45 protein-coding genes and 2 tRNA genes (2 of these 47 cut by a window edge) are annotated in these 57671 nt (G+C 73.3%); 18 read left to right on the forward strand and 29 right to left on the reverse strand.

Annotated features, from left to right (window positions below):
• The 5 genes from ACF0H8_RS02160 to ACF0H8_RS02180 all read left to right on the forward strand — a co-directional run.
• A protein-coding gene (locus tag ACF0H8_RS02160) for an FtsW/RodA/SpoVE family cell cycle protein (protein WP_395287356.1) crosses the window boundary here: on the forward strand, positions 1–383 show its 3' end. It extends 1057 nt beyond the left edge of the window; 383 of the gene's 1440 nt are visible here — the last part of the coding sequence; its start codon lies off the left edge, out of view; the stop codon is at positions 381–383.
• The gene (locus ACF0H8_RS02165) at positions 380–1840 is read left to right on the forward strand and encodes a peptidoglycan D,D-transpeptidase FtsI family protein (RefSeq protein ID WP_395287357.1); all 1461 of its coding nucleotides are present in this window, start codon (positions 380–382) and stop codon (positions 1838–1840) included. Before ACF0H8_RS02160 ends, ACF0H8_RS02165 begins: the two co-directional genes overlap by 4 nt.
• Positions 1841–1853: 13 nt before the next feature.
• A complete protein-coding gene (locus tag ACF0H8_RS02170; protein WP_395287358.1) occupies positions 1854–3578 on the forward strand; it encodes a protein kinase in 1725 nt (574 codons plus the stop codon).
• A 2-nt stretch (positions 3579–3580) separates the two neighbouring features.
• The gene (pknB, locus tag ACF0H8_RS02175; protein ID WP_395287359.1) at positions 3581–5488 is read left to right on the forward strand and encodes a Stk1 family PASTA domain-containing Ser/Thr kinase; all 1908 of its coding nucleotides are present in this window, start codon (positions 3581–3583) and stop codon (positions 5486–5488) included.
• A 104-nt stretch (positions 5489–5592) separates the two neighbouring features.
• A complete protein-coding gene (locus tag ACF0H8_RS02180; RefSeq protein ID WP_395287360.1) occupies positions 5593–6192 on the forward strand; it encodes a hypothetical protein in 600 nt (199 codons plus the stop codon).
• 9 nt (positions 6193–6201) lie between these two features.
• Here ACF0H8_RS02180 and ACF0H8_RS02185 read toward each other — a convergent pair whose 3' ends face one another.
• Positions 6202–6825: an aminodeoxychorismate/anthranilate synthase component II gene (locus ACF0H8_RS02185; protein WP_395287361.1), complete on the reverse strand. Its 624-nt coding sequence runs from the start codon at positions 6823–6825 to the stop codon at positions 6202–6204.
• 73 nt (positions 6826–6898) lie between these two features.
• The gene (locus ACF0H8_RS02190; protein ID WP_395287362.1) at positions 6899–7783 is read right to left on the reverse strand and encodes a DUF881 domain-containing protein; all 885 of its coding nucleotides are present in this window, start codon (positions 7781–7783) and stop codon (positions 6899–6901) included.
• 150 nt (positions 7784–7933) lie between these two features.
• Here ACF0H8_RS02190 and ACF0H8_RS02195 point away from each other — a divergent pair, with 150 nt between their 5' ends.
• The gene (locus ACF0H8_RS02195) at positions 7934–8188 is read left to right on the forward strand and encodes a cell division protein CrgA (RefSeq protein ID WP_395287363.1); all 255 of its coding nucleotides are present in this window, start codon (positions 7934–7936) and stop codon (positions 8186–8188) included.
• An 890-nt stretch (positions 8189–9078) separates the two neighbouring features.
• Here the strand turns inward: ACF0H8_RS02195 and ACF0H8_RS02200 are convergent.
• Both ACF0H8_RS02200 and ACF0H8_RS02205 read right to left on the reverse strand, forming a co-directional pair.
• Positions 9079–9933, reverse strand: a complete 855-nt coding sequence (locus ACF0H8_RS02200; RefSeq protein WP_395287364.1) for a rhomboid family intramembrane serine protease — start codon at positions 9931–9933, stop codon at positions 9079–9081.
• A gap of 14 nt (positions 9934–9947) precedes the next feature.
• Complete coding sequence (locus ACF0H8_RS02205) at positions 9948–10469, reverse strand: peptidylprolyl isomerase (RefSeq protein ID WP_395287365.1); 522 nt, start codon at positions 10467–10469, stop codon at positions 9948–9950.
• A gap of 230 nt (positions 10470–10699) precedes the next feature.
• On the opposite strand from ACF0H8_RS02205, the gene ACF0H8_RS02210 reads away from it, so the two are divergent.
• The gene (locus tag ACF0H8_RS02210; protein WP_395287366.1) at positions 10700–11608 is read left to right on the forward strand and encodes a hypothetical protein; all 909 of its coding nucleotides are present in this window, start codon (positions 10700–10702) and stop codon (positions 11606–11608) included.
• A gap of 126 nt (positions 11609–11734) precedes the next feature.
• Here the strand turns inward: ACF0H8_RS02210 and ACF0H8_RS02215 are convergent.
• The 11 genes from ACF0H8_RS02215 to dnaA form a co-directional block, all read right to left on the reverse strand.
• Positions 11735–11807 (reverse strand) — tRNA-Ala (locus ACF0H8_RS02215).
• A gap of 34 nt (positions 11808–11841) precedes the next feature.
• A complete protein-coding gene (locus tag ACF0H8_RS02220; protein ID WP_395287367.1) occupies positions 11842–11979 on the reverse strand; it encodes a DLW-39 family protein in 138 nt (45 codons plus the stop codon).
• 37 nt (positions 11980–12016) lie between these two features.
• Positions 12017–12093, reverse strand: a tRNA-Ile gene (locus ACF0H8_RS02225).
• A gap of 123 nt (positions 12094–12216) precedes the next feature.
• On the reverse strand, positions 12217–12846 hold the full coding sequence (locus ACF0H8_RS02230; RefSeq protein ID WP_395287368.1) for a DUF3566 domain-containing protein: 630 nt from the start codon (positions 12844–12846) through the stop codon (positions 12217–12219).
• Entirely contained in the window at positions 12843–15488 is a 2646-nt protein-coding gene (gene gyrA / locus ACF0H8_RS02235) for a DNA gyrase subunit A (RefSeq protein ID WP_395290793.1), read from the reverse strand. Before gyrA ends, ACF0H8_RS02230 begins: the two co-directional genes overlap by 4 nt.
• A 126-nt stretch (positions 15489–15614) precedes the next feature.
• Positions 15615–17696, reverse strand: a complete 2082-nt coding sequence (gyrB, locus tag ACF0H8_RS02240) for a DNA topoisomerase (ATP-hydrolyzing) subunit B (protein ID WP_395287369.1) — start codon at positions 17694–17696, stop codon at positions 15615–15617.
• 295 nt (positions 17697–17991) lie between these two features.
• Positions 17992–18633 carry a DUF721 domain-containing protein gene (locus ACF0H8_RS02245; protein WP_395287370.1) on the reverse strand — a complete coding sequence of 214 codons (642 nt, stop codon included), beginning with the start codon at positions 18631–18633 and terminating at the stop codon, positions 17992–17994.
• A complete protein-coding gene (gene recF, locus ACF0H8_RS02250; RefSeq protein WP_395287371.1) occupies positions 18623–19843 on the reverse strand; it encodes a DNA replication/repair protein RecF in 1221 nt (406 codons plus the stop codon). The genes ACF0H8_RS02245 and recF overlap by 11 nt, the downstream gene beginning before the upstream one ends.
• Positions 19844–19983: 140 nt before the next feature.
• The gene (gene gnd, locus ACF0H8_RS02255; RefSeq protein WP_395287372.1) at positions 19984–20898 is read right to left on the reverse strand and encodes a phosphogluconate dehydrogenase (NAD(+)-dependent, decarboxylating); all 915 of its coding nucleotides are present in this window, start codon (positions 20896–20898) and stop codon (positions 19984–19986) included.
• A 127-nt stretch (positions 20899–21025) separates the two neighbouring features.
• Positions 21026–22156, reverse strand: coding sequence for a DNA polymerase III subunit beta (dnaN, locus tag ACF0H8_RS02260; protein ID WP_395287373.1), 1131 nt, complete (start codon positions 22154–22156; stop codon positions 21026–21028).
• Positions 22157–23003: 847 nt separating this feature from the next.
• On the reverse strand, positions 23004–24488 hold the full coding sequence (gene dnaA / locus ACF0H8_RS02265; RefSeq protein WP_395287374.1) for a chromosomal replication initiator protein DnaA: 1485 nt from the start codon (positions 24486–24488) through the stop codon (positions 23004–23006).
• A gap of 462 nt (positions 24489–24950) precedes the next feature.
• Between dnaA and rpmH the strand changes: the two genes are divergently transcribed.
• The 8 genes from rpmH (at position 24951) to ACF0H8_RS02305 (ending at position 33436) form a co-directional block, all read left to right on the forward strand.
• Positions 24951–25088 (forward strand): 50S ribosomal protein L34, encoded by a 138-nt coding sequence (gene rpmH, locus ACF0H8_RS02270; RefSeq protein ID WP_395287375.1) that lies wholly within the window; start codon positions 24951–24953, stop codon positions 25086–25088.
• Positions 25089–25097: 9 nt separating this feature from the next.
• Positions 25098–25475 (forward strand): ribonuclease P protein component, encoded by a 378-nt coding sequence (gene rnpA, locus ACF0H8_RS02275; protein ID WP_395287376.1) that lies wholly within the window; start codon positions 25098–25100, stop codon positions 25473–25475.
• The gene (yidD, locus tag ACF0H8_RS02280; protein ID WP_395287377.1) at positions 25472–25906 is read left to right on the forward strand and encodes a membrane protein insertion efficiency factor YidD; all 435 of its coding nucleotides are present in this window, start codon (positions 25472–25474) and stop codon (positions 25904–25906) included. Before rnpA ends, yidD begins: the two co-directional genes overlap by 4 nt.
• Before the next feature lie 13 nt (positions 25907–25919).
• On the forward strand, positions 25920–27104 hold the full coding sequence (gene yidC, locus ACF0H8_RS02285) for a membrane protein insertase YidC (protein WP_395287378.1): 1185 nt from the start codon (positions 25920–25922) through the stop codon (positions 27102–27104).
• A 65-nt stretch (positions 27105–27169) separates the two neighbouring features.
• Entirely contained in the window at positions 27170–27703 is a 534-nt protein-coding gene (locus ACF0H8_RS02290) for a protein jag (RefSeq protein WP_395287379.1), read from the forward strand.
• 12 nt (positions 27704–27715) lie between these two features.
• On the forward strand, positions 27716–28375 hold the full coding sequence (rsmG, locus tag ACF0H8_RS02295) for a 16S rRNA (guanine(527)-N(7))-methyltransferase RsmG (protein WP_395287380.1): 660 nt from the start codon (positions 27716–27718) through the stop codon (positions 28373–28375).
• 2557 nt (positions 28376–30932) lie between these two features.
• The gene (locus ACF0H8_RS02300) at positions 30933–31943 is read left to right on the forward strand and encodes a ParA family protein (RefSeq protein WP_395287381.1); all 1011 of its coding nucleotides are present in this window, start codon (positions 30933–30935) and stop codon (positions 31941–31943) included.
• A 548-nt stretch (positions 31944–32491) separates the two neighbouring features.
• Positions 32492–33436: a ParB/RepB/Spo0J family partition protein gene (locus tag ACF0H8_RS02305; protein ID WP_395287382.1), complete on the forward strand. Its 945-nt coding sequence runs from the start codon at positions 32492–32494 to the stop codon at positions 33434–33436.
• Positions 33437–33654: 218 nt separating this feature from the next.
• Here the strand turns inward: ACF0H8_RS02305 and ACF0H8_RS02310 are convergent, their stop codons facing one another.
• The 8 genes from ACF0H8_RS02310 to ACF0H8_RS02345 form a co-directional block, all read right to left on the reverse strand.
• The gene (locus ACF0H8_RS02310; protein ID WP_395287383.1) at positions 33655–34308 is read right to left on the reverse strand and encodes a YitT family protein; all 654 of its coding nucleotides are present in this window, start codon (positions 34306–34308) and stop codon (positions 33655–33657) included.
• A complete protein-coding gene (locus ACF0H8_RS02315) occupies positions 34305–35282 on the reverse strand; it encodes a D-alanine--D-alanine ligase (RefSeq protein WP_395287384.1) in 978 nt (325 codons plus the stop codon). The genes ACF0H8_RS02310 and ACF0H8_RS02315 overlap by 4 nt, the downstream gene beginning before the upstream one ends.
• A gap of 11 nt (positions 35283–35293) precedes the next feature.
• Positions 35294–36655 carry a PLP-dependent aminotransferase family protein gene (locus tag ACF0H8_RS02320; RefSeq protein ID WP_395287385.1) on the reverse strand — a complete coding sequence of 454 codons (1362 nt, stop codon included), beginning with the start codon at positions 36653–36655 and terminating at the stop codon, positions 35294–35296.
• A 209-nt stretch (positions 36656–36864) separates the two neighbouring features.
• Entirely contained in the window at positions 36865–37191 is a 327-nt protein-coding gene (trxA, locus tag ACF0H8_RS02325; RefSeq protein WP_395287386.1) for a thioredoxin, read from the reverse strand.
• Between the two features lie 38 nt (positions 37192–37229).
• The gene (trxB, locus tag ACF0H8_RS02330; RefSeq protein WP_395287387.1) at positions 37230–38210 is read right to left on the reverse strand and encodes a thioredoxin-disulfide reductase; all 981 of its coding nucleotides are present in this window, start codon (positions 38208–38210) and stop codon (positions 37230–37232) included.
• A 190-nt stretch (positions 38211–38400) separates the two neighbouring features.
• On the reverse strand, positions 38401–42684 hold the full coding sequence (gene murJ / locus ACF0H8_RS02335) for a murein biosynthesis integral membrane protein MurJ (protein ID WP_395287388.1): 4284 nt from the start codon (positions 42682–42684) through the stop codon (positions 38401–38403).
• Between the two features lies 1 nt (position 42685).
• Positions 42686–44899: a DUF6049 family protein gene (locus tag ACF0H8_RS02340; protein ID WP_395287389.1), complete on the reverse strand. Its 2214-nt coding sequence runs from the start codon at positions 44897–44899 to the stop codon at positions 42686–42688.
• On the reverse strand, positions 44896–45420 hold the full coding sequence (locus ACF0H8_RS02345) for an NUDIX hydrolase (RefSeq protein ID WP_395287390.1): 525 nt from the start codon (positions 45418–45420) through the stop codon (positions 44896–44898). The genes ACF0H8_RS02340 and ACF0H8_RS02345 overlap by 4 nt, the downstream gene beginning before the upstream one ends.
• 71 nt (positions 45421–45491) lie before the next feature.
• Between ACF0H8_RS02345 and ACF0H8_RS02350 the strand changes: the two genes are divergently transcribed.
• Positions 45492–46961 carry a CCA tRNA nucleotidyltransferase gene (locus ACF0H8_RS02350; protein WP_395287391.1) on the forward strand — a complete coding sequence of 490 codons (1470 nt, stop codon included), beginning with the start codon at positions 45492–45494 and terminating at the stop codon, positions 46959–46961.
• A 207-nt stretch (positions 46962–47168) separates the two neighbouring features.
• On the opposite strand, the gene ACF0H8_RS02355 is transcribed toward ACF0H8_RS02350, so the two are convergent.
• Complete coding sequence (locus tag ACF0H8_RS02355) at positions 47169–48479, reverse strand: MFS transporter (RefSeq protein WP_395287392.1); 1311 nt, start codon at positions 48477–48479, stop codon at positions 47169–47171.
• A gap of 332 nt (positions 48480–48811) precedes the next feature.
• Between ACF0H8_RS02355 and ACF0H8_RS02360 the strand changes: the two genes are divergently transcribed.
• The gene (locus ACF0H8_RS02360) at positions 48812–51610 is read left to right on the forward strand and encodes a cation-translocating P-type ATPase (RefSeq protein ID WP_395287393.1); all 2799 of its coding nucleotides are present in this window, start codon (positions 48812–48814) and stop codon (positions 51608–51610) included.
• A 193-nt stretch (positions 51611–51803) separates the two neighbouring features.
• Here the strand turns inward: ACF0H8_RS02360 and ACF0H8_RS02365 are convergent, their stop codons facing one another.
• The 5 genes from ACF0H8_RS02365 to ACF0H8_RS02385 form a co-directional block, all read right to left on the reverse strand.
• Positions 51804–51974, reverse strand: coding sequence for a hypothetical protein (locus tag ACF0H8_RS02365; RefSeq protein WP_395287394.1), 171 nt, complete (start codon positions 51972–51974; stop codon positions 51804–51806).
• 125 nt (positions 51975–52099) lie between these two features.
• Positions 52100–52957 carry a hypothetical protein gene (locus tag ACF0H8_RS02370; RefSeq protein ID WP_395287395.1) on the reverse strand — a complete coding sequence of 286 codons (858 nt, stop codon included), beginning with the start codon at positions 52955–52957 and terminating at the stop codon, positions 52100–52102.
• A gap of 92 nt (positions 52958–53049) precedes the next feature.
• The gene (locus tag ACF0H8_RS02375; protein WP_395287396.1) at positions 53050–54204 is read right to left on the reverse strand and encodes a hypothetical protein; all 1155 of its coding nucleotides are present in this window, start codon (positions 54202–54204) and stop codon (positions 53050–53052) included.
• Between the two features lie 143 nt (positions 54205–54347).
• Entirely contained in the window at positions 54348–55427 is a 1080-nt protein-coding gene (locus ACF0H8_RS02380) for an inositol-3-phosphate synthase (protein WP_395287397.1), read from the reverse strand.
• Positions 55424–56260 carry a PadR family transcriptional regulator gene (locus ACF0H8_RS02385; protein WP_395287398.1) on the reverse strand — a complete coding sequence of 279 codons (837 nt, stop codon included), beginning with the start codon at positions 56258–56260 and terminating at the stop codon, positions 55424–55426. The genes ACF0H8_RS02380 and ACF0H8_RS02385 overlap by 4 nt, the downstream gene beginning before the upstream one ends.
• Before the next feature lie 304 nt (positions 56261–56564).
• Between ACF0H8_RS02385 and ACF0H8_RS02390 the strand changes: the two genes are divergently transcribed.
• A protein-coding gene (locus ACF0H8_RS02390; protein WP_395287399.1) for a transglycosylase domain-containing protein crosses the window boundary here: on the forward strand, positions 56565–57671 show its start. Its footprint extends 1389 nt past the window's final position; 1107 of the gene's 2496 nt are visible here — the first part of the coding sequence; it begins with the start codon at positions 56565–56567; its stop codon lies off the right edge, out of view.

Here is a 57671-nt window from a genome sequence, read left to right on the forward strand (position 1 = left end):
TGCTGGCGATCCTGGCGCTGTACCTGGTGCTGGCGGAGCGCGGCATCCGCGCCGCGATCGGGGTGCGCGACGGCTTCGGCAAGCTGCTCGCCTCCGGCCTGGCGTTCGTCGTGGCTTTCCAGTGCTTCGTCGTCGTCGGTGGCGTCACCCGGCTCATCCCGCTCACCGGCCTGACCATGCCGTTCCTCGCCCTCGGCGGGTCCTCGCTCGTCTCCAACTGGATCATCGTGGCCCTGCTGCTGCGCATCTCCGACGCCGCCCGCCGGCCGGCCCCGGCGGCTCCCGAGACGCCCGGACCCGCGGCGGCCACGCCCGTGGCCCGCCGGGACGCGCAACCCGGTCCCGCCGACGGCGAGGCCACCGAGGTGGTGAGGCTCGAGTGAACGCCCAGATCCGGCACCTGGCCACGGTCGTGGTGGTCATGTTCGTGGCCCTCATGGTCGGCGCGACCTCGGTGCAGTTCTTCCAGGCCGACGAGCTCAACGCCGACGACCGCAACGTCCGCACGATCTACCGCGAGTACGGCCGCGACCGCGGTCCCATCGTGGTCGCCGGGGAGGCCGTCGCGTCCTCCTCGCCCGTCGACGACGTCTACCGCTACCAGCGCTCCTACGCCTACGGGCCGCTCTACGCCCACGTCACCGGCTACTTCTCCACCGCCTTCAACTCCATGACGGGCATGGAGGACGCCGCCAACGACGTGCTCAACGGGACGTCCAGCTCGCTGCTGCTCCAGCGCATCCAGACCCTCTTCACCGGTGACCAGCCCGAGGGCGGCGCCGTCGAGCTCACCCTCGACCCCGCCGCCCAGCAGGCGGCGGTGGAGGCGCTGGGCAACCAGCGCGGCGCCGTCGTCGCGCTCGACCCACGGACCGGCGCCATCCTCGCGCTCGCCTCCACCCCGTCCTTCGACCCCAACGACCTGGCGACGCACTCCCGCGCGGACGCCCAGGCCGCCTGGGACGCCTACCAGGCGGACGAGACAGAGCCGCTGACCAACCGGGCCATCGCCGGCGACCAGTACGCGCCCGGGTCGAGCTTCAAGATCATCACCGCCGCCGCGATGCTCGAGAGCGGCCAGTACACCCCCGACTCGATGGTGCCGGCCCCCACGGCGCTGCAGCTGCCGCAGAGCAACCAGGTCGTCAACAACCCCGGCAACCTGCCGTGCGGCGACGGCTCCGGGCAGGTCACCCTCACCCAGGCGCTGCGCCAGTCCTGCAACACCCCGTTCTCGCAGGTGGCCATGGACCTGGGCTACGGCGCACTGAACGAGCAGGCCCAGGCGTTCGGCTTCGGCCAGGACCTCGAGATCCCCCTGAAGGTCACGCCCTCCCGCTTCCCCGAGACGGCCAGCGACGCCGAGCTCGCCATGGCGGCCATCGGCCAGGCCAGCGTGCGGGTCACCCCCATCCAGATGGCGATGGTCGTCTCGGCCATCGCCAACGACGGCGTGCAGATGCGGCCCCATCTCGTGGCCCGCGAGCTCACGGCCGACCTCGAGGTGGCCTCCACGACCGACCCGGAGGAGATGGGCGAGCCCATCTCGGCGCAGACCGCCGACCAGCTCACGCAGATGATGGTCGAGGTCGTCGAGAGCGGCACCGGCACCCGTGCGCAGATCCCGGGCGTGCAGGTCGCCGGCAAGACTGGCACCGCCGAGATCGGCTCCGGCATCGCCCCGCACGCCTGGTTCGCCGGGTTCGCCGGCGCCGAGGAGCCCGAGGTGGCCGTCGCGGTCGTCGTCGAGAACGGCGGCCGGGCGGGCGAGGAGGCCTCCGGCGGCGCGACCGCCGCCCCCATCGCCCGTGCCGTCATGCAGGCGGTGCTGGGCTCGTGAACGGGCGGGGGCGGTGAAGCCGCGCACCGGCCTCGTCCTCGGCGCGCGCTACGAGCTCACCGAGCGCATCGCCATCGGCGGCATGGGCGAGGTGTGGCAGGCGCTCGACCGGCGCACATGCCGGACGGTGGCCGCGAAGGTGCTGCGCGCGGAGCTCGCGGGCGAGGAGCTCTACCTCGGGCGCCTGCGCACCGAGGCGCGCAACTCCGCGGGGCTGCGCCACCCCAACCTCGCGACGCTGCTCGACCACGGCGAGCAGGAGGGCTCCGGCTACCTGGTCATGGAGCTGGTCCCGGGCGAGACGCTGGCGGCGCGTCTGGAGCGGGAGAACCGCCTGCGGCCGCTGGAGCTGCTGCCGATCCTCGTGCAGGCCTGCCGCGGGCTGCACGCCGTGCACACCTCCGGCGTCGTCCACCGCGACGTCAAGCCCGCGAACCTGATCATCACGCCCGAGGACCAGGTCAAGCTCACCGACTTCGGCATCTCGCTGGGCTCCAACCAGCCCCCGATGACGGCGGCGGGCATGGTCATGGGCACCGCCCAGTACCTGCCCCCGGAGCAGGCGATGGGCCGGGCGGCCACCCCGGCCGGCGACGTCTACGCCCTGGGCGTCGTCGCCTACGAGTGCCTCGCCGGCCGGCGGCCCTACACCGGCGCGACGCAGGTGGACATCGCCTTCGCCCACGTCAACACCCCGCTGCCCCCGCTGCCTGGGTCCGTGCCCGCGCCGCTGCGCGGCGTCGTCGAGCGGATGCTGGCCAAGGACCCCGCCCGCCGCCCGGCGTCCGCGCGTGCCTGCGCCCGGGAGCTGGAGGAGGCCTGGGAGCAGCTGGCCGCCGCGCGGGCCGGCTCCGGCGCCCCGGGTCGGCGAAGCATCCACCGGGCCGCGCCCGCGCGCGCCCGGCACGCCGCCCCGACGGCGGCCACGACGGTCGGGCCCCGAGCGGACGCCCCGGTGACCTTGTCGGCACCAGACCTCGAGCCCGCCGACGGCGCCCTCGCCGGCGCGAGCCACCGGCCGGCCGTGGTCGCCGGCACCCCTACCGACGCGCACGGGCCGGCTGCCGTGGTCACTGAGCTGCCCGTGGCACGACGGCGGCGCGAGCTGCGCGCGGCTCCTGCCGCCGGGCACCGCGCCGCGCCCGCGAGTGTCTCTCCTGCCGCACCCGGCCCGTCGGCGGCCACGCCGGTGCCCGTCTCTCCCGCCGCCCCCGGCCCGTCGGCCGCGGCGGTGGTCGTCCCCACGGCCGACGCGGCTCGCGCGCCGACCGCCCTGGCGCCCGCCCCGCGAGCCCGGCGGTCGGCGTCCTCGCCGCTCCCCGCCACCGCCGTGCCCGCCCGGGCGGGGCGCCCCACGCCCGCGCCGGTCGCCAGCACCCCGGCCTCCCGGGATCGGCGGTCACCCGCCGCGCCGTCGCCGGTCGCCGGCTCTCCGGCGCCCGTCCTCGTGCGGGAGCGACCCGCCGTCCGCCGCCGTGCCGGGACCGCCGGCGGCCGGACGCGCGCCGTCCCTGACCAGGCGCTCGCGCGCGGCAGCGCCAAGCGTCCGCCGATCCGGCTCCCTCGCTGGGCCGAGCTGGCCGCCGACCGGGTGTGGCTCGCCACCATGACGGTGGTCCTCCTGGTCCTCGTTCTCTTGCTGGGGGTGGCGCTCGGTAGTCTGGGCGGCACCGACAGCTCCTCCGCAGGCCGTGGGCCGGCGGTTACCCATCCCTCGACAGAAGTGAAGGACGACTAGTGGTGGACGAGATCCCGCGCGTTCTTGCCGGCCGCTACGAGGTGGGCGAGCTGATCGGACGCGGCGGCATGGCCGAGGTCCACATCGGGTACGACAGCCGGCTCTCCCGCACCGTCGCGATCAAGGTGCTCCGCTCGGACCTGGCGCGGGACGCCACGTTCCAGGCCCGGTTCCGCCGCGAGGCGCAGTCCTCGGCGGCGCTCAACCACCCCGCCATCGTGGCCGTGTACGACACCGGCGAGGAGCACGTCGTCTCCGCCAGCGGCCAGGAGATCACCGTCCCGTTCATCGTCATGGAGTACGTCGAGGGCCACACGGTCCGGGCGCTGCTCGCCGGCGGCGACCCGGTGCCGATCGACGAGGCCGTGGACATCGTCGTCGGCGTCCTCAACGCGCTGGAGTATTCCCACCACGAGGGCATCGTGCACCGGGACATCAAGCCCGGGAACATCATGCTGACGCCCACCGGCGCGGTGAAGGTCATGGACTTCGGCATCGCCCGCGCGATGACCGACTCCGCCGCCACGATGACGCAGACGCACGCCGTCGTCGGCACCGCGCAGTACCTCTCCCCGGAGCAGGCGCGCGGCGAGGTCGTCGACGCCCGCTCGGACCTGTACTCCACCGGCTGCCTGCTGTACGAGCTGCTGACCGGCCAGCCGCCGTTCTCCGGCGACTCGGCCGTCGCCGTCGCGTACCAGCACGTGCGGGAGATGCCCAAGCCGCCGTCGACGGTCACCCCGGACATCCCCGAGGCGCTGGACCGCGTGGTGCTGAAGGCGCTGGCCAAGGACCGCGAGGACCGCTACTCCGACGCCGCCCAGATGCGCGCCGACCTGCTCGCCGCCGCCCGCGGGGGGAACGTCCAGGCGCCCGCCGTGGGCGCCTGGGCCGCCGCCGGGGCCGGTGCCGCGGCGGCGACGGCGGTCACCACGCCGCTGCGCGCGGACGCCGCCACCCGGACCCTGCGGGCGGCCTCGCCGGCCACCACGTCCACCGGCACGGGCAACGGGACGGCGCTCGCACAGGACGAGGAGCCGCCGCGCAGGTCCCGCTGGTGGATCTGGCTGCTGGCCCTGCTGGGCATCGCGGCAGCGGCAGGCATCGGCTGGATGCTGCTCAACCCCGGCGAGCAGGAGCCGCCGCCCGCCGAGACGGTGCTCGTTCCCGACATGGCCGGCATGGACCAGGCCGCGGCGCGCGACGCCCTGGCGGAGGCCGAGCTCGTGCCCAACATCCTCGACCCCGTCCCCTCCGACGACGTCGAGGAGGGCCTGTTCGTGCGGTCCGACCCGCCGGTGGGCACCGAGGTCGGGGTGGGAAGCACCGTCGACATCGCCTTCTCCTCGGGCCCCAGCTCCGTCGCGGTGCCCGAGCTCGCCGGCCTGTCCCAGGCCGACGCGGCCGCCACGCTCGACGCCGTGGGCCTGGACGTGGGCGAGGTGACCCCGGTCAACACCGACGCCGGCACCGACATCGGCGACGTCGTGAGCAGCGACCCCGCGGCGGGCGCCGGCGTGGCGCCCGGGACCCGGGTCAACCTCGCCGTCGCCAGCCCGAACGCCGACCTGCCGAACCTCGTGGGCAGCACCGAGGCCGAGGCCTCGGAGGTGCTGCGCTCCCTCGACCTCGGTGTGCGGATCGAGACGGAGCCGTCGGGCGACTTCCCGGTCGGCACGGTGCTCGAGCAGTCCCATCCGGAGGGCGTCGTCGAGCGGGGGACCACCATCACGCTGGTCGTGGCCACCGAGGCGCCCGACGTGCAGACGCCGGAGCCGACGGAGACGCCGACCGAGAGCCCGTCGCCGACCGAGACGCCGGGCGAGCAGGGCGACGGCCGCGGCCGCGGCGGCGGCCAGGGGCCGAACCAGGACGAGAACCAGGACGAGAACCAGGACGAGGGAGACTGACCTCCCGGCAGAAGGGGCCCCGCTCGTGCGGGGCCCCTTCCGTCTGCCGGGCCACGCCGGTCCATAGGTGCGCCGGTGCCGCGTCGGCGCGGCATAGTGGCGCCATGGGGGAGCCGGAGCGGTGGCGAGTGAGCTTCGCAGAGCCCGTTGACCTGTTCTTCGCGCTGTACGTGCGGGACGCCGCCCGCCTGCCCGGTGCCCCGGACGTCCCGCCCCTGGACGGCCACGTGCCCGCGTGGCGGGCGGCGTGGACGCCCGGGCAGCGCGCCACGGCGGCGCGCCAGTGGCAGCGGTGGTGGGAGCACCTGCTCGACCACCGTCCCGACGGCGAGGGCGCCGCGCCGGTCGACGGCCCCGGCTTCCACGCGAGCGTCCGCACGCCGGAGCTGCGGACGGCGCAGGTGGCCCTGTACCCGGCCGCCCTGCACTGGCGCGACGCCCGCGCCGCCGAGGCCGAGGCCCGGGGCACCGGCACGGCCCTGACCGCGCTGCACGGCCTGGGCATGCGCCCGCTGGTGAAGGAGATCGAGGCGCGGCTGGGGCGCCCGGCCGAGCCCTTCCGCTACCGGGTGGAGGTGATCCCGACCCGCGGCAAGCGGTACTGGGACCTTGCCGTCGACCGGTTGCTGGTCTCGGAGGAGCTGGGCGCCGACCTGGACTCGCTCGCCGACGTGCTCCGTCCCCGCCTGGCGGCGCTGGCCTGACGGCGGCCGTCAGCGGTGGACGAGCGGGGCCATCCCCGTCGAGCGGGCCACGGCCGCGTCGTCGCCGGTGACGGCGAGCCAGTTGGCGAGCAGCCGGTGCCCACCCTGGGTCAGGACGGACTCGGGGTGAAACTGGACGCCATGCAGCGGCAGCGTGCGGTGCTGCAGGCCCATGACGATGCCCCCCGCCGTCTCGGCGGTGATCTCCAGCTCCTCGGGGACCGTGTCGCGCACCACGGCCAGGGAGTGGTACCGGGTGGCGGTGAACGGGCTCGGCAGCCCGCCGAAGACGCCGCCGCCGCGGTGGGACACCTCGGAGGTCTTGCCGTGCATGAGCTCGGGCGCGTGGGTGACGACGCCGCCGAACGCCTCGCCGAGGGCCTGGTGGCCGAGGCACACCCCCAGCATGGGCAGCTCCCGCACCGCGCAGGCCTCGATGACCTCGAGCGAGGCGCCGGCCTCCTTCGGGGTGCCGGGGCCAGGGGAGACGAGCACGCCGTCGTAGCCGTCCAGGGCGGGCACGGCGTCGTTGCGCACGACGTGCGTCTCCGCGCCGAGCTGCTGGAGGTAGCCGACGATCGTGTAGACGAAGCTGTCGTAGTTGTCGATGACGAGGATCCTGCGGGCCGTCACGGCTGTACCTCCCGGCGGATGGGTGCGGGTCCCCGGCCGCACGCGGCCGGGCGGGTCTGGGTGTCTGCGCGCATCAGGCCCGGCCGTCCTCGATGACCTCTGCGTGGTCGAGGGTCAGGGATCCCGCGTAGGCGGGCATCTCGACGCGCTGCAGCGTGCTGAGGGACCAGCCCAGCCCGACGGCGTCGACGTAGTCCAGGTATGTCTGGACGCCGGGGCTGGCCTCCAGCGCGTCGCGCAGCGCGCCGGGGTCACCGATGGCCTGGATGTCGTAGGGCGGGGAGTAGGTGCGCCCGGCGATGTGCAGCACGTTGCCCACGCACCGCACGCCCGTCGTGGAGACGACGCGGTGTCCCTGGACCGTCATGGCCTCGGCGCCACCGGCCCACAGGGCGTTCATCACGGCCTCGATGTCCTGCTGGTGGACCACGAGGGCGTCGGGGGGCAGCGTGGCAGCCAGCCCGTCGGCCTGCTGGGGGGCGTCCCACAGCCGGACCTGCACCGCCGGGCCGGTCATCGGCGAGTGGCCGGCGGCCTGCTCGGCCAGGTCCGCCTGGGGGGCGAGCTCGGCCCCGGTGCCCTCGGTGTCCACGTAGCGGCGAACCTCCTCGCGCAGCTCGGCGTTCTCCGCCTCGAGGTCCTCCAGCCGTCCGGCCTCGGCCCGCGCGAGCCCCTGGAGGTTCTCCGGGTGCCGGTCCTCGGTGCCCGCGAAGACCTGGGCGTTGGTGGCGAAGAGCAGCCCGGCGAGCAGCGCCACGACGGCGGTGGCCATGGACTTGGTCGGCACGGCGCGGCGGGGGGTGGCTGGCGTGGGCGTCGTGGGAGCCGAGTCGGAGCCCTCTGCCACAGGGGGCGTCCCGGCTGGGCGGCGGGCCGCGTCGTCCGGCGGGGTGGTGCGCGCGTCATCGGGACGCGTGCCGTAGCCCTTCGCGGCAGCGTCGTGCGGAGCGGTGGCCATGGCCCTCCTCCCTGCCGGCGGGGGTGCGCGCTGGGTGCACCCGCTTCGACGATACGCTAGGGCCGGGCGCGCCGAGGCGTGCGTCCGGGCGCCGGGCGACTGGCGCGGAACGTGGTGCCCCTCCCGGGGCCGTACCCGTGAGGAGAACAGATGCCGGAGTCCAGGAAGCGCAAGAAGGACACCGACGGCTCGGCCACCGCCGCGGCGACGCCCGCCGCCCCGAAGCCGAGCCCCGGCTGGTGGGCCCCGACGATGGTCACCCTCATGATCATCGGTCTGGTGTCGGTCGTCGTCACCTACCTCACCCAGGGCAGTCTTCCGGTGGCGAACCTGGGGAACTGGAACCTCGCCATCGGCTTCGGCGTGATGCTGGTCGGGTTCTTCATGACCCTGCGGTGGCGCTGAGCGCCCCCACTCGCATCTTGGGCCCCGGCCGTCGCGAAGCGACGCCGGGGCCTTGGTGTACCCATGACCGCCCCCGGCGCCCCGTCCCCACCTGGGGAAACTACGTGGACGTAACTCTCCACAGCTGTGGAGAACCCTGGGGATAGTTACACACGTGTAAGTTTCCCCAGCTGTGTACAACTCTGGGGATACCACGTGACGGCGGGGCCCGCGGTCGTGCGGGTCGGTCCCCAGCTGTGGGCTGCGCTGTGGATATCCGGTGGATCTACACAGCGCCGTTGTCCCCAGGTGTGGATCGGCCTGTGGAGGAACTACACGAGTGTGATTACGCCCGCGGGAGCGCTACCTGGCCGGGGAGTGGCTTGAGGGCTCGGGTGCAGGCGCCCCGCTGCTCGCTCGGCCGACGGGCGCGGGAGTCTTGCGGCGAGATGTACCTGTCGGAGGAGACACCGACGGGGGTAGCTGACCTGGCGCCCTCCCCGATATTGAGAAATGCGGGCGTAGGAGCCGGTTTGCCACGGCCAGGTTGGGGGCGGGGTCATGACTACCCAAGCGGCACCAGGGGGTCAGTATTCACGCGGCACTGACAGGAGACCTCCGGTTCGGCGCCGGAAACCCCTCGCTCGGCCCCGAAACCAGGGTTCGGTCCTGGGCGCCCCGGTCGTGACGAAAGCCCAGCATGCGGCGCCGGACATTCCAGGTTCGGCGCCCAGAGACCCCTGGTTCAGCGCCGAAGACCCGGGTTCGGTGCCGGAAGCTTCCGGCGCCACGGCGGACCTCTGACGGCTCGACGGCCACCCTTCCCCGCGCCGGGCAGGCCGGTTCCCGGACGGTTAGATCCAGGGGCCCGCGCCCACGGCGGAACGAACCCCGGCCGCGGGCCGGGGGCGTCACAGTACGGCGGCGTACTTGGCCAGGGTGAGGACGACCAGCAGTGCGGCGACGGCCACGGCCACCAGCACGCCGAGCAGGGTGCGCAGCCGCCGCGGGGCGTACGCGTAGCCGGCGGCGATGATCGCGCCGGTGATGGCGCCGCCCAGGTGGGCCTGCCAGGCGATGCCCGCGACGACGAAGCCCAGCGCGAAGTTGAGTCCGATGAGCACCAGGATCTGGGTGGCATCGCGGCCGAGCCGGCGCATGACGAGGAATGTCGCGGCGAACAGGCCGAACACCGCGCCGGATGCACCGGCCACGGGCGTGAACCACGAGAAGGCGTTGGGCTGGGCGAGGAGGAGGACGGCAACCGAGCCTCCGACGGCCGAGAGCAGATAGAGCGCGAGGTACCGCCAGCGCCCTAGTGCCGGCTCGAGGACGCTACCGACCACCCACAGGGCGTACATGTTCAGCGCCAGGTGGAGCACACCGCCGTGCAGGAAAGCCGAGGTGATGAAGCGGTACGGCTCGACGGCCCCACGCGAGGGCGCGAAGGCCAGCCAGCCGGTGAAGGAACCACCGAGGAGCATCTGGAGCAGGTACACCCCGACACACATGGCGATGATCGTCAGCGTGGCCACCGGACGACCGCGCCGCACGCGGCCGCCGAAGACGGTGCGTGCGGCCGGCACGCGAGCCTGTGCCTCCCGCACGCAGTCCACGCACTGGATGCCCACGGCGGCGGGCCGCTGGCACTGGGCGCACGTGGGGCGGCCGCAGCGCTGGCAGCGCACGTAGGACACGACTTCGGGGTGCCGCGGGCAGACCGGCACCGCGCTGGTGCCGGCCTGCCCCGGGGTGTGCTCGCTCATGCCGTGGTGACGGACTACTCGGTGACGGTGACCGAGTTGATGACGACGTCCTCCAGCGGCCGGTCGTTGCGGCCGGTCTGGGCGGAGCCGATGGCGTCGACGACGGCGCGGGAGGCGGAGTCCACCACCTTGCCGAAGATCGTGTGCTTGCCCTGCAGCCACGTGGTGGGCGCGGTGGTGATGAAGAACTGGGAGCCGTTGGTGCCCTTGCCCATCCGCGTGCCCGCGTTGGCCATGGCCAGGACGTAGGGCTCGGCGAAGTTCAGCTCGGGGTGGATCTCGTCGTCGAAGGTGTAGCCCGGTCCGCCGGTGCCGGTCCCGAGAGGGTCGCCGCCCTGGATCATGAAGTTCGGGATCACGCGGTGAAAGATCACGCCGTCGTACAGCGGCCGGTCGGTCTTCTCGCCCGTGGCCGGGTCCGTCCAGCTGCGCTTGCCCGTGGCCAGCTCGGTGAAGTTCTTGACTGTCTTGGGCGCGTGGTTCGGGTAGAGCTCGACCACGATGTCCCCGGCGGTGGTGTGCAGAGTTGCTTCCATGTCCCGATCCTCGCACGGGCCACCGACGCGCGGCACGAGCAGCCCCGCCCGGGCCGGCGTGGGACGGCGCCGCGTCGCCCGTCCGGGACAGGCGCTCCAGGCGGCCCGCGCGCCGCCGAGCACGGGCGCGTCGCGGCGAAAGCGTGCAAGATGGGTAGTCAAGCGGCGGCGCCGCCAGCCGGGCTGCGCCGGTCCCCAGACATGTCCGCCGAGACGAGCAGGGAGAGCAGATGTCGCAGCGCAAGCGCAAGATCAGCGGGTTCGACACCGAGCGGGTACGCAGGCAGGCCGCAGAGATCAGCGCCGTCGTCGGCGAGCAGGCGAGCCTGGCGAGCAAGCAGGCCTCGCTCGCGGCCAAGCAGGCGCTGCTGATGGCGGAGCACGGCAAGGAGTGGGCGACGCCCCGGGCCGCCGCGGCGGCGGCGTGGGCAGCACCGCGCGCCGAGCAGGCGTGGCACAGCACCGTCAAGGCCGCGGCGCCCAGGGTCGAGCTGGCGGCCGAGAAGGTCCGCCCCGCCGTCGACACCGCGTACGAGAAGATCGTCGACGACTACCTCCCGCGCGTGCAGAAGGCCATGCACGACGCGGCGGAGGCGGCGGCCGGCGGGCAGACGCTGACCACCAAGGCGGGCAAGGCCGGCACGGCCGCGCGCAAGGCGCTGACCGAGCCGCCGAAGAAGACGCACGGCGTCGCCCGGACGTTCGGCTGGGTGCTCGTGGGCACGGCCGCCGCCGGCACCGCCTACCTGCTGTGGCGGCGCAGCCAGCCCGTGGACGACCCGTGGGCCGAGGAGTACTGGGACGACACCACCGTGACGTCCCAGGCCGCGGAGAAGCCGGCCGCGGCCAAGCCCGCCGCGGGGGAGAAGGCGGGCGGGGTGACCGCCGCTGCCAAGGAGAAGGCGGCCGCCGCCGCGTCGGCCGTGGGTTCGAAGGCCTCTGGGGTCGCGCACAAGGCCGCCGAGACCATCAAGAAGGGCGGCGACAAGGCGCAGGGCACCGCCAAGACGGCCGCGGAGCAGACCGAGCAGACCGCAGGCGACATCGCCGGCAAGACGGAGACGCCCTCGGGCACCAACGAGCCGGGCGCGACCGGCACGCCGGGCCCCGGCCCGGCCGGGACGGCTCCCGGCGCCTGAGCCGTCTCACCCAGCAGCAGGCCGAGGGCCCCCGGTGCGCCGGGGGCCCTCGCGTCCTCCAGCTCGCCCCGGCTCACGCCCGACATGGCAAGAGCCCCCCTCCGCGTACGGAGGGGGGCTCTGCAGTGGAGCCAGCGGGACTCGAACCCGCAACCCCCTGCTTGCAAAGCAGGTGCGCTACCAATTGCGCCATGGCCCCTCAGGCCGCGTCGACGGCGCGGCAGCGCGGCGGCTCAACCGCGGGCGGGCTCCTCACCGAAGCTGTCGGTGACCTCGGCCCAGAGGTCGCGCTCCTCGCGCTCCTGGCGGATCTTGATCCAGGCGACGTACCCGGCGATGCCCGCGGCGGCGAGCAGGAGTGCCTTCTTCACTGGTCCTCCAGGATCCCGAACGGGGCGATGGACTGCTTGGTGGGCCTAGCTGGACTCGAACCAGCGACCTCTTCCTTATCAGGGAAGCGCTCTAACCGACTGAGCTATAGGCCCGTGGACCGCTCGGGGGCCTTGCGGCCCCGCGGGTCCTGCGCTGTGCGCGCCGAGCAAGACTATCTCAGAGCCTCCGGCCGACCAAAACCACGAAGGCTCGTCGTGAGCAGTCTCACGCCCAGCTCAGTCGTCGGTCAGGGTCACGTGCAGACCGCCGACGAGCGCCGCCACGATGTTGTACAGGAAGGCCCCGATCGTGCCCAGCGCGGTCAGCAGCAGGATGTCCACGACGCCCACGATGGTGGCGAAGGAAATCACCCGGTCGAACTGCAGGTAGTCCATGAGCCGGAGGAAGTTCTCCGAGCCGATGGACACGAGCAGGTCCTCGATGTCCGCGAAGACGTGCATGGAGTCGAGCACGAACCACACCACCGCCGCGGCCACCACGAGCATGATGCCCAGCGCCACCGACAGCAGGAACGACAGCTTCATCGCCGACCACGGGTCGATGCGGGAGAGAGCCAGTCGCACCCGCCGCGGGCCCGCCGACGCCGGCCGCGCGGCCGCCGGCCGCGCGGCCGCGGGCCGGGCCGGCCGCTCGGGGGCGGGGGCCGGCCCCGCCGAGGCGTCCGCCTGGGTGGGAGGACCGGCGTCGGCGCCGTTCGTCTGCGTCGCGCCCGCCCGGAAGCGGTCGGAGAGGCTCCTGCGAACCGTGCTGGTCGCCGAGCCGTCCTCGCCGCCGCCGAGGTCGGCGGTACCGGGCGGAGGCGGGGCGGCTACGTCCGGCCGGTCACCGGGTGGGGTCGAGGTCATGCAGCTCCTCCGTCAGGGCCGGGCTCCGCGCCGGACGCGTCGTCAGGGGACGACGGTACCGCGTCGGCGGCGCCCTGGTCCGCCCCCGCGCCCTCCGGGCTCTCCGTGGCGTCGGCGCCGGCGTCCTCCGCAGGGCTCTCGGCGGTCTCGCCCGAGACGAGGTGCTCCTCCGCCTCCACCTTCTTCTCGACGTTGCGGGCAACGTGGATGATCCGATCGCCCTTGTCAGGCCGGGCGAAGGTCACGCCCTGCGTGTTGCGTCCGGTCAGGTTGACCTCGGCGACGGCGGATCGGACGACCTTGCCGCCCTCCATGATCACCAGCACCTCGTCGTCGGGGGCCGTCAGCAGGGCTCCGACGAGGTCGCCGCGGGACTCGACGAGGTTGGCGACCTTGATGCCCAGGCCACCTCGGCCCTGGACCCGGTACTCGCTGACGGCGGTGCGCTTGGCGTACCCGCCCTCGGTCACGACGAAGAGGGCGGCGTCCTTGTACCAGTCGCGCACGACGTCCATGGCGAGCAGCTCGTCGTCGTCGCGGAACTTCATGCCGGTCACTCCGGAGGTGGCCCGTCCCATCGGGCGCAGCGCCTCGTCGGTGGCGGTGAACCGGAGCGACTGGCCCTTGCGGGAGACCAGCAGCAGGTCGTCGTCCGAGTTGACCAGGCGGGCGGCCACCACGCGGTCGGGGTTGCCGTCCTCGTCCTCCCGCAGGTTGATGCCGATGACCCCGCCGGAGCGGTTCGTGTTGTAGTCGCTCAGGCGGGTCTTCTTCACCAGCCCACGCTGGGTCGCCAGCACCAGGTACTCGGCCTGGTCGTAGGAGCGCAGCGAGATGACCTGAGCGATCGTCTCGCCCGGCTGGAACGCCAGGAGGTTGGCCACGTGCTGGCCCTTGGCGTCGCGGCCGCCCTCGGGCAGCTCGTAGCCCTTGATGCGGTAGACCCGGCCGAGGTTGGTGAAGAAGAGCAGCCAGTTGTGGGTGGACGTCACGCCGAAGTGCTCGACGATGTCGTCCTCGCGCAGCTGCGCGCCGCGCACGCCCTTGCCGCCACGGCGCTGGGACTTGTAGTTGTCGGTGCGGGTGCGCTTGGCGTACCCGCCGCGGGTGATGGTGACGACCACCTGCTCCTCGGGGATGAGGTCCTCGATGGACATCTCCCCGTCGAAGGGCAGGATCGTCGTGCGCCGGTCGTCGCCGTACTTCGCCACGGTGGCCGCCAGCTCCTCGCCGACGATCTCGCGCTGACGGGCCGGGCTGGCGAGGATCTCCTTGTAGCCGGCGATCTTCGCCTCGAGCTCGGCGTGGTCGTCGAGAATCTTCTGGCGCTCCAGGGCGGCCAGGCGGCGCAGCTGCATGGTGAGGATGGCCTCGGCCTGGACCTCGTCGATCTCCAGCAGCGCCATCAGTCCGGTGCGGGCCGCGTCCACCGTCGGGGAGCGGCGGATCAGGGCGATGACCTCGTCGAGCTGGTCCAGCGCCTTGAGCAGGCCGTTGAGGATGTGGATGCGCTCCTCGGCCTTGCGCAGGTGGAAGCGGGTGCGCCGGACGATGACGTCGACCTGGTGGTTCACCCAGTGGCGCACGAACCCGTCGAGGCTGAGCGTGCGCGGCACGCCGTCGACGAGGGCGAGCATGTTGGCCGGGAAGTTGTCCTGGAGCTGGGTGTGCTTGTAGAGGTTGTTGAGCACCACCTTGGCGACGGCGTCGCGCTTGAGCACGATGACGAGCTTCTGGCCGTTACGGCCCGAGGACTCGTCGCGGATGTCCGCGATGCCGGTGATGCGCCCGTCGCGCACGCCCTCGACGATGCGCTCCGAGAGCCGGTCGGGGTTGACCTGGTAGGGCAGCTCGGAGACCACCAGACACTGGCGCCCTTGGATCTCCTGGACCTCCACGACGGCGCGCTGGGTGATGGACCCGCGGCCGGTGCGGTACATGTCCTCGATGCCGCGCCGCCCGAGAATGGTGGCGCCGGTGGGGAAGTCCGGGCCCTTGATGCGAAGCATCAGCTCGCCGAGGAGCTCCTCCTTGGTGGCGTCGGGGTTCTCGAGGAACCACTGGACGCCGTCGGCCACCTCGCGCAGGTTGTGCGGCGGGATCCGCGTGGCCATGCCGACGGCGATGCCCTCGGAGCCGTTGACCAGCAGGTTGGGGATCCGGGACGGCAGGACCGTGGGCTCCTGGTTGCGGCCGTCGTAGTTGTCCTGGAAGTCGACCGTCTCGGCGTCGATGTCCCGGACCATCTCCAGGGCCAGCGGCGCCATCTTGCACTCGGTGTACCGGGGGGCCGCGGCGCCGAGGTTGCCCGGGGAGCCGAAGTTGCCCTGCCCGCTCACCAGCGGGTAGCGCATGGACCACGGCTGGACCAGGCGCACCAGGGCGTCGTAGATCGACGTGTCGCCGTGGGGGTGGTACTGGCCCATGACCTCGCCGACCACGCGCGAGCACTTGGAGAAGCTCGAGTCGGGCCGGTAGCCGCCGTCGTACATCCCGTACAGGACGCGCCGGTGGACGGGCTTGAGGCCGTCACGCACGTCGGGCAGGGCGCGCGAGACGATGACGCTCATCGCGTAGTCGAGGTAGGAGCGCTGCATCTCCAGCTGCAGGTCGACCTGCTCGACGTGGTCGCGGGTCGTCACGACCTCGCCGACCTCGCCGTCGGCGGTGCCCGTGGTGGGGTCCTCGGGAGGCTGGGTCACGTCAGTCCTTCTGTCTCATGTCGCGCGGGCGTGCCTCGCCCGCGCACCGGCTGGGTTCGGTGCGGGTCAGATGTCCAGGAAGCGCACATCGCGGGCGTTGCGCTGGATGAAGCTGCGGCGGGACTCGACGTCCTCGCCCATGAGGATCGAGAACGTCTCGTCCGCGGCGGCGGCGTCGTCGATGGTGACCTGGCGCAGCGTGCGGGTGTCCGGGTTCATCGTGGTCTCCCACAGCTCCTGGTCGTTCATCTCGCCCAGACCCTTGTACCGCTGGATGCCGCCCTCCTTGGGCAGCCGCTTCCCCGCGCGGGCGCCCTCCGCGAGGAACGCCTCCTTCTCCTTGTCGCTGTAGACGTACTGGTGGGTCGCGTTGGTCCACTTCAGCCGGTACAGCGGCGGCTGCGCGAGGTACACGTGGCCGTTCTCGACCAGCGGCTTCATGTACCGGAAGAGCAGCGTGAGCAGCAGGGTGGAGATGTGCTGGCCGTCGACGTCGGCGTCGGCCATGAGGATGATCTTGTAGTAGCGCAGCCTGGCGACGTCGAAGTCCTCGCCGATGCCGGTGCCGAAGGCGGTGATGAGGGCCTGGATCTCCTGGTTGCCCAGGGCCCGGTCCAGCCGCGCCTTCTCGACGTTGAGGATCTTGCCGCGCAGCGGCAGGATCGCCTGGTGCTCGGGATCCCGGCCCTGCACCGCCGACCCGCCGGCGGAGTCGCCCTCGACGATGAAGATCTCGGAGACCCGCGCGTCCCGGCTCGAGCAGTCCTTGAGCTTGCCCGGCATCGAGATCGACTCGAGCAGGCCCTTACGGCGGGTCGCCTCGCGGGCCTTGCGGGCCGCCATGCGGGCCACCGCGGCCTGCTGGGACTTCCGGACGATCTCCTTCGCCTCGTTGGGGTGGGCGTCGAGCCAGTCCCCGAGCTGGGAGTACAGCTGGGTCTGCACGAACGTGCGGGCCTCGGTGTTGCCCAGCTTGGTCTTGGTCTGGCCCTCGAACTGCGGCTCGCCGAGCTTGACGGAGATGACGGCGGTGAGGCCCTCGCGGATGTCCTCGCCGGTGAGGTTCTCGTCCTTCTCCTTCAGCACGCCCTTCTCGCGGGCGTACTTGTTGATCAGCGAGGTCAGCGCCGAGCGGAAGCCCTCCTCGTGGGTGCCGCCCTCGGTGGTGTTGATCGTGTTGGCGTAGGTGTGGACCGCCTCGGAGTAGCCCGAGGTCCACTGCATCGCGACCTCGACCGAGATCCGCTTCTCCTGGTCCTCGGACTCGAAGGCGATGATCTCCGGGTGCACCACGTCCACCTTCTTGGTGGAGTTGAGGTAGTGGACGTAGTCCCGCAGGCCGCCCTCGTACATGTACGAGACCTCGCGGTGGCCGGTGCGGGCGTCGTCGGCGCTGCCGGCCTCGTCGCCGGTGATCTCGTCACCGGCGTCGGTGACGCCGGAGCGCTCGTCGGTCAGCGTGATGCGCAGGCCCTTGTTGAGGAAGGCCATCTGCTGGAAGCGGGTGCGCAGCGTCTCGAAGTTGTACTCGGTGGTCTCGAAGATGTCGCCGTTGGCCCAGAAGGTGACGGTGGTGCCGGTCTCCTCGGTCGGATCGCCCTTGACGAGCTCACCGGTGGGCACGCCGTCGACGAAGCCCATGCGCCACACGTGTCCCTGCCGCTTGACCTCCACCTGGAGGCGGGATGACAGCGCGTTGACGACGGAGACGCCCACGCCGTGGAGACCGCCGGAGACGGCGTACCCGCCGCCGCCGAACTTGCCGCCGGCGTGGAGCACGGTGAGGACCACCTCGACGGCCGGCTTGCCCTCGGTGGGGTGCACGTCCACCGGGATGCCGCGGCCGTTGTCGACGACGCGCACGCCGCCGTCGGCGAGGATCGTGACCTGGATGTGGTCGCAGTAGCCCGCGAGGGCCTCGTCGACGGAGTTGTCGACGACCTCGTAGACCAGGTGGTGCAGGCCCCGCTCACCGGTGGAGCCGATGTACATGCCGGGTCGCTTGCGCACCGCCTCCAGGCCCTCGAGCACGGTGATGTTGCTCGCGCCGTACTCCTGCGAGGTGGGGACGGTTCCTGCGTTACGGTTGGGAGCCTGCTCGGCCGGGGCGCCATCTGCCGGTGGCACGGGGGTGGGAGTTTCGGTCACGGCAGCGTCAGCACTGTGGTCAGCCACGGTCGCAGGCTCTCCTCGTCTCGCGGGGCAACCTCCTGACGCCGGACGGCCGGGAGGCCGGGGCGCGGGGCCACCGCTTGATCCCTGTGGGCGCGGGCGCGCGTCGTTCGGGCGGGTCGTTCGATTCTACCGTGCCTGAGCCGAAAACCCCCAATATCCACAGCGATGTCCACAGCCGTGGGGTGCCTCACGTCCGGGCGGCGACGGCGACCGCTCCCTCACCGGACGACAAGCGGCCGTAGCAGCGGTGCTTCCGGGCCCGTCGGGCTCAGCCGTACGTGTCGCGCGGGCCGCGGCCGCGCACCGAGCGCAGGCCGTGCTTCCAGCTGGGTCCGCCGGGGCCGAGGACGACGATCGAGGTCACGGCCCCCTCGCCGACCTCCTCGGCGAGCCGGCGCTCGAGCTGGGGCAGCAGCAGCCGTACCTGCGTGGCCCACGCCGTCGAGCTGGCCCGGACCACGAGCTCCCCGCCGTCGAAGGTCTCCACGTCGCAGTGGTCGGCGAGCTGGTCGCCGACGACCTCCCGCCAGCGCCCCACCACCCCGCCCACGCTGACCGGCTGCACCCAGCCGCGTTCGGCGACGAGGCGCGCGGCGATGCCGGCGAGCGGCTGGGGGTCCCGCCGCGAGGGGCCGGGGCCGCTGATGCCGTAACCCAGCCCCGGGCCGGGTCGCCAGCCGGGCCGGTCGCCCTCGGGCTCCTCCGGCGCGGCCTCGGGGGTGGCGCCGGGCGCCGCGCGGCCGCCGCGGCGCCGCGCGCCGGTGCGGTACTGCCCGCGGGCGCGGGCCGCCTCCCGTGCCCGCTCGAGCGCGGCCAGGGCGACGGCGTCCGCCTCGGCGAGCTCGTCGGGCTCGGCGGCGGGGGTCGCCGGCCGGGCTGCTCGTGCGGGGTCGTCCGGGCTAGTCGCCACGGGTCACCTCCCCGGCGTGGACGTGGAACCGGGCGCCGGTCAGCGCCTGGGGCACATCCTCCGCCACCGCGGCCGTGATGAGCACCTGCTGGGCGCCGGCGACCATGTCGGCGAGCCGCTCCCGGCGTCGGGCGTCGAGCTCGGCGAAGACGTCGTCCAGGATGAGCACCGGCTCGCCGTCCACGCCCCACGGCGAGGTGTCGTCCTCGCGCAGCACCTCGTAGGAGGCCAGCCGCAGCGCGAGCGCGAAGGACCAGGACTCCCCGTGGCTGGCGTAGCCCTTGGCGGGCAGGGCGCCGAGGGAGAGCACGAGGTCGTCCCGGTGCGGGCCGACGAGGCTGACGCCCCGGTCGATCTCCTTCTCGCGCATCTCGCCCATGGCGGCGAGCAGCCGCCGGCTGACCGCGGGGACGTCCATGAGCGCCGCCTCCCGGCTCTCCGCCGCCTCCTGCGCCGCCGGCGTCGCGTCGAGCTCCGCGGCGGTGATCTCCTCGGCGCCCTCGGCGGCATCGACGCTGGCGCGGTAGCCGATCCGGGCCGCGCCCTGGCCCGCGCTGACCTGCTCGTAGGCAGTGGCCACGAACGGCCGGAGGCGCCGCACCAGGCGGGTGCGGGCGGCGACGATCTGCGCGCCCGCGGCCGCGAGCTGGCCGTCCCACACGTCCAGGGTGCTCAGGTCCGGCCGGCCGCCGCGCCGGCGCGCCGCCCCGGCGGACTTGAGCAGGGCGCCGCGCTGGCGCAGCACCTTGTCGTACTCGGCCCGCACGCCCGCCAGCCGCGGGCTCAGCAGCACCACGAGGTCGTCCAGGAACCGGCGCCGGTGGGCGGGGTCGCCCTTGACCAGCTCGAGGTCCTCGGGCGCGAAGAGCACCGTGCGCACGACGCCGAGCACCTCGCGGGTGCGGGTGGGGGCGCGGTTCAGCCGCGCCCGGTTGGCCTTGCCCGCGACGATCTCCAGCTCGACCAGGGTGGGCCGCTCGCCGTGGACGACCTTCGCGCGGACCACGGCGCCGCCGGTGCCCTGGCGCACGAGGGCCGCGTCCGCGGCCACCCGGTGGCTGGAAAAAGTCGACAGGTAGGCGATGGCCTCGACGAGGTTGGTCTTGCCCTGGCCGTTCTGGCCGACGAAGGCGGTGACCCCGGGCTCGAGCGCGAGCACGAGCTCGTGGTACGAGCGGAAGTCGTTGAGGGCGAGGTCCGAGACGTACATCCTCGCCTGTTCCCTCCTGCACCTCTCGCCGCGCGCCGCCCGCGCGGGGCGGCACCCGCCGCCGCCCTCCAACGGTACGCGTCCGCCGTCGGCGGCCCGACTCCCCGGCGCGGCGGGGCGCGCCGGCGAGTCGGGTCGGCCTACGCTCCCGCGGCGGCCTTCGCTCCCGCGGCGGCCTTCGTGGCGTGGCCGCCGAACTGCTTGCGCAGCGCGGCGACGGCCTTCATGGCCGGGGAGCTGGGCTGGCGCGAGGAGAACCGGGCGAAGAGCGCGGCGGAGATCACCGGCAGCGGCACGGCGTTGTTGATGGCCTCCTCGATGGTCCAGCGGCCCTCGCCGGAGTCGTCCACCCAGTCGCTGATGTCGTCGAGGCCGGGGTCCTCCTCGATGGCCCGGATCATGAGGTCGAGCAGCCAGGACCGCACGACGGTGCCGCGCTGCCACGCCTTGAAGACCGGGGCGACGTCGGGGACCAGGTCGTCGCGCGCCTCGAGGAGCTCGTAGCCCTCGGCGTAGGCCTGCATGAGCCCGTACTCGATGCCGTTGTGCACCATCTTGGCGTAGTGGCCGGCGCCGACCGGGCCGACGTGGACGAACCCCTCCTCGCGCGGGCCCTCGGGGCGCAGCGCGTCGAACACCGGCATCAGCGCCTCGATGTCCTCGGGCGCGCCGCCCGCCATGAGGCCGTAGCCGTTCTCCCGGCCCCAGACGCCGCCGGAGACGCCGACGTCGACGTACCGGATGCCGCGCTCGGCGAGCTTGGCGGCGTTGGCCTGGTCGGCCTCGAAGTGGGAGTTGCCGCCCTCGATGACGATGTCGCCGGCGTCGAGGACGGTGGCGAGCTCGTCCAGCACGGCTTCGGTCGGCCTGCCGGCGGGGACCATCACCCACACCGTGCGGTTCGGCTGCGGCAGCGCGGCGGCGAGCTCGGCGATCGTGGCGACCTCGGAGTTCTGCGGGTTGGCGTCGTACCCGGTGACCTCGATCCCCCCGGCCCGGAGCCTCTCGGCCATGTTGCCGCCCATGCGGCCCAGTCCGACCATCCCGATGTGCATTCCAGCTCGCTTCCCCGGCCCGGGCCCCTGCCCTGCCGATTCGCTCAGACGTCAGCGGCGGCTCTGGCCGCCAGCACCCACAACCGCGCCACCGCGCGATTTGTGCCCGAGTGTGGCCAGCGCCACGTCAGCTGGCGAACCGGATCGGCATGAGGAGGTAGCGGAAGCCGAGGTCGTCCTCGCCCTCGAGCGAGCCCTGCCCGGTCATGACGGCGGGCTTGCTGGGGTGGGTGAAGGACATGCGCACGAACGGCGTGGTCAGGGCGCCGAGCCCGTCGAGGAGGTAGTGCGGGTTGAACGCGGTCGTGATCGGCTCCCCGGTCAGGGCCGCCTCGAGAGCCTCCGACGCCTGGGCGTCGTCGCCCTGCCCGGCCTCGAGCACCACCTGGCCCTCGCTGAAGGACAGCCGGATCGGGGTGTTGCGCTCGGCGACGAGGCTGACGCGGCGCGCCGCCTCGACCAGGGCGGCGGTGGCGACGACGGCGTGGGTGGTCGTCGACTCCGGGAACAGCCGGCGCACCGGCGGGTAGTCGCCCTCGACCAGCAGCGAGGTGGTACGGCGACCGCCGGCCTCGAAACCGATGAGCCCCGCCGGCCCGTCGACCGAGAGCGCCATGTCCACCGACCCGGCGGTGGTCATGGACTTGGCGACGTCGGAGAGGGTGCGGGCGCGGACCAGCGCGAAGGCGGAGTACGACGGCGACGCGGGGTGCCAGGTGAGCTCCCGCATGGCGAGCCGGTAGCGGTCGGTGGCGAGCAGCGTGAGCTTCTCGCCCTCGATCTCCATGCGCACGCCGGTCAGCAGGGGCAGGGTCTCGTCCCGGCTGGCGGCGGTGGTGACCTGGGAGACCGCCTCGGTGAGGACGCCGGCGTCGATGCTGCCGCTGGTCTCGGGCATGCCCGGCAAGGCGGGGTAGTCGTCCACCGGCATCGTCAGGAGCGTGAAGCGCGAGGCGCCGCAGGTGAGCACCACCTTGGTGCCGTCCACGTCGACGTCGACGGGCTTGGCGGGCAGCGACTTGCAGATGTCCGCGAGCAGGCGGCCGGAGACGAGCACCACCCCGGCCGTGTCGACTTCGGCGGGAACCTCGGAGCGGGCGGACACCTCGTAGTCAAAGCTCGAGAGGGTCAGGGTGCCGTCGGCGGAGGCCTCGAGCCGCACCCCGGCGAGGACGGGGACCGGGGGCCGCGCGGGCAGGGACCGAGCCGTCCACGTGACGGCCTCGGCCAGGACGTCACGCTCAACCCTGAACTTCACGATGGGGGACCTTCTCTCGATGGCGGTGCGGGCGAGGCGCAGGCCCACCTTACGCGAGCAAAACAAGCGCCAGACAGCCAAAACTTACACGCGTGTGGTTCTGACGGCGCCGCGCTGTGCCGTCCGGGCATCGTTGGCTGTCCACACCATCCCCTCGTTAAAGGTTCGTCATCGTCATAGCACTTGTGGAGACTGTGGAGAACCGGCGTTGTTGCAGGTCAGCGGCCTGCGGCGGGTGTGCGCGACGCGGTGGTCGGTCCTGTGGGCATCCTCGGCCGGCAGTGGATGCGTCATTCGTGCCCAGACGGCGTCCACCGACGGCCCAGGATCTGTCCACCAGCACGTTTGGGGTTGTCCACCGATATCCACAGGTTGGTCCACACCTGTGTGTTGCCGACTCGGCGCTATTTCCTTCGCTGGGCGGGCTTAGGTCGGCGGGTCGGCGCGCCTTCGGAACCGAGCCGAGCCGCCGGCAAGGTCGCGTGGCTCCTGGGCGCGACGCCGCCGCCGGGGCCGTCGAGGGCCGTGGGACTCGCTGTTCGGGCTCTGCCCGGGCCGGGCTGCTGGGGGCTCCGGGGTGCTGGGCCGGGCGACCGGCGAGCGGGCGTGCCTCCGGGGACGCGCGGCGAGCCTCCGGGGATGCGTGGGCGGAAGTCCCGCTGCGCGGGGCGGGCAGGCGCTCGCCTGGAGGGGACGTCCGGGCCCGGCCGGCGAGGCGTGGTCGCGCGCGCGGCCGGTCGGGGCCACGAAGGAGGGCCGCCGGCGTGCGCCCGGGGCGCTCGAAGGCGCGGAAGCCGGCGACGACGGTGTGCCGGGACCGACCGGGGCGGTGCGCGGTGGGGAGAGGTCAGCCGCGGGCGTTCTGCTTGATGCGGTTCGTCAGCTCCGTGACCTGGTTGAAGGTCGAGCGCTTCTCCGCCATCTGCTCGCGAATCTTGCGGTTGGCGTGCATGACGGTGGTGTGGTCGCGGCCGCCGAAGAGCTGGCCGATCTTGGGCAGCGAGAGGTCGGTGAGCTCCCGGCACAGGTACATGGCGATCTGCCTTGCGTTGACAAGGACGCGGGAGCGGTCGGCAGAGCACAGGGCCTCGATGGAGACCGAGAAGTAGTTCGCCGTCTGGCTCATGATCAGCGCGGGCGTGATCTCCTCGCCGGCGGGGTCGGTGATCAGGTCCTTGAGAACCATCTCTGCCAGCGAGAGCTCCACCGGCTGGCGGTTGAGGTTGGCGAAGGCCGTCACCCGGATGAGCGCGCCCTCGAGCTCGCGGATGTTGGTCGAGATGCGCGAGGCGATGTAGGCCAGCACGTCGTCGCTGGCCTGGAGGTTCTCGTTGATGGCCTTCTTGCGCAGGATCGCGATGCGGGTCTCGAGGTCGGGGGGCTGCACGTCGGTGAGCAGGCCCCACTCGAACCGCGACCGCAGCCGGTCCTCGAAGCCGTCGAGCTGCTTGGGCGGCACGTCGGAGGTGATGACCACCTGCTTGTTGTCGTTGTGCAGGGTGTTGAAGGTGTGGAAGAACTCCTCGACCGTCTGCTCCTTTCCGCCCAGGAACTGGATGTCGTCGATGAGCAGGACGTCGACGTTGCGGTAGCGGCGCTGGAAGTTCTCCGCCTTGTCGTCGCGGATGGAGTTGATGAAGTCGTTGGTGAACTCCTCGGAGTTCACGTAGCGCACCCGGATCCCCGGGTAGAGGTTGCGGGCGTAGTGGCCGATCGCGTGCAGCAGGTGGGTCTTGCCCAGGCCCGAGCCGCCGTAGATGAACAGCGGGTTGTAGGCCTTGGCCGGCGCCTCGGCGACGGCGGTGGCGGCCGCGTGCGCGAACCGGTTGGACGAGCCGGTGACGAAGGTCTCGAACGTGTACTTCGGGTTCAGCCGCGAGGGGTCGCCGGCATGGTCCTCCACCGAGCTGCCGCGGTCGGCGCTCGAGCGCTGCTGCTTGATCGGCCGGTGCTCGGGGTCGAACTGGCGCGACGGCGCCTCCGCGGCGTGCTCGTCGTAGGCGGGGGCGGGACCGGTGGGCGTGGCCGGCTCCGGGGTGGACGGCGCCGGTGGCGGCGTCGTCTCCTCCAGCGTGGGGTCGACGGTGACAGCGAACCGCACCGGCGAGCCGGCCGCCTCGGTCAGCGCCGCGTTGATCGACTCGCGGGCCCGGGTCTCCAGGAAGTCCTTGGCGAAGTCGCTGGGAACGGCGAGGAGCATCGTCCCGTCGATGACGCCTAGCGCCCTGGTCATCCGGACGAAGGCCAGCTGCGCGCCGCCGATGTCACCCCTGTCCGTGAGGATCGTGACCGCCCGGGCCCAGCTCTCGGTGGTCGGCTGATTCTCCGGCAACGGTGATCCCCTCGGTGTTGGTTGGGCTCGGACGTCGAGTGTGGCATGACGACTACGAATCCACACGTTTATCCACAGACTGTGGGTAGAGCTGCGCCCCGGGGGTTCGGGGTGAGCGCCCGCGCATTCCCGCGGCGGCGGGGGACCGAGCGTCGCCGACGAGGATAAGGGCGGGCGGCCCGCCGTGGGCGATTATCGGTGAGAGGTATCCGAATCTTGTCAGGCCGCTCCCGTGGCGGCGCGCGGCGGCAGCACGCCGGAGTGTGGGGAACGCTACCGTCCGTTCGGATTGACCGCGACGACGGCGCCCGCGTACCTTGTGATGGCCGTCCCGACGGACCCTGTGTCGTGCCCGCAGGCAGATCCTGCCCGCAGCGCGGTCGAGGTCCTGGGGCGCGGATCGTGCACTGCCAGAACGTGGCGGGGCCTCATGAGATTCACCGACCGTTTTGGAGTACTGCCGTGAGCAAGCGGACTTTCCAGCCGAACAACCGGCGCCGGGCCAAGGTGCACGGGTTCCGTCTGCGGATGCGCACCCGCGCCGGCCGCGCCATCCTCGCGGCGCGCCGCCGCAAGGGGCGTGCCGAGCTCTCTGCCTGAGAGCAGACGGTGCTGCCGGCTCGGCACCGCATGCGTCGACCGGACGAGTTCTCCGACGCAGTGCGCCGCGGCGCGCGGAGCGGTGCCCGCCGGCTGGTCGTGCACCTGAGCCTGAACGAAGCCGACCCGGACGGCGATCCCGCCCTGGTCGGCTTCGTCGTGCCCAAGAGCGTGGGCACTGCCGTCCGCCGCAACCGCGTCAAGCGGCGGCTGCGCGCCCTGGCGCGCGAGCGGCTGCCCGACCTGCCCGCGGGAGCGCGGCTGGTCGTGCGCGCGCTGCCGGATTCCGCCGGTGCGTCGTCTCCGGAGCTCGCCGAGGACCTCGACGCCGCACTGGCCGGCGCCCGCCGGCGGATCCGCAACCGGTCGGCGCGGAGCCGGTCGTGACGGCCGAGACCGGCTCGGAGCGGGGTGGCCGCACAGGCGGCGCTGGCGATGGGCTGACGGAGCCGCCCGAGCCCGCGCCCCGCAACCCGCTCACCTGGGTGATGCTGGCGGTGGTCCGCGCGTACCAGGCCGTCGTCTCGCCCTGGCTCCCGCCCTCGTGCAAGTACTACCCGTCGTGCTCCGCCTACGCGGTCACGGCCCTGCGGCGCCACGGGTTCGTCAAGGGCTCGCTGCTCGCCGCCTGGCGCCTGCTGCGGTGCAACCCGTGGAGCCTGGGCGGCGTGGACCACGTGCCGCTGCGGGGCAGCTGGTCCAGCCGGAAGCCCGTGCGCTCCGGCGCGGCGCCGGGGAGTCCCGGGGAGTCCTCACAACCACGTACCCTCTGGGAAGACACTCGGGGGGCGCGCTCCGGCGCGCCGGATGATCGCTAGGAGCACACAGGGCATGGGCTTTATCGACACGATCTTGTCGCCGATCATGGTGGCCGTCGCCTGGATCATGGTGCGCTTCCATGACCTCCTGGTGTTCCTCGGCATGTCCGGAGGCTCGGGGTGGGCGTGGGTCCTCTCCATCGTCGGCCTCACGGTGGTCATCCGGATTCTGATCATCCCGTTGTTCTTCAGGCAGATCAAAGCCTCGCGCGCCATGCAGCTGGTGCAGCCCGAGATGCAGAAGCTGCAGAAGAAGTACAAGAACAAGACCGATCCTGCGTCCCGGCAAAAGATGCAGGAAGAGATGATGGCGCTGTACCGGGAGCACGGGGCCAACCCGTTCTCCTCGTGCCTGCCGATCCTGCTGCAGATGCCGATCTTCTTCGCGCTGTTCTCGGTGCTGAACCGGCTCGACGAGATCGCGGCGGGCGTGTCGGACCCCATCGGTCCACTCTCCCAGGAGCTCGCCGCGCAGGCGGAGGGGTCCACGCTGTTCGGGGCCCCGATCTCGGAGACCTTCCTGTCCTCGAGCGACGCCACGGTCAAGGTCGTCACCGTCATCCTGATCATCGTGATGTCGGCGACTACGTTCTTCACGCAGCGTCAGCTGACGATGAAGAACATGCCGGCGTCCGCGCTGGACAACCCGATGGCACGTCAGCAGAAGATGCTGATGTACATCCTTCCGCTGGTGTTCGCCTTCTCCGGCGTCAACTTCCCGATCGGCGTGCTGATCTACTGGTCGGTGTCGAACCTGTGGTCGATGGGGCAGCAGTTCTACACGATCCGCAAGCAGCCCGCGCCGGGCTCGGAGGCTGCCCGCCTGCGTGCCGAGCGGGTGGCCAAGAAGCGTGCCCGCAAGGGGCTGCCGCCGGTCGAGGAAGAGCAGCAGGCGGCCGAGGAGACCCCGGCGAAGGGGCAGCGGCAGCAGCCCAGGCGCAAGGATCGCGCGAAGAAGACCGGGCCCGCACGCCCGGCCGGCGCCACCGCGGTGCCGGAGCCCGTGGCCGAACCGGTGGACGCCAGCACCGAGGACGCGGAGGGCTCCGAGGACGCGCAGGGCTCCGAGGACGGCGAGCTTCGGGGCAAGGACGGGCTCACGGCCGCCGAGCGTGCCCAGAAGCGCTACGACGAACGCGCGGCGCAGCGACGCGCCCAGGCGGCCAAGCGCAAGGGCCAGCCCAAGAAGAAGAAGTAGCGCCGGCTGACGCACGGACCCGGCGCGCCGACGACCACTCCGCCGCACAGGCGGACAGCTATGAGATGAGGACAACTGTGAGCGAGGACGAGGCGGCACAGGCCCCGCGCAGCAGCAACACCGAAGGGCTGAAGCGACTCGAGGAGGAGGGCGAGATCGCCGCCGACTACCTCGAGGAGCTGCTCGACATCGCCGACATCGACGGCGACATCGACATCGACGTCGACCACGGCCGGGCGGCCGTCGAGATCGTCACCGACGACGGTGAGGACAAGTGGCTGCGACGGCTCGTGGGCGAGGAGGGCGAGGTCCTCGACGCGCTCCAGGAGCTCACGCGGCTCGCGGTCCAGGCGAAGACGGGCGAGCGGTCGCGCCTCATGCTGGACATTGCCGGCTATCGCAAGAGCCGCCGGGCCGAGCTGACCGAGATCGCCAACGAGGCGGTCGCCAAGGTCCGCAGCAGCGGGTCCCGGGTCGCGCTGGGGGCCATGAACCCCTTCGAGCGCAAGGTCGTGCACGACGCCGTGGCCGCGGCCGGACTGGTCAGCGACTCGGAGGGCGTCGAGCCGAACCGGCACGTCGTCGTCCATCCCGCCTGACAGGCGCGCCACGTGTCGCTGAATCCCGACGACGGCCCGGCTGAGGAGGTCGAGCAGCCCAGCCCGGAGATGCGCGCTGCCTTCGGCGCGACCTTCGCGGCCGCGGAGCACTTCGCGACCATGCTGGCCGAGGAGGGAGAGCTGCGGGGGCTGATCGGCCCGCGGGAGCTGCCCCGGCTCTGGAGCCGCCACATCATGAACTCCGTGGCGGTCACGCGGTTCGTCCGCGAGGCGGCCGCCGTCGCCGACGTCGGGTCGGGGGCGGGTTTTCCCGGCGTCGTGCTGGCGATCGCCCGGCCGGACGTGGAGACGCACCTGATCGAGCCGATGGAGCGCCGGGTCGCTTGGCTGGCCGACGTCGTCGAGGAGCTGGGGCTCGACAACGTGGTGATCCACCACGCGCGAGCGGAGGAGCTGCACGGGCGCGCGTCCTTCGACGTGGTCACCGCCCGCGCCGTGGCGGCGATGGACAAGCTCGCGCGGTGGACGATGCCGCTGGTGCGCGGCGGTGGCTCGCTGGTGGCGCTGAAGGGCCAGCGGGCGCGGGACGAGGTCGAGGCGGCGCGGTACGTGCTGCGGAAGCTCGGCGCGGCGGACACAGCGGTTCACGAGGTGGACCCAGGCGCGGGGGTCGAGCCGACGACGGTCGTCGTGGTGCGGAAGAAGCGCTGACCGCTACTGAGAACGGTTCGCACTACGGCCCTCTTTGCTGACGGTCCGTCCAGCCTCCGGCGTGCGACGTGGATCGTCGGTTCGGCGCGGGATCCGTCACGTTTTCCACCGCGTAGTCCACATGTGTGGGTAACGCCCGTCGATGGCATGTCCGGCGGCGCTATCGGCGCGCGCTGACAGCGAGATGAGCATGCCGGGGGACGCGCGGCTGGCCGATTCAGGTGGCGAATGCGCGAGTGCGCGCCGGCGACCAGCGCGCGTGTACAGCCCCTGAACGCTGTGGAATAGTCGACAAATGGACCGGACGCGGGGTACGCGCGGTGGATGGCCTGGGTCGGATGTGTTCGAAAAGAAGGGATGCGGGGGCCACGCGCGGTGGTTGGAGCTCTTCTGGTGCAGGGGTGGAACTGCGTCGGATCGGGACGCCCGCTGGGCCGGTGAGCGGCGGACACGAGCTCGCTCCGGCCCCGCGTGACGCGCGCGGGCACGGCTAAGACTCCGGTATCCGGGCCTCGATCGCCGGCGGTGTGCTTCGGGCACGCTGGTAGTTCCGCCGCGTTACAAGGTTTCACGTGAAACGCGGGGAGCGCCGACCGCGGTGCTGCTGGGTCTGGTGACGCTGATGTGGCAGCCCATGGCGGCGGCCGCTCGCCCCTTTGACGTATCAAGCGCAGCAGGCACCGCGGGCAACGCAGCGCGGCGTATTCCGGTGGGGTGCTGCCAGGGGGCTCTCGCCGCGTCGGTGCGGGAGCGCGAGGCCCCAGACGAGAGCGCAAACGCGAGGGGAGCATGAGTCGCCGGCCCGGCGTGTTCGACATGGGCCCGGCGACGAGCCGGGCGCTCCCGTGGTTCAGGGGCAGTCGGGCCCAGCGTGCAGTCGGGCTCCCGCGCGATCAGTGATCAGTGGTGTTCATGGGCGAAACTTCGTCAGCATCGTAAGGCGTTCCCAGCTCCGGACGCAATACCCGTGTGTTTCACGTGAAACCGGCCGGGGACCAGTTGCGCGACACAATACCGTCATTGATAGGAGCGCTGGACGACCATACTTTCGCGGCCATGACCGCCATCCCGCCGTCGTGAGAGGGGCACACGTGCCGCCGTGCCGGGCGAGAGCAGCGCGCAGGAGGTGTGCCCAGCCCGTCTCCCACCGAGCCGTGTGACGCACCCAAAGGCCGGATTAACCGACATGATCACCCGCGGCCGTTGTTCCACGTGAAACGAATCGCGGCGCCGGTGCACCTGGCACGGACTCCCCAGCGGCGGCCCCGGCGAGGTGGACCGAGCGGCCGTCGCCTCGCCCGTTCACCCGCCCGAACCGTTCTTCCCCGCGATCTTTCGTGCCACGGCCCCCGCTGGGTTCCTGATCTGGTTCAGAGAGCCGCCCGCGGCAGGTTCCACGTGAAACCGGCGCACGCTGGACCGCTGGCTGCCCGCGCCACGGGCCGATCATTCACGAGCTGACTCGGCATCGCCGACGCTTCGCGTGGCCCGCTGGCCGCGCCCCGTGCTAGCCCCTTCGTTTCACGTGGAACGAGGGGCGCTCCAGCCGGGCACCCTGGTCACGGGAGCTGAGCCAGACCAGTTCGAGGGTCCGTCCCGCCACCCCAGCCGCGAAGCCAACTCGGGCTCCGCCCGTATCGCGCGCCGTATCGCAGCCAAAAGTTGCTGCACGAATGCAGAAGGAGCGCCGTCCGTACGCGGTCAGTTGCGCCATAGCGGTCCCCGACGGCTGGGCCGTCGCGCGCGCACCTGGGGAGGGCCCGTTTCACGTGAAACTTCGGCGCCTTCTTCGCTGTTACGGGTCGAGCAGGCGTGGCGCGTGGAAGTCCCGTGCCGTCCAGCGCGCATAGGTGGTGGCAGAGAATGCGGTGTGGGCCGGGGGTGGCGGCATGCAGGGGTCTGTGTTCAGCATTGGACGGGCCTCGATGTGCATCGTGTGAACTGCCCGGGCCGGGCAAAGACTCCTGGTCCAGACGGGCAGGTGTGGGCTGATGATTGCGCGCCCCGGCACGGTGCGGCGCGCCGACGACAGCTGGGTCGTCGTGGGCCGGGATTGGGGCCACCGCTCTTGTTTCACGTGGAACGAAGCCAAGCGGGGCCGCACGTCCGGCTGCGCCCACTGGCGGGCCGAGCTCTCGCTATCAGCAAGCGCGGGTGGTGCGCGGGCATGGTGCCCGCGCGCTGGCGCGCCCTTCCCCGCTCGCCTGGAGAAGTCGCACTCCGTACCAGCCCGGAGTGCGTCGGGGGCGCAATCTGGGATGTCGTTTCACGTGGAACGTCCTGCATCCAGGGACTTCCCCCGACCGCGTGGGTGCCGGGATAAGGGCGTCGATGCACCATCTGCCTGGCGAAACTCCGGCACAAACCTGCGCGCACGGTCGGTACGGCGGTGCCGCCTTTCGGGGGCCGCCTTCAGCACACATCAGCACCCGCCGTTTCACGTGAAACACGACTCGCCCATGGCGCTGCCGGGCCCTGCGCGGGCGGCGATTACGATTGGCCCAGGTCCAGCACATCGAACGAAGGGGATGCCGTGCCTCCGCAGGACGAGAATGGCATGTCGGATCGCACGGCTTCCAGTAACGGCACCCCGACCAGCGAGGACAAGCGGCGGGCCGCTCTCCTGAGGAGCGTCCCGGAGGCGGACGACACCACGCCGCTCGCCGCCCAGTTGGCGGAAGACGCGCGCCGTCGCATCAGATTGCAAGGCGCTCGCTTCGCCAAGCCTGTCTCCACGCGCGTGTTCACCATCGCCAACCAGAAGGGCGGCGTGGGCAAGACCACGACCACCGTGAACGTCGCGGCGGCCCTCGCCCAGGGTGGCCTCAACGTGCTGGTGATCGACAACGATCCTCAGGGGAACGCCTCGACCGCCCTTGGGATCGATCACCACGCCGGCGTCCCGTCGACCTACGACGTCGTCATCAACGGCACACCGATACAGGAGGTCGTCCAGGGATGCGAGGCCGTCGCAGGGCTCCTCGTCGTGCCGGCCACGATCGACCTCTCGGGCGCCGAGATCGAACTCGTTTCCATGGTCGCCCGGGAGAACCGCCTCCACAACGCGCTGGACGCCTACCTCAGCTGGCGAGCCGACCAGGGCCTGCCTCGCATCGACTACGTCCTGATCGACTGCCCCCCGAGCCTCGGGCTGCTCACCATCAACGCGTTTGTGGCTGCGCGCGAGGTGATGATCCCCATCCAGTGCGAGTACTACGCGCTCGAGGGCCTGAGCCAGCTCCTCAACAACATCGAACTGATCCGGGGCCACCTCAACCCCGACCTACATGTGTCGACGATTCTCCTGACCATGTTCGACCGGCGCACCAACCTCGCGCGGGAGGTGGCGGACGAGGTCCGCGAGCACTTCCCCGACCAGACGCTGGCGGCCACCATCCCCCGGTCCGTGCGTATCTCCGAGGCGCCCAGCTACGGGCAGACCGTCCTCACCTACGACGCCGGCTCGTCAGGCGCTCTCGCCTACATGGAAGCGGCTCAGGAGATCGCGGAGCGTGCCGACAAGTTGAACGACGTGACCAGCGCGGCTGCGGCCGAGGAGGAGAACTGATGAGCGAGAAGCGGCGCGGTCTCGGGCGCGGCATAGGCGCCTTGATCCCGAGCGGTCCGGCGCAGTCCGCGGCCGTCTCACGGCCCGCCGACATGTTCTTCCAGCCCTCGTCGGTGACGGCCTCCTCCGGCGACGAGGCCGGCACGGACGGTGGCGCCCCGGCACCCAGCCCGGCTCGGGCCGCGGCGAACGCGCTGATGCAGCCCAGCAAGGCCGCGAAGTCCAGGTCAGCGAGCGCCGCGAAGAACCGCAAGACTGGGAACGCGAAGGCCGCACAGGGCAACGGCAAAATGGCCGGTAAAACGGACGCAATGCCTCCGAAGACCGACGCGGAGGCGTCCAAAGTTCCGGACGGTAACGTCACCCAGCAACCGGAGCCGAGCCCCGCGCCCGCTGACCCTCAGGCGGACCGCCGTGAGGCGCAGGCGGTCGCCCCTTCCGCCTTGGCGGAGCCAGCGGACCCGCCCGCGGCCGCAGCCCCGGCGCCGGCACCGTCGGCCCCGCAGGAGCGGGGGAAGGACGCGCCCGTCGAGGCACCGTCGCAGCCGGTGGCCACAGCCGGGAATCCGGTCGACGAGGACACGCCGGCGGCCGCGGCCGAGGAGGCCCGGCGCGAGGAGGACCCCGACACCGACGGCCTGGTGCCCGTGCCGGGAGCCTCGTTCGCTGAGCTGCCGCTCAACCAGATCGTGCCGAACACCCGGCAGCCGCGGCAGGTGTTCGACGAGGAGGACCTCGACGAGCTGGCGGCCTCCATCCGCGAGGTCGGCGTGCTGCAGCCGGTGGTCGTGCGCCCGCTCGCGTCGCCCCTGGCGGAGGCGCCGGAGGCCCGCTACGAGCTCATCATGGGCGAGCGCCGCTGGCGCGCCTCCGAGCAGGCCGGCAACGACACCGTGCCCGCGATCATCCGCGACACCAGTGACGGCGACCTGCTGCGCGACGCGCTGCTGGAGAACCTGCACCGTGCGGACCTGAACCCGCTGGAGGAGGCGGCGGCGTACCAGCAGCTGCTGGAGGACTTCGGCTGCACCCACGACGAGCTCGCCACCCGGATCGCCCGGTCACGGCCCCAGATCTCGAACACCCTCCGCCTGCTCAAGCTCCCGCCGCTCGTCCAGCGCCGGGTGGCGGCGGGAGTGCTCTCGGCCGGGCACGCGCGGGCGCTGCTCGGGCTCTCCGACGCCGCGGCGATGGAGCGCCTGGCGCAGAAGATCGTGGCCGAGGGGCTCAGCGTGCGCGCCACGGAGGAGATCGTGGCGCTCGGGGACGAGCCGGTCGCCCCGGAGATGCGCCGCCGGCCGCGCACGGGGTCGCACACAGAGGCTCTGAACCAGCTGGCGACCCGGCTCGCGGACCGGCTGGACACCCGGGTGAAGGTGAACCTGGGGCAGCGCAAGGGCCGCATCGCGATCGAGTTCGCCAGCGTCGACGACCTCAACCGGATCCTGGATGTGCTGGCTCCCGGCGAGCCGCACGTAGCCGCGGACGCCTGAGAGAGGGCGATTCGCAGGGACGGCGACGAGGCGCTGGGCCTCCAGCTGGGAGCTGCCGTTGGGACGCCTGCCGTTCCTGACGCCCGTGCGACCGGAAGAGCCGGGCCTGGCGCGCCGGCGAACCGCGCCGGCGGCGTCCGGCGGCGGGGGAGGGCCCGGTCTCACGGCCGGGAGCAGTCACGGCGGCGCCACGATGGGGGCCCGAGCGTCGTCGGGGTCTACCCGCGCGTGACCCGGGTGTACGGCAGCGCGAGATGCATGATCGGCCCCGCGCACAGGGCGTACACCACCGTGATGGCGCCGAGCGTTCCGCCGAACACCCACCCGCAGAGCACCACGAAGACCTCGATGAGCGTGCGCACCAGCGCCACCGGCGCGCCCGTGCGGGCCACGATGCCGGTCATCAGCCCGTCTCGCGGGCCGGAGCCCAGCCCGGCGCCGAGGTAGACGGCGGTCCCGAGGGCGTGCGCGAGGATGCCGGCGGCGCCCATGGCGGCGCGGACCCAGAGCTCGTCCGTGCCGCTCACCAGGGTGAGGAACAGGTCGGCCCAGACGCCGGCGGTGAGCGCGTTGACCACGGTCCCGACGCCGGGCCGCTCGCGCAGCGGGATCCACGCCAGCAGCACGAGAACCCCCAGGACCATCATCCAGCCGCCGAGGCTCAGCACGCCCGTCGCCTCGGCGAGCCCCTCGTGCAGGACGTCCCAGGGCATGTTGCCGACCGCCGCGTGCACCATCAGGGCGGTGCCGAGCCCCTGGACGGCCAGCCCGGCGAGCAGCTGGGCGAAGCGGCGCGCGGGCCGGTCCGCGGGCACCAGCCAGCCGCGCAGGCCTCCGCGGGCGTCCGCGCGGCCGACGACGTCGGGCCTCATCTGGCGGCGGCGCGCACGATCGCGAGGTAGAGGTCCTCGATGCTGCCCACGTCCGCCTGCGCGGCCTGCGGGAAGAGGGAGGTCTCGGTCATGCCGGGCGCGACGTTGACGTCCAGGAACCAGGCCGTGCCGTCGTCGTCGAGGATCATGTCCGTGCGGGACAGGTGCCGCAGGCCCAGGGTGCGGTGCACCGCGACGGCGAGGTCGCCGACCGTGCGGGTCTGCTCCTCGTCGAGCCGGGCCGGGACGAAGTACTCGCTGCGGCCGGCGTTGTACCGCGCGTCGTAGTCGTAGGGGCCGTCGGTGACGATCTCGACCGCCGGCAGGGCGCGGGGGCCGTCCCCCAGGTCGACGACGGAGACGGCGACCTCGGTGCCCGTCACGGCCCGCTCGACGAGCGCCTCGTCGTCGTAGGCGAAGCAGGACACCATCGCCTCCGGCAGCTCCTCGCGGTGCGTCACCACCGTCACGCCCAGCGCGGAGCCGCCCGAGCCGGGCTTGACCACGAGCGGCAGCTCCAGGCGGGCCTCCACGGCCGCGAGCACGGACTGGGCGCCGACCTCCCGGAACAGCGACTGCGGCAGCGCGACGTAGTCCGGGGTGGGCAGCCCGGCGGCGCGCAGCACGGACTTCGCCACGGGCTTGCGTGAGGCGAGCCGGCAGCCGGCGGCCAGGGTGCCCACGTAGGGCAGGTCGAGCAGGCCCAGCAGGTCCTGCAGCGAGCCGTCCTCGCCGGTGGAGCCGTGCACGAGGGGCCAGACGACGTCGGGCCGCAGCTCGCTCAGCGCGGGCAGCAGGTTGGCGTCCACGTCGAGCACCTGCACCCGCACACCCTTGTCCCGCAGGGCCGCCGCGACGCGCCGTCCCGAGCGGATGGAGACGTCGCGCTCGTGCGAGAGCCCGCCCGCGAGGATGGCCACCGTCAGCGGCCCGTCCGCGTGGTGCCCGGCGCCCTCCGTCGTCGCTTCCGTCATGACGCTCCTCCTCAGACCTGGTCCGGAGACGGGATGTCCACCGTCCGCTCGCCCGGGCGGGCGTGGTGGGAGGTCCCGAACATGTCGACGAGCTCGGCCTCGGCGCGTACCACCGCGGACAGGCGTCGCACACCCTCGCGGATGCGCTCCGGCGTCGGGTAGCAGAACGACAGGCGCATGTGGCCGCGGCCCTGGCCGTCCGCGTAGAAGGCGGTGCCCGAGACGTAGGCGACGAGATTGGTCACCGCGCGGGGCAGCATGGCCTGGGCGTCCAGCCCGTGGGGGAGGGTCACCCAGGTGTAGAAGCCGCCGTCGGGCACGGTCCACCGCGACTCGGGCAGGAACTCCGCCAGGGCGGCGAGCATCGCGTCGCGCCGCTCCCGGTACATCTGCCGGTACTCCTTGACCTGCCCGTACCAGTCGTAGCTGCTCAGGTAGGTGGCGATGGACAGCTGACCCATGTTCGATGGCGAGAGGATCGCCGACTCGCTGGCGAGCACCAGTTTCTCCCGGACGGCGTGCGGGGCCGCGGCCCACCCGATGCGGTAGCCGGGCGCGAAGGTCTTGGAGAAGGAGCCGAGGTAGACGACGCCGTCGGGGTCGTAGCTCTTCAGTGACGGCATCGGGTCGCCGTCGAAACCGAGCAGGCCGTAAGGGTTGTCCTCGAGGATCAGCACGTGGTGGCGCCGGCAGACCTCCACCACCCGCGGGCGCCGCTCCAGGGACAGGCTCACCCCGGCCGGGTTGTGGAAGTTCGGCACCGTGTACAGGAACTTCACCGTGCGCCCGGCCCGCTCGAGCTCGGTGAGCGTGCGGTCGAGCTCCTCGGGCACCAGGCCGTCGTCGTCCATGGGCACGTGCACCACGTCGGCCTGGTAGGCGCGGAAGACGCCGAGGGCGCCGACGTAGCTGGGGGCCTCGGCGACGATCACGTCCCCGGGGTTGACGAAGATCTCGGTGACCAGGTCCAGCGCCTGCTGCGAGCCGGTGGTGACGACGACGTCGTCGGGGTGCGCCGCGACGTGGTCGTAGCGCATGACCTCGACGATCTGTTCGCGCAGCTCCTCCTCGCCCTGGCCGCCGCCGTACTGCAGGGCCTTCGTGCCGCGCTCGCGCAGCAGCTTGGCGGTCATCTCGGCGAGGTGGTCGAGCGGGAGGCCGTCGATGTTGGGCATGCCGCCGGCGAGCGAGACGACCTCGGGGCGGTTGGCGACGGCGAACAGGGACCGGACCTCCGAGGCGCGCATGCCGTGGGCGCGCTCGGCGTAGCTGGAGAACCAGGGGTCGAGCCGGGTGCCGGCGCGGGCGGCAGCAGCGGCGGCGTCGTGCCCGCTGTGCTCGCCCTGGCCTGTGTGCGCACCCGGAGTGCTCATCGTGGATCTCCTCGAGTTTTCGGTCGACGTGCCGGCCCGCGCGTGCCGCGGGCCGTCCATGCAGTCTGCCACTGCCGGAGCGGCCCGCGGGGACGCCGTCACGGTGGGAGACGGCTGGTGTCGCGGTCCGGCCCCCGGGCCGGGAAACGGCCGAGCGGCCGCCCCCGCGAGGGACGGCCGCTGGGCGCGGGCCCCAGGGGGCCCCGGCGTCAGTCGAGGAACTCGGCGAGCTCGGCCACGAAGGCCTTCTTGGGCCGGCCACCGACGACGGACTTCACCAGCTCGCCGTTCTTGTACACGTTGAACGTCGGGATGGAGACGATGCCGTACTTCCGCGCGGTGTCGGGGTTGGTGTCGGTGTCCATCTTCACGAACTTCATCTGCCCGTCGTGCGCGGCCGCGATCTCGTCGACGATAGGGGCCATCTGGCGGCACGGGGCGCACCACTCGGCCCAGAAGTCGACCAGGACCGGGACATCTGAGTCCAGCACCTCGGCGTCGAAGGTGGCGTCGGTGACGGCGGGGACGTTGCTCATGGGATCTCCTTGCGTGTGCGGGCGGGGCGTCTCGGGCCTCAGACGAGGGCGGGCTGCGTGGTGGCCGCCTCGTCGAGGGCGGCGAGGTAGCGCTCGGCGTCCAGGGCGGCGGAGCAGCCGGTGCCGGCGGCGGTGATGGCCTGGCGGTAGGTGTGGTCCACCGCGTCGCCGGCGGCGAAGACGCCCGGGATGTTGGTGGCCGTGGTGGGCGCGGCGACCTTGATGTACCCGGCGTCGTCGAGGTTGACCTGCCCGCGCAGGATGTCCGTGCGCGGCTCGTGCCCGATGGCCACGAACACCCCGGTGGCGTCCAGCTCGCGCGTCGCACCGGTGAGGGTGTCGCGCAGGGTGACGGAGGTGACCTTGTCGGCGCCGTTGATGGCCGCGACCTCGCTGTTCCAGGCGAACTCGATCTTCTCGTTCGCCATCGCCCGGTCGGCCATGATCTTCGACGCGCGCAGGGCGTCGCGGCGGTGGACCACGGTGACCTTCTCCGCGAAGCGGGTCAGGAAGGTCGCCTCCTCCATGGCCGAGTCCCCGCCGCCGACGACGACGATGTGCTGGCCCCTGAAGAAGAACCCGTCGCAGGTCGCGCACCAGGACACCCCGCGCCCGGACAGCCGCTCCTCGTCGCCCAGGCCGATCTTCTTGTAGGCCGACCCGTTGGCCAGGATCACGGCCCGCGCGGGATAGGTCTCGTCGTCGTCGGTGGTGACGGTCTTGACCGGGCCGGTCAGGTCCACGCTGGTGACGTCCTCGTAGCGGACCTCGGCGCCGAAGCGCTCGGCCTGCTTCTGCATGTTCTCCATGAGTTCGGGGCCGAGGATGCCCTCGGGGAAGCCCGGGAAGTTCTCCACCTCGGTGGTGTTCATCAGCGCGCCGCCGGCGGTGATCGCGCCGGCGAAGACCAGCGGGCGCAGGTTCGCCCGGGCCGCGTAGATCGCCGCGGTGTAGCCGGCCGGGCCGGACCCGACGATGATCACGTCCCGGACCTCGGTACCGGTGGTCTCCTGCGTCATGCGTGTCCTCGCTGGTAGGTAGCGGTGCGGGGATGCCGGGAGCGGTCGCCCCGCCGGGTTGGTTCTTCCGCCCATAACAGATGGTACGGGCCCGTTGTTCCCCCGCCCTGGGCCGGGGGGCGTGGGTCTCGCCACCCGGCCACCCGGCGGCTGTCGCGTGCCTGGCAGGGCCCACCGAGTGACAGCACGGTCAGCCGAGGCGCAGCTCGGCGATCTCGATGCGGTTCTTCCCGTCCGAGCCGGCGACCGGCAGCCGCGGGAACCACAGCACCAGGCTGTCCGTCTCCACCGGCTCGGCGAAGGTGAGGACCGTGCCGGGGCCCATCTCGCCCTGGGCGAGCACCTCGCCCTGGGTCGGGTTGGCGGCGTCGGTGGCTCGGACCTCCACCAGGCCGCCGCCGCCCAGCAGTTCGATCTCGACGCGGCTCACGGCGGCCGGCTGCTGCAGCTGCACGGCCAGCCCGATGCCGTCCTTCATGCCGTACTCGGGGTTCACGTAGCTGCGGGAACGCCAGAACGTGGACGGGTCGCCGTCGAGCGCGAGCGGGGTCAGGTCGGGGTTCTCCGCGCCGTCGCCCTGCGGGTCCACGGGGGCGAGGCCCGCCACGGCCGGGGCCACCGGCGCCGCGATGGTGGCCCCCGCGGTCGGGCCGGGTGCGGCGCTGGCGGCCGGGCTCGGCTCGGCCGTGGTGGCCGGGGCGTCCGGGGTGTTGGCCGGCGGCAGGGAGACCGGCTCCGGCGGCCTGAACAGGGTGAGCATCGAGAGCACCAGCAGCACGACGACGAGCACGCCGACGACGGCGAGCACGACGGGCGTGGGGTCGATCCGCCGCTCGGTGAAGGGCACCTCGGGACCGTCGAGCTCGTCCTCCCGGCGCTCGCCCGTCAGCAGGCTCCCGTCCTCGGCGCGCTCCCGTCCTCGGCGCCGCTCCTCCAGCCTCCCGGCGAGGCGTTCCCTCCCGGCGGCGACGGCGGAGCCGAGGCCGCCCTTGCCGGCGCTCAGCGCGGAACCCAGGCCGGACCTCGCCGTGCCCAGGCCCGCCTTCGCCGAGCCGGCGGCGGCCTTGGTGGACTCCGTGGCGGTCCGGGCGGCGGCCCCGGCGGCAGAGGCCAGCCCCGTGAGCCGGCCGGCCAGCCGCTCGTGGCGGGCGGACTGCTCGGGCGCGGCGGCCTCGGTGGTGTCGTCGGCGTGCAAGATGGCGGTGAACTCCGGTGGGCGTGCGGTCTGGGGACGGTGCGGCGCCCAGTGCGGGGGCGGGACGACGGGCGGAGCGGCGGCGGCCGCGTCCGTCGCGGCACCACCCGTGCGCGGGCCGGGCGGCGGAGGCGGAGGCGGAGGCGGCGGCGGAGGCGGCGGCGGAGGCGGCGGCGGGGGCGTGACGGCCGTTTCCGCTGCCTCTTCCGGCCCGGTCTCTTGCGGCGCCGGCTCTGCTGGCGCGGGCGCCGCCGGCGTGTCGCGCCGCTCCGGCGGCACGGGCGGGACCGGGACGGACGTGCGGGCGGGGGCGGCGTCGGTGGGGTGCAGGCGGACCCAGGCCGGCGCGGTGCTGGGGGCGGCGCCGGTGGCCAGAGCGGGAACCGCCGCGGCGCCCGCGGCCGAACCCGCCGCCACGGCCTCGGCGGTGAGCTCGGTGCCCGCGAGGACCGCGCCGGCGTCGCCGTCGACCACCTCCTCCGGTGGGGCGGGGGCCGCGCTCGGCCCGGGTAGTCGCGTGGGGTCGATGTCGGGCCACGGCGCGAGGTCGCGGATCAGCTCGCCGGTGCTGCGCGGGCCGGCTCCGACGTCGAGGGTCCGCACGCACAACGCGTCCAGGTCCGCCGGGACGTCGGGGCGCAGGGTGCCGGGCGCCGCCGGGTCGGTCTCGTCCGGCAGCCCGCCCGTCAGGGCGAGGTAGAGCAGGCGGACGAGGTCGACGGTGTCCCGCCGGGTGGCCGCGAGGGGCGACTCGTCGTCCTCGCGCGGGCCCAGCAGCGCCGCCTCGGTGGCCAGCCCGGTGACGAGCACCTGGCCCTCGTCGGTCACACGCAGGTTGCCCGGGCCGAGCCGCAGGTGGCGCACCCCGTGCCGGCGGGCCACCTCGAGCGCGCTGGCGGCCTCGCCGATGATGGCGCGGGCCTGGTCCGCGGGGATGGGGCCGCGCCGGCTCAGGGTGCCGAGGTCCTCGCCGCGCACGGGTTCGGTGACGACGAAGGCGCGCTCGTCCTCCTCCACGTCCAGCACGCGCAGCAGCCGGTGGTCGTCGACAAGGGCCGCGCGCCGGGCGGCGTCGAGCACCTCGGCGTTGCGGGCGGTGCCGGGCGGCAGGACGAGGACGTGGACGTCCCGGGCGAGGATGGTGTCGTGCGCCCGCCACTCGCGGGCGTCGGCGCGCGCGGACACCGGCGGGTCGAGGAGCTCGTAGCGTCCGCCGAGCAACAGGTCCCTGTCCGCGTGCTGCACGTCGCTCCCCCCGACGGGTCCACCGGCCGCTCCGCCGCGCTGAATGGGGCCGAGTCTATGCACGGGCTCCTCCGGGCCCGCGCCTCCCACGCCCACCGGCGGGGGCGGTGGCGGCGCGACGTCCGGCACCGACAGCGCGTCGTCCGCGCCGCCCGGGCTGGTCGCGCCCCCGGGACCCGCGCCAGGGCCACCCGGTCCTGGGCCTGGCCCCGGTTCCGGCCCCGGGGCGCCCGGGCCGCCGCCCGGTCCGGACCCGGGTCCGCCGTCGGGCCCGCCGCGGCCGCCGTCGCCGTCGTCGTCCGGACGGCCCACCACCGCGCCCACCGCACCGGCGCCGCCCGCCAGGGCCGTGCCGAGCCGCACGAGCAGCCGGCCGGGCGGGCCGGGCACCCGGCGGCCCAGCTTCGCGGCCATCCGGCCCAGCGGGCGCTGGATGGTGGCCAGCTCCGAGACGTGCAGCGCGCGCAGCAGCGCCACGTACACGGCGAGCATCACGGTCCCGACGACGGCGGTGCGCCACAGCGCCCCCACCACGCCCAGCTCCTCGGCGTCGGTGCCGAGCAGGTGCAGCAGGCCCCAGCCCGCGAGGGTGGCGGGCAGCGCCGCGAGACCGAGGCGCAGGTGGGTGCGCAGCACGCGCGAGCCGTCCAGCGTCGTGAGGTGCCGGCGCAGACCCAGGTACGTCAGGGTGGCGCCGACCACGTTGGACACGGCCATGGCCGCGCCGACGCCCACGACCGTCCACTCCGGCGGCAGCAGCATGGACGCGGCGGCGCCCGCCGTGACCACGGCGATCATGGGCACCTGGAGCAGGAACAGCCCGCGGGCGTCCTCGAAGGCGTAGTACACGCGCTGGACCACGGTGAACGCCCCGACCCCCACCAGTCCGACGAGCATCGCGACGAGGACGCGGGCGATGGACCGGGCCTCGGTGTACGAGACGGTGGCGGTGATGACCCGGACCACCGGCAGCGCGAGGACCATCAGCGCGCCCGAGGCGAAGACCGTGAACACGCCGACGGTGCGCAGGCCGGCGGACAGGTCCGCGCGCACCGCGGGCAGGTCCCCCGTGGCGGCGTTGCCGGCCATGCGGGTGAACAGGGCGGTGACGATGGAGACCACGACGAGGGATGTCGGCAGCGAGTAGACGAGGTAGGCGTAGTCGTAGGCCGCGTTGCCGGGCACGTCCAGCGCCCCGCCGCCCAGGCGGGAGGCGCGGGCGGCCGCCTGGGAGATCATCACCGTGCTGATCTGCCCCGTCGCGACGGCGGCGAAGACCCACATGGCCATCTTGCTGGCCCGGCCCAGGCCGGAGCCGCGCAGCCGGAAGTCGGGGCGGTAGCGGAACCCCGAGCGGCGCAGCGGCACGATGAGCACCGCCGCCTGGGCCGCCACCCCCAGGGAGGCGGTGCCGGCCAGCAGGGCCACCCGGTTCGCCGTCCACACCCCGGCGTCGGCGGCGTCGGCGGCGTTCACACCGCCGTAGACGGCGAGATAGAGGGCCAGCCCGCCGATCGCCACGACGTTGTTCAGCGCGGGCGCCCACATGTACGGGCCGAAGATGCCGCGGGCGTTGAGGATCTGCCCGAGCACCGTGTACATGCCGTAGAAGAACACCTGCGGGATGCACCAGTAGCCGAACGTGACGGCAAGGTCGTACCACTGGTCGGGCAGGCTGCCCGCGAACAGCGTCACCAGCACGCCCGACCCGGCGGTCAGCAGGGCGGTCAGCCCGCCCAGCCCGACGATCGCCAGGGTGAGCATCCGGTTGACGTAGGCCTGCCCGCCGTCGTCGTGCTGGCGCATGGCGCGCACCAGCTGGGGGACCAGGACGGCGTTGAGCACGCCGCCCGCGATGAGCATGTAGATGATGTTGGGCAGCTTGTTCGACACGGCGAACGCGTTGGCCGCGCCGTAGTTGACGCCGATGGCGGCGCCCAGCAGCAGGGGGCTGCGCACCACGCCGAGCAGGCGGGAGACCAGCGTGCCGGCGAACATGACCGCCGAGGAGCCGGCGACGGACTTGGCGCTCATGTCAGGCCTCCGGGTCCGGCAGCGGGGCGTTGGGGTCCATGCGGGGCCCGCGCCGGGCGGTGCGCGCGATGCCGACGACGAGCAGCACGGCCAGCACCCCGGCCACCACCGCGGTGCCGACGTTCTCCCAGTCGGCCCGCACGCGGACCTGGAGCGTGGTGGAGGTGCCCACGGAGCCACCCCCGGGAGCGAGCAGCAGGACGTCGACCGGCACGTCGCCGCTGCCCACCGCCCGCACCGGGACCTGCGCCGTCGCCTCGGAGTTCGCGGGGACGCTCAGCGGGACCGTCTCCCGGGCCTGCAGCCGCGGGTCGGTCGGCTCGAGCGCGACCTGCACCCGGACGTCGACGTCGAGGTCGTTGCGGACGTGGATCGGGATGTGGGCGGAGGAGTTGATGAGGTTGACCGTCGAGGACGGCAGGGCCTCGACCCGGCTGTCGAGGGCCTCCGCGTCCCGCGCCACCCGGGCCAGGTACGCCGACCGGCCGTCGGGGTCGGCCCGCCACGCGGCGGAGACGACGGGGGCCACGGCGGCGGCGTACGGCACGACCAGGGCCTCCGGGTCGGCCGTGATCGTGGCGAAGTCCCGCACGCGCTCGAGGACCTCCCCGGCGCCGGCCAGCACGGCGGCGCTGACCTCGCTGCTGAAGGTGTCCTGCTCGGGCAATGCCCTGCGGGCCAGGGCCGAGGAGTCCATGGTGCCGAGCTCGCTGACGGTGGTGGGCTCCACCCACGGCGCCGCGGCCAGTGCGGCGAGGGTCTCCCCGAGCGCGGCCGCGTCGCCGTCGAAGTCCCGCGGCAGCGCCAGGACGAGGGCGCGCGGGTCGCTCGGCCGCTCGCGGGCGACGACGGCGGTCTCGGCGAGCAGCAGCTGGCGGGCGGTGACAGGGGCGAGCTCGACGGTCTCCTCGCCGGCGGCGTCGACGCGCGGCAGCAGCCGGCCGGTGAGCACGGCGGAGACGCGCTGGTCCACGAGCACCGTCGGCAGGGTCGAGCCGTTCTCGAGGGGAACGTCGGCGCGGCCGGCGGGGGTGTAGGTCAGGTCGCGCTCCGGGGTCATCGCCGAGCCGGGCAGGACGACGGCCGCGGCGCCGGTCGCGGCGGCCAGTTCGACGGTCTGCTGGTCCGGCACGGCGCCCGCCGGCCACGCGATGTCGGTGCGGGCCTGAAGACCGGCGGCGGTGACTGCCTGCTGCGTGCGGGCCCGGGCGTCGGCGAGCAGGTCGGCCCGGCCGGCGTGCGCGAGGGCGGCGACGTCGGCGTCCGCCCAGGGCAGGGCCACCACCTCGCGCTGGTCCGCCTCCGCCAGGGCGGTGACCGCGTCGCGCACCCGGGTCCCCGGGCCGGGGGCCTCCTCCGCGACGGCGCCGTCGGCCGGCGGCTCGGGGGCCCCGGGGTCCGCCGTGGCCGCCTCCCCCGCCGGCTCGGCGTCCGTGGTGGCCGGGTCGAGCAGCATGCCGTCGACGGCCGCGGTCACGCCGGGCTGGTCCAGTGCCTCGAGCAGCGGCAGGAGCCGGTCGGCGGCGGCCTCGGTGACGTCCCCGCCGGGGCCGGCGGCGGTGCGTTCCTCGGCGGTGGGCGCCACGGGGGCGAGCACGCCGACCGGGGTGCGCTCGACGTCGGCGTCGGGGTACCAGAGCACGAACGAGCGGGCCGCGGCGTCGACGTCGCCGTCACCCGCGCGCACCTCGATGCCGCGCGGCCCCCAGGCGGAGGCGTCCCCGAAGGGCAGCTCCTCGGCGGGCACCTCGAGGCTGAAGGTCGCCCGGGCGCCGGCGGCCAGGTCCTCGGGCAGCTCCTCGCCGGCGAGCCGGGTCAGCGAGAACGCCGAGCCCGGCTCCAGCCAGCGCTGGAGCGTGGACCGGGAGATGGGGGTGGCGCGCTGCATGCTCAGGTCCAGGTCGGGCTTGGCGAGGTCCTCGTCCGTGTTGTTGGCGAGCGTGCCGCTGACCGTGAGCGTGTCGCCCGGGCGGAGCACGGCGGGGGCGACGTCGGTGATCTCGACCTCCAGCTCCCCGTCCTCCCCGGCGGCGTCGCGCGCCCAGCCCCGCTCGGACGCGGTCACGGCGGTCGTGGTGGCACCGGCCGCCACGGCGCCGGTCGCGGCGCCCGCCCCGCCCGTCGCCGCGTCCGCCGGCACGGCGCTGCCGAGCAGCGTCGCCGCGGCGGCGGCAAGGAGCGCGGCAGGGCGTGCCCAGGCCCGCCGGAGCCTCATGCGCGACCGGCCAGCACGTCCCGCGCCGTGGCGACCACCCGGCGCTCGTTCGGGTACGCGAGGCGGGAGGCCACCTCGGTCAGCTCGACCCAGGCGACGTCCTCGGCCTCGTGGTCGGGGTCGTTCTCCGTGGTGAGCTCGCCGCCGGTGGCCTCGAGCAGGAAGTGGTGCACCACCTTGTGCACGCGCTGGTCGGTGCCGGCGAACCAGTAGTCGATGGTCGCGAGGTGGCGGAGGATGCGCCCGTCGATGCCGGTCTCCTCGGCGATCTCGCGGACCGCCGCCTCCTCGGGGGTCTCCTCGCCCTCGAGGTGGCCCTTGGGCAGGCACCACTCCAGGCGCCCGGCGCGGTTGCGGCGGGCGATGACGGCGGTGAACGCCCGCCCCTCGACCACGTCGACCACGAGCCCGCCCGCGGAGGTCTCGTCCACCACCGGCAGGGCGTTCGAGCGTGCATTCACCAGCCGGCTCCGGGGTGGCCGCGGCACCTGCGGGCGCGGCACGGGGAATACGGCGGGCATATGGCCACTGTAATGATGTGCGCAGGCCCCGGCGTGTGGGCGGCCACGGAGCGGCGTGGCAGGCTTGGTCGGTGCTCAGCCCGGACCCTCAGCCCGCCACCGAACCCGACCAGACCCTGGACCTGCGGCGCCGCGCCCGGCGGGCGCTCGAGGCGCTGCCGCCGGCCGTCCTGGAGGTGGGCCGGGTCTTCGCCGACGCGGGCCACGAGCTGGCGCTGGTGGGCGGCCCGGTGCGCGACGCGATGCTCGGTGAGGTGTCCCACGACCTCGACTTCGCCACGTCGGCCCGCCCGGAGGAGACCGAGCGGCTGCTGAGGGCGTGGGGCGACGCGTGCTGGGACATCGGCAAGGAGTACGGCACCATCGGCGCGCGCAAGGGTGACGTCGTCGTCGAGGTGACGACGTACCGAACCGAGGCCTACGAGGTGGGCTCCCGCAAGCCGGCGGTCAGCTACGGCGACACCCTCGAGGGGGACCTGACCCGCCGGGACTTCACCGTCAACGCCATGGCCGTGCGGGTGCCGTCGCTCGAGCTCGTCGACCCGCACGGCGGCGCACGGGACCTGGCCGAGCACGTGCTGCGCACCCCGGTGAGCGCGGTGCAGTCCTTCGACGACGACCCGCTGCGCATCATGCGCGCCGCGCGGTTCACCGCCCAGCTCGGCTTCGACGTCGTGCCCGAGGTCATGACGGCGATGGCGGACATGGCCGGCCGGCTGGAGATCGTCTCCCCGGAGCGCATCCGCGCCGAGCTCGAGCGGCTGATGGTCTCCCGCTTCCCGCGGCGGGGGCTGGAGATCATGGTCTACACGGGGGTGGCGGACGTGGTGCTGCCCGAGCTGGCCGAGCTGCAGCAGACCGTCGACGAGCACAGGCGGCACAAGGACGTCTACGAGCACACCCTGACCGTGCTGGACCAGGCCATCGCCCTGGAGACGGGGCCGGACGGGCCCGTGCCCGGCCCGGACCTGGTGCTGCGGCTGGCGGCGATCATGCACGACGTCGGCAAGCCCGCCACGCGCCGCTTCGAGCCCGGCGGCGGGGTGAGCTTTCACCACCACGAGATCGTCGGCGCCAAGCTCACCCGCAAGCGGCTGGCCGCGCTGCGCTTCGACAAGCAGACCATCAAGGACGTCACCCGCCTGGTCGAGATGCACCTGCGGTTCCACGGCTACGGCGAGGGCGCGTGGACCGACTCCGCGGTGCGCCGGTACGTCACCGATGCCGGCCCGTTGCTGGAGCGGCTGCACCGGCTGACCCGGGCCGACAGCACCACCCGCAACCAGCGCAAGGCCATGCGCCTGTCCGCCGCCTACGACGACCTGGAGGAGCGCATCGCCGCCCTGCGCGAGCAGGAGGAGCTCAAGGCCATCCGCCCGGACCTCGACGGCACGCAGATCATGCGGATCCTCGGCATCCCCGCCGGGCCCGTGGTCGGCGAGGCGTACCGGTTCCTGCTCGACCTGCGCATGGAGCGCGGCCCGCTCGGCGAGGACGCCGCGAAGGAGGCGCTGCTCGCCTGGTGGGCGGCGCGGTCGTGAAGGCGCGAGACGTCAAGTTCTCCGCGACATCTTCTCCGCGACCTGTCATCTTCTCCTCGACACGTCATCGTCTCGGCGACGGCACCAGCGGCTGGGCGAGCCCGGCCATCTGGAGCGGGTGATTGTCTGCGCCCCGGAGGACGTGAGCTCTGGAGGAGGAAGTGACGTCTCGCGGAGGGGTTGACATCTCGCGCGGGGGGCGGGGGGTTAGCGCTCGGCCTCGAGGACGGGCACGGGCTTGTCGTGCACCCGGGCCGTGCCCGCGCGGTAGGCGAGCGCGACGGCCACGTACACCGCGGTCAGCGCGGCGAACACGCCGCGGGACCAGCCGGTGTCCGGCAGCGAGAAGGCCGCCAGCGCGGCCGCCGCCACGAACGCCGCGTTGTAGAGGACGTCGTAGAGGGAGAACGCCCGGCCGCGGTAGGAGTCGTCGGTGTCGCGCTGGACGATGGTGTCCACGGCGATCTTGGCGCCCTGCACGCCGAGCCCCATGAGCACGGCGGCGACTGCGATCACCAGGAGGTCCGGGGCGGTCATCAGCAGCGCCTGGCTGAGGGCGCTGATGCCGAGGCACAGCACGATCCAGCTGGACGGGCGCATCCGCTCGTGGGCGATCGGGGTCAGCACGATGGCCAGGCCGTTGCCCGCGAAGGACACCCCGGTGAGCGTGGCGAACATGGCCAGCCCGGCGTCGGCGTCGGCCGGGTCGGAGAGCAGGTTGCGGGAGATGAGCAGCAGCGCGATGAAGTTCATGCCGTAGAGGAACCGGTGCAGGGCCATCACGCCGAGCCCCATGCCGGGGGTGCGCCGCGCCGTGAGGTACCGGGCGCCGGCGACCATGTCGGCGGCGGTCGAGCGGACGTCGTGCCACAGCTGCCCGGCGTCCGAGCGGCGCGCGGGGCCCAGCTGGTCGCGGCCCAGCCGCAGCGCCAGCAGCGACGCCGCCCCGAAGAGCAGCGCCGCCGTCGCCAGCACGATGCCGTCCTTGACCGGGCTGGCGGGGGCGAGCAGGTTGATGAGGAAGCCCAGCACCGCGCCGACGACGGCGGAGACCGCGCCGAGGGTCGGCGTCAGCGTGTTGGCCATGAGCAGCTGGTCGCGGGGCACCACCCGCGGCAGGCCCGCCGAGAGCGCGGAGAGCAGGAAGCGGTTGACGCCGAGGGTGACCAGCGCCAGGACGTACACCGGCAGGCCCACCCCGACCGTCGCCATGAGGACGGCGATGACCAGCGCCAGCCCGACGCGCACCGCGTTGCCGACCAGCAGCACCTGGCGCCGGCGCCACCGGTCGAGCAGCGGCCCGGCGAACGGGCCGACGACGGTGAACGGCAGCAGCAGCACCGCGAACGCCGCGGCCACCCCGGAGGCGGTCGCCATCTTCTGCGGGTTGAAGAAGAAGAGGGTCGCCAGGCCCACCTGGAACATGCCGTCCCCGCACTGGGAGACCAGCCGGACGGCGAAGAGCTTGCGGAAGTCGCGGTGCACCGCGACCGTACGCAGGTCGGACAGGACGCTCACCGCGGCAGCACCGCCGGGGCGGCCGGCCCGCCGAGCCGGGCGCTCGGCGCCGTGGCGCGCGGCAGGGGGTGGTTCGGCACCGCTGCAGGCTATCCGACCCCCGGCGCGGGCCGGCGCCGCCCCCGGGGCGCAGGCGGGCCCGCCTCGCCCCGCTCCTCGCACCCGTCGCAGCCCGTGCCCGCCCCTAACGGATGACGACGGCCGGAAGTTCCCGGCCGGGCATGTGAACGATCCGACGGCCCCGACGGGGCTCCGTGGCGTCGCGGTCCCGCGGCCGCGGGGAGAGCATGAAAGAGGAAGCAGACGCCGCGTACCGAGGTGAGTGATCGCCGATGAGTCCCAACAGCCCCCAAGCGACCGAGACCAAGGACGCCGCTCCACCGCCGCACTGGCACACCATGGGCCCGGAGGCCGTGGCCGGGGAGCTCGGCGTCGACGTCGGGCAGGGACTTACGGCCGCCGAGGCAGAACGGCGCCTGGAGCAGCACGGCCGCAACGCGCTGGCCGAGGCGGCCGGCACCCCGCTGTGGCGGAAGGTCGTCGCGCTCCTGACCGAACCCATGACGATCGTGCTGATCCTCGCGGCGCTCGTCAGCGCGCTGGTCTCGCGCGAGTGGGAGACCCCTGTCGTCATCCTCGTGGTGGTCGTCTTCAACGCGGTGCTCAACCTCGTGCAGGAGCGGCGCGCCGAGGACAGCCTCAAGGCGCTCCAGGACATGACGGTCACCGGTGCCAGGGTGCGCCGCGACGGCCGTGTGGCAGAGGTCGACGCCGAGCACCTCGTGCCCGGCGACGTGGTGCTGCTGGAGGCGGGCGACGTCGTCCCCGCCGACGGGCGCCTGGTCGAGACGGCCGGCATGGAGGTCCAGGAGGCGGCGCTGACGGGCGAGTCCGCCCCGGTGGCCAAGCACGCCTCCGCCGTGGACGAGCCGGACGCGAGCCTCGGGGACCGCGACGGCATGGGCTTCATGAGCACCTCGGTGACCCGGGGCCGCGGGGTCATGGTCGTGACCGAGACCGGCATGGGCACCCAGATCGGCCGGGTCGCCGGCATGCTCGGCACCGCCGGGCAGGACACCACGCCGCTGCAGCGCCAGATCGCGAGGCTGGCCAAGCTGCTCAGCGTCGTGGCGGGTGTTGTCGTCGTGATCGTGTTCGTCCTGGGGCTGGTGCGCGGGCAGTCGCTGGAGCAGCTCTTCCTCACCGCCGTCTCCCTCGCCGTGGCCACCATCCCCGAGGGGCTGACCGCCGTCGTCGCCTTCACCCTGGCGATGGGCGCCTCCCGCCTGGCCAGGCACGGGGCGATCATCAAGAACCTCTCCTCGGTGGAGACGCTGGGTTCCACGGCGCACATCGCGACCGACAAGACCGGCACCCTCACCCTGAACCAGATGACCGCCCGCGAGCTGTTCGCCGAGCAGCGCCGCTTCACGGTCACCGGCGAGGGCTACAGCACCGACGGCGAGATCCGGCCGACGGGCGACGGCCCGGCGCCCGACGTCCGCGGCGCCCTGCTCGCCATGGCGCTGGCGAGCGACGCCGTCGTGCACGACGGCGAGATGGTCGGCGATCCCACCGAGGGCGCGCTCGTGGTGCTCGCCGCCAAGGGCGGCCTCGACGTCGACGCGGCCCGCCGGGACTGGCCCCGCGCGGCCGAGGTGCCCTTCGACTCCGACCGCAAGTACATGGCCACCTTCCACCGGTGGGACGGCGCCGCCGACGCCGCGCTGAAGGAGTGGGCGCGCGGCCCGGTCCCGGAGGACGGCGCCGGCACCCGCCTGTTCGCCAAGGGGGGCCCGGACGTCGTCCTCTCCCGGTGCTCCCGGCTGGACACCCCCGAGGGCTCGATCCCGCTGGACGACGCCCAGCGCGAGCGGCTGGCCACGCTCAACGCCGACATCGGCGCGCGCGGCCTGCGGGTCATGGCCGTGGCGCAGCGTGACCTCGGGCCCGACCAGGTCGACCCCGCCGCGGCCGCGGAGGCCACGCCCGAGGAGCTGGACGGCCACGTCACCGACCTGACCCTGCTGGCCCTCGTCGGCATCGTCGACCCGCCGCGCCCCGAGGTGGGCGACGCGATCGCCCAGGCGCACGACGCCGGCATCGCCGTCCACATGATCACCGGCGACCACGTCGGCACCGCCTCGGCGATCGCGGAGGATCTCGGCATCGACGGCGAGGCGGTCTCCGGCGCCGACCTGGACCGGCTCGGCGACGACGAGCTCGCCCGGCGGGCGGCCCGCTACGGCGTGCTCGCGCGGGTGAGCCCGGAGCACAAGATCCGGATGGTGGACGCGCTGCGGTCGGACGGCTCCGTCGTCGCCATGACCGGCGACGGCGTCAACGACGCCCCGGCGCTGAAGCAGGCGGACATCGGCATCGCCATGGGCATCACGGGCACCGAGGTGTCCAAGGGCGCCGCCAAGATGATCCTGACCGACGACAACTTCGCCACCATCGTCGCGGCCGTACGCGAGGGCCGCGGGATCTACGACAACGTGGTGAAGTTCGTGCGCTTCCAGATCGCCACGGCGTGGGGCTTCGTGCTGATCTTCCTCGCCACCGGGCTGCTCGGGGTGGCCGGCGGCGCTCCGTTCACCGCGCTGCAGGTGCTGTGGGTCAACATCATCATGGACGGCCCGCCCGCCATGGCCCTCGGCCTGGACCGGCCGGACCCGGACGTGATGCGCCGGCCGCCACGCCCGGTCGGCGAGCCGATCCTGTTCCGCTCACGGATCGTGCGCATCGTGCTCTCCGCCGCCGTCATGGCCGCCGGCACGCTCGGCGTGCTCACCTGGGCGGAGTCGGCCGGGCTCGGCGCCGGGCAGGCCCGCACGCTGGCGTTCACCACCTTCGTGCTGTTCCAGGTGTTCAACCTGCTCAACGTCCGCAGCCGCGAGGAGTCGGTGTTCTCCCGGCACACCTTCACCAACCGCGCGCTGTGGATCTCCCTCGCGGCCATCCTCGTGCTGCAGGTGGCGGTCGTTTACGTTCCCTTCCTGCAGGGCTTCTTCAGCACGACGGCGATCGCGCCGGAGCACTGGGGCCTCGCCGCCCTCGTCGCCTCCGCGGTGCTGTGGGTGGAGGAGATCCGCAAGGCCTTCAGCCGGCGACGCTCGCACCGGGGCTGAGCGGCGCGGGACGTCGAATGAGCGTAGGACCGGTGGGCTGACCACCGGGCTCGCAATCTCGGCCCGGGCCCCGGAAGCCCGGACCGACCGCTGGGGGGAGCGACCGGTCCGGGCGCTCGGTGGACCGCCACGGCGACCACCGGTACGGGGTCCGGACCGGTGGTGCAGGCGGTGGCTCGAACGGACCTGCGGGTCAGGACGTACGGGTCAACGAACTGGCCTCGTGCTCGACCTCGCCGCACCGCATGCACGCCGTGAGGTAGAGGTTGCTGAAGCCGATCCGCTCGTCGTGCCAGTGGTGACCCAGCACATGGCACTTGATGTTGAGCTGCTTGTCGATCAGGGGCACGGCTGTCGTGGACATCGCCGGTCTCCGTCCTTCCTGGATTGGGTGGCCTGCCGCCGTCACGCCGGGACATGATGCCGACGGCGTCGGCGGACCTGGCCGCGCGAGGGCGGGGCGGGGGGCCACCGGCCTCGCGTGGCGTCCTAGGCCGCCAGCTGGCGGCGGTGCAGGAGGCCGCCGACCGCCGCCAGCAGCGGAGCGCCGAGCGCCACCCCGAGCGCGCCCGCGCCGTTCAGCGGCGTGGCGGGGTCGCTCGTCCCCCCGAACGCCGAGGTGGCGCTCGGGCCGCTCACACCGGAACCGGCGGTGAGGACGCAGGTGGTGGGACGGTGCTCCTCGGCCGGGCCGCCGGGCGCGGCCGAGGTGATCGGCGCGGCGGTTTCAGCCACGTCCGCCCCGGCATGGGGCTGTCCGGCGACCGTGCCGGCGGCGCCGAACACGCGGGTGTCGTTCCCCAGCGCCACGCCGGAGCCCGCTGCCAGGCGGGTCTCGGCCGCCGGTGCGGTCCCGACCGACGGGGAGGTCGTGGCCGTGCCGGCGGTGACGGCGTCCGCGCCTACCGGCCCTGCGGTCCCGGCCGAGCCGGTCTGCTCGGAGGACACGAGGGCCGCGGTGGACGCCGCCTTGCCGGAGGCCTCGGTGTCGTCGGCGGGGTCGCCCGTACCGGAGTCCTGCGCGGCCGGGGCGGGCTGGCCCGCGGTGAGGATCGGGTCGAGCGCGTTGCTGGCGGTGCCCGCCCCGGCCAGGGGTGCGGGGGTGGCCTCGTCAAGGATGTCGTCGAGCGGGGACCAGGCGGTCCCGCGGAGTCCCGCTGACGGGTCTTCGACCGCGCCGACGGGCGGGAGCTGGCCCTCGCCCGTCTCGGCGCGGGCCGTCGAGGCGGCCTGGTGGGCCGGCGCTGGCGTCGCCCAGGCCGAGGGCGATGGCGCCGACGGTGACGGGTGCGTGGATCGGGGCGGCGACGTTGGTGTCGTCGACGACGTCGCCGGTGAGGTGCGCATGACGTTTGTGCATGACACTTTCTCCTGACTGAGCATCGGGTGCGCCTGGGCGCATGTCGGCATGCCGGCGGGGACGGCCGGCCCTGCCTGTGTCAGTCGGGAGAGACGGCGACGCGGAGAAGGACGTCGAGGTAGCGCGAGAAGTTCAGCTCGGGGCGCGGCGAGCGCAGCGGATCCCTGGGATCGCCCAGGCCGGCTGGCACGGTTCCGTCCACGGCGGGGGAACCGGCGCCGGCCGCGGTGCCCGAGCCCGGCGCGGTGGGGGGTGCGTGGACGGGCGCCGGCTCGGGCGCCGGCGTGCCGCTGACTGCCCCCGACCCCGACGACAGCGCGGCCAGGTCCAGGGGGTCCTGTGCGGCGGGCGCGATCCCCCGGAGACCGGTGACCCCGGCATCCCCGACCGGGACGGGCGTGCCGGGGCCGACCGGCTCACCCGGGAGGGATGGCGGGATGTCTACGGCAGCGCCCGGCGCCGCCAACGGCCGCAGGCTGACGGGGTGCTCCACGGCGTCGTCGGGCGGGCCAAGCGGTTCGGTCACCGCAGGGTGTGCGGCGTCCAGGGCGGGCTGCACGGGCTTGACGGCAGCGTCCGTCAGGGGCGCCCGCGCGTCCCCCAGCGGCCGGACGACCTCGTCGACCACGGGGGTGACGAGCGGGCGGGCCACCGGGGCCACGACGTCCTCCGTCATGGGGGCCAGGACGTCGCCTGCCACAAAGGTGACGGCGTCCTCGGCGAGAGGATGCGCGAGGCCGTCGACAGGGGTGGTGACGGCCGCGACAGGGGTGCTGGCGGCCACGCCGGCACCGGTGCTGGCCGGCGCGGCGAGGGATGCGCCCTGCTCGGGCACGGGAGCCTGCGCCTGGTCCGCGGCGGGGGAGACGCTCTCCGGCGAGGTGCCGCCCCCGACGCGGGCGGGAAGGCTCTGGACCACGGGAGCCGCCATGTGCTGCACGACGGGAGCGGCGGCCTCAGCAGCGTTGGCGGCCACCGCGACCGGTGCCGCGACGTCGTCGGAGACCGCGGCCGCCACCTCCTCGGTGTCTCCAGGCGCCTGGCCCTCGACGACGAGGCCGACGGCTGCCGACGGCTCCCAGGGAGCGTCATCCGCAGCGGCGGGTGAGGCCAGCGCCGTTCCGGCGAGTGCCGCGACGACGCCGCCGCCCAGGGTCAGGAGTGCGCGCGAGGCCCACCGGGCGAGGCGGCTGGCCGCCGCGTCGCCCTGGTGGTCGCGCTCGGACGTCGACATCGCTCCCCTTCCGGTGTCGCGCACGTCACACACTAGGAGGGGTGTGTCCGAATCGCTACCGGAACGGGGAATTGCGCGACCGATAAAGCGGGAGGCCCCGCCACGGACGTGGTGGGGCCCCCAGGGGCGGCGGCGCGGCGCCCTCAGCGCTCGACGTCGCCGGCGATGAACGCCTCGACGGACTCGCGCGCGAGGTCGTCGGGCCGCTGCTCCGGCGGGGACTTCATGAAGTACGACGACGGCGAGAGCAGGGGGCCACCGATCCCTCGGTCGAGGGCGATCTTCGCCGCGCGGACGGCGTCGATGATGATGCCGGCCGAGTTGGGGGAGTCCCAGACCTCGAGCTTGTACTCCAGGTTCAGCGGCACCTCGCCGAAGGTGGTGCCCTCGAGGCGGACGTAGGCCCACTTGCGGTCGTCGAGCCACTCGACGTAGTCGGACGGGCCGATGTGGACGTTGCGCGGCTCGAGCTGGCCGTGCATGTTCGACGTGACGGCCTGGGTCTTGGAGATCTTCTTGGACTCCAGCCGGTCGCGCTCGAGCATGTTCTTGAAGTCCATGTTGCCGCCGACGTTGAGCTGGTAGGTGCGGTCCAGCCGCACGCCGCGGTCCTCGAAGAGCTTGGCGAGCACGCGGTGCGTGATGGTCGCGCCGACCTGGGACTTGATGTCGTCGCCGACGATCGGCACGCCGGCCGCGGTGAACTTGTCGGCCCACTCCCTGGTGCCGGCGATGAACACGGGCAGCGCGTTGACGAAGGCGACACCGGCGTCGATGGCGCACTGCGCGTAGAACTTCGCGGCGTCCTCGGAGCCCACGGGGAGGTAGCACACCAGCACGTCGGTGCGGGTCTCGCGCAGGGTGGCGACGACGTCGATCGGCTCGGCGGTGGACTCCTCGATGGTCTCGCGGTAGTACTTGCCGAGCCCGTCGAGCGTGGGGCCGCGCTGGACGGTCACGCCCAGCGGCGGCACGTCGCAGATCTTGATGGTGTTGTTCTCGCTGGCGTTGATCGCCTCGGACAGGTCGGTGCCGACCTTCTTGCCGTCGACGTCGAACGCGGCCACGAACTCGATGTCGCGGACGTGGTAGTTGCCGAACTGCACGTGCATCAGGCCGGGGACGGTGCTCTCGGGGTCGGCGTCGGCGTAGAAGTGCACGCCCTGGACCAGCGAGGACGCGCAGTTCCCGACGCCGACGATTGCGACGCGGATAGCACTCATGCTTGCTCCTTGTTCATCTGGACAGCTTCGTTCCTGGAGGTGGCGGGTCCGCCGGCGGCGTCCGCGGGTGGGTGGTCGGGCAGCCGGGGCGAGCCCGGCCCGGTGAGTCCGGACGGACCCGCGGGCCGCGGGTTGGTCCGCTGCTCCGGTTCCGGTGGCCCCGGAGGCCCGGTGGCCCCCGGCGGCCCGGTGGTCCCGGGCGGTCCGGGGGTGTCAACCGGTCCAGGTCTTGTCGGCGGCTGCCCGGGCCGGCGCGCGATGCTGTCGTAGTCCAGCGCGCCGGCGGTGCCCCGCTCGGTGTCGATCACCCGCTCCAGCCACGCGACCTCGCGCTCGACCTGCTCCAGCCCGTGCCGCGCCAGCTCGGCGGTGTAGGCGTCCATGCGGCGCGCGGTGCGGCCGAAGGACTGCCGCAGGTTCTCCATGCGCTCGACCATCCGGGCGCGCCGGCCCTCGAGGATGCGCAGCCGGGTGGTGGCGTCGGTGCTCCCGAAGAGCGTGAAGCGGACGTCGAACGCGGCGTCGTCGTCCCAGGCGGCTGGCCCGGCTGTGGCGAGCGAGCCCTCGAGGTGGGCGACGCCGGCGTCGGTGATGCGGTAGACGATGCGCGCCCGGCGGCCGGCGAGGGGCGGGGCGGCGGCGTCCGAGGTGGCGGTGGCGATCAGCCCGCGCTCCGTCAGGGACCGCAGGGCGGGGTACAGCGAGCCGTAGGAGAGGGTGCGGAAGGCGCCGAGGGCCGCGTTGAGGTGCTTGCGCAGCTCGTAGCCGTGCATGGGCGCCTCGCGCAGGCGGCCGAGGATGGCCAGCTCGAGCACTTCCGTCCGTGGGCTCATCGGCCTCCCTCCTTCGGCGCGGCGCTGGTGCGGTCACCGGGCCAGCGGCGCCCGGTGATAGCGAGAGAATATATCGCACCGATATATCGATCGCTATCCGGCCGCTGGATCGTGTCGCGCGACGGCGGGCAAAGGCGGCCGGCGGTGACGCACGTCATGCGCGCAGGTTGGGGTGCTGTCGCATACTGAGGGACGATCTGCCCCAGCAGCGACCGTCCGCGCCTCCAGGCGCCGGTGGCGCGCTCTGCGGGAACGCACCTATCCGCGCCGGCCCTCGGTGCGGCACGGCGAAAGGCAGGCCTGCGTGGCACGCACCCCCAACTGGTCCCCGACGGGCCGGCCCGGCGACGGCTCGCGCCCAGGCGCGGGACGCGACGGAGCCGGCTCCGCGGCCCGCTCCGGTGCCGGGCGCCCCGCCAACGGCGGCAGCCGCGGGGGCGCCGCCGGCCGTGGCAAGGCCAGCCCCAGCGGTGCCAAGCCCGCCGGCAAGGGCGCGGGCACGGCCCGCGCCGCCGCCGCAAGCCGCGCCGCGGGGGTGAAGCGCCCGCAGAAGAAGAAGGGCTTCTTCGACTACCCGCGCTCCGGCAAGGGCCCGATCCAGCGCTGGCTGCCCAGCTGGCGCGTGGTGCTCGGCACCGTCCTCACCGGCATCGCCGCGGTGCTGGGCCTGTTCGTCGTCGCCTACGCCACCATCAACGTGCCCGAGCCCAACGACTTCGCCCTCGCCGAGGCGACCACCGTCTACTACGCCGACGGCGAGACCCCCATGGGGTCGTTCTCGGAGGTGGACCGCGAGACCGTGCCGCTCGACACGCTGCCCGAGCACGTCGGCGAGGCCGTCATCGCCTCCGAGGACCGCCGGTTCTACCAGAACAACGGCGTGGACCCGAAGGGCCTCGTGCGCGCGCTGTGGAACAACGTGCGTGGCCTGCCCACCCAGGGCGGCTCGACGCTCACCCAGCAGTACGTGGAGAACTACTACACGGGCACGACCACGAGCTACCTGGGCAAGTTCAAGGAGACGATCCTCGCGCTGAAGATCGACCAGTCGCAGACCAAGGACGAGATTCTCGAGAACTACCTCAACACCATCTACTTCGGTCGCGGCGCCTACGGCATCGAGAAGGCCGCGCAGGCCTACTTCGGCAAACCGGCCGCCGAGCTCAGCGTCTCGGAGTCGGCGCTGCTCGCCGGCATCATCCCCGCGCCCAGCGCCTGGGACCCGGCCGTCAGCCCGGACCAGGCACAGGAGCGCTGGCAGCGCGTGATGAACCTGATGCTCGAGGACGGGCACATCACCCAGGAGGAGTACGACTCCGCCGCCTACCCGCAGGCTGTCGAGCCGAACACCGAGAACACCTACGGCGGGCCCAACGGCTACCTGCTGGACATGGTGCGCACCGAGCTGCGT

Origin of the sequence: Georgenia sp. AZ-5, assembly GCF_043952095.1 — a bacterium.
Classification (GTDB): Bacteria; Actinomycetota; Actinomycetes; order Actinomycetales; family Actinomycetaceae; genus Georgenia.

Coding starts and splice junctions, on each gene's coding strand:
- trxA (WP_395287386.1), bottom strand. CDS start 37,191: ATGAGCAACGTCCCCGCCGTCACCGACGCCACCTTCGACGCCGAGGTG.
- ACF0H8_RS02300 (WP_395287381.1), top strand. CDS start 30,933: ATGTCGGATCGCACGGCTTCCAGTAACGGCACCCCGACCAGCGAGGAC.
- ACF0H8_RS02340 (WP_395287389.1), bottom strand. CDS start 44,899: ATGAGGCTCCGGCGGGCCTGGGCACGCCCTGCCGCGCTCCTTGCCGCC.
- ACF0H8_RS02210 (WP_395287366.1), top strand. CDS start 10,700: ATGTCGCAGCGCAAGCGCAAGATCAGCGGGTTCGACACCGAGCGGGTA.
- ACF0H8_RS02370 (WP_395287395.1), bottom strand. CDS start 52,957: ATGCGCACCTCACCGGCGACGTCGTCGACGACACCAACGTCGCCGCCC.
- ACF0H8_RS02360 (WP_395287393.1), top strand. CDS start 48,812: ATGAGTCCCAACAGCCCCCAAGCGACCGAGACCAAGGACGCCGCTCCA.
- ACF0H8_RS02375 (WP_395287396.1), bottom strand. CDS start 54,204: ATGTCGACGTCCGAGCGCGACCACCAGGGCGACGCGGCGGCCAGCCGC.
- yidC (WP_395287378.1), top strand. CDS start 25,920: ATGGGCTTTATCGACACGATCTTGTCGCCGATCATGGTGGCCGTCGCC.
- ACF0H8_RS02195 (WP_395287363.1), top strand. CDS start 7,934: ATGCCGGAGTCCAGGAAGCGCAAGAAGGACACCGACGGCTCGGCCACC.
- ACF0H8_RS02200 (WP_395287364.1), bottom strand. CDS start 9,933: ATGAGCGAGCACACCCCGGGGCAGGCCGGCACCAGCGCGGTGCCGGTC.
- ACF0H8_RS02290 (WP_395287379.1), top strand. CDS start 27,170: ATGAGGACAACTGTGAGCGAGGACGAGGCGGCACAGGCCCCGCGCAGC.
- ACF0H8_RS02205 (WP_395287365.1), bottom strand. CDS start 10,469: ATGGAAGCAACTCTGCACACCACCGCCGGGGACATCGTGGTCGAGCTC.
- recF (WP_395287371.1), bottom strand. CDS start 19,843: ATGTACGTCTCGGACCTCGCCCTCAACGACTTCCGCTCGTACCACGAG.
- gnd (WP_395287372.1), bottom strand. CDS start 20,898: ATGCACATCGGGATGGTCGGACTGGGCCGCATGGGCGGCAACATGGCC.
- ACF0H8_RS02310 (WP_395287383.1), bottom strand. CDS start 34,308: ATGAGGCCCGACGTCGTCGGCCGCGCGGACGCCCGCGGAGGCCTGCGC.
- murJ (WP_395287388.1), bottom strand. CDS start 42,684: ATGAGCGCCAAGTCCGTCGCCGGCTCCTCGGCGGTCATGTTCGCCGGC.
- ACF0H8_RS02190 (WP_395287362.1), bottom strand. CDS start 7,783: ATGGCCACCGCTCCGCACGACGCTGCCGCGAAGGGCTACGGCACGCGT.
- ACF0H8_RS02180 (WP_395287360.1), top strand. CDS start 5,593: ATGGGGGAGCCGGAGCGGTGGCGAGTGAGCTTCGCAGAGCCCGTTGAC.
- ACF0H8_RS02365 (WP_395287394.1), bottom strand. CDS start 51,974: ATGTCCACGACAGCCGTGCCCCTGATCGACAAGCAGCTCAACATCAAG.
- trxB (WP_395287387.1), bottom strand. CDS start 38,210: ATGACGCAGGAGACCACCGGTACCGAGGTCCGGGACGTGATCATCGTC.
- ACF0H8_RS02345 (WP_395287390.1), bottom strand. CDS start 45,420: ATGCCCGCCGTATTCCCCGTGCCGCGCCCGCAGGTGCCGCGGCCACCC.
- ACF0H8_RS02385 (WP_395287398.1), bottom strand. CDS start 56,260: ATGAGCCCACGGACGGAAGTGCTCGAGCTGGCCATCCTCGGCCGCCTG.
- ACF0H8_RS02230 (WP_395287368.1), bottom strand. CDS start 12,846: ATGACCTCGACCCCACCCGGTGACCGGCCGGACGTAGCCGCCCCGCCT.
- ACF0H8_RS02315 (WP_395287384.1), bottom strand. CDS start 35,282: ATGACGGAAGCGACGACGGAGGGCGCCGGGCACCACGCGGACGGGCCG.
- ACF0H8_RS02380 (WP_395287397.1), bottom strand. CDS start 55,427: ATGAGTGCTATCCGCGTCGCAATCGTCGGCGTCGGGAACTGCGCGTCC.
- ACF0H8_RS02320 (WP_395287385.1), bottom strand. CDS start 36,655: ATGAGCACTCCGGGTGCGCACACAGGCCAGGGCGAGCACAGCGGGCAC.